The 57,671-nt window shown below is 35.0% G+C and carries 48 protein-coding genes (2 of these 48 only partly in view); 29 read left to right on the top strand and 19 right to left on the bottom strand.

Annotated features, from left to right (window positions below):
* Nucleotides 1–2,321: the 5' portion of an efflux RND transporter permease subunit gene (locus ALGA_RS22490; RefSeq protein ID WP_096433208.1), read on the bottom strand. The gene continues 1,441 nt to the left of window position 1, outside the view; only the first 2,321 of its 3,762 coding nucleotides appear in the window; it begins with the start codon at nt 2,319–2,321; its stop codon lies beyond the left edge, outside the window.
* A gap of 236 nt (nt 2,322–2,557) precedes the next feature.
* Nucleotides 2,558–2,932: an HYC_CC_PP family protein gene (locus ALGA_RS22485; protein WP_096433206.1), complete on the bottom strand. Its 375-nt coding sequence runs from the start codon at nt 2,930–2,932 to the stop codon at nt 2,558–2,560.
* Nucleotides 2,933–3,548: 616 nt separating this feature from the next.
* On the opposite strand from ALGA_RS22485, the gene ALGA_RS22480 reads away from it, so the two are divergent.
* The 5 genes from ALGA_RS22480 (at nt 3,549) to ALGA_RS22460 (ending at nt 11,675) form a co-directional block, all read left to right on the top strand.
* Complete coding sequence (locus ALGA_RS22480) at nt 3,549–4,025, top strand: hypothetical protein (RefSeq protein WP_096433204.1); 477 nt, start codon at nt 3,549–3,551, stop codon at nt 4,023–4,025.
* A gap of 993 nt (nt 4,026–5,018) precedes the next feature.
* Nucleotides 5,019–6,140, top strand: coding sequence for a DEAD/DEAH box helicase (locus ALGA_RS22475; RefSeq protein WP_096433202.1), 1,122 nt, complete (start codon nt 5,019–5,021; stop codon nt 6,138–6,140).
* Between the two features lie 1,479 nt (nt 6,141–7,619).
* On the top strand, nt 7,620–10,460 hold the full coding sequence (locus ALGA_RS22470; protein ID WP_096433200.1) for a dsDNA nuclease domain-containing protein: 2,841 nt from the start codon (nt 7,620–7,622) through the stop codon (nt 10,458–10,460).
* Nucleotides 10,461–10,536: 76 nt separating this feature from the next.
* Nucleotides 10,537–11,013, top strand: coding sequence for a hypothetical protein (locus ALGA_RS22465; RefSeq protein ID WP_096433198.1), 477 nt, complete (start codon nt 10,537–10,539; stop codon nt 11,011–11,013).
* Nucleotides 11,013–11,675 carry a hypothetical protein gene (locus tag ALGA_RS22460; RefSeq protein ID WP_096433196.1) on the top strand — a complete coding sequence of 221 codons (663 nt, stop codon included), beginning with the start codon at nt 11,013–11,015 and terminating at the stop codon, nt 11,673–11,675. Before ALGA_RS22465 ends, ALGA_RS22460 begins: the two co-directional genes overlap by 1 nt.
* A 238-nt stretch (nt 11,676–11,913) precedes the next feature.
* Here the strand turns inward: ALGA_RS22460 and ALGA_RS22455 are convergent, their stop codons facing one another.
* Entirely contained in the window at nt 11,914–14,718 is a 2,805-nt protein-coding gene (locus ALGA_RS22455; RefSeq protein WP_096433194.1) for a DEAD/DEAH box helicase, read from the bottom strand.
* A gap of 44 nt (nt 14,719–14,762) precedes the next feature.
* Nucleotides 14,763–15,560 (bottom strand): alpha/beta hydrolase, encoded by a 798-nt coding sequence (locus tag ALGA_RS22450; RefSeq protein WP_096433840.1) that lies wholly within the window; start codon nt 15,558–15,560, stop codon nt 14,763–14,765.
* A 434-nt stretch (nt 15,561–15,994) separates the two neighbouring features.
* On the opposite strand from ALGA_RS22450, the gene ALGA_RS22445 reads away from it, so the two are divergent.
* From ALGA_RS22445 to ALGA_RS22420, 6 genes are all read left to right on the top strand, one after another.
* Nucleotides 15,995–16,570 (top strand): RNA polymerase sigma factor, encoded by a 576-nt coding sequence (locus ALGA_RS22445; RefSeq protein ID WP_096433192.1) that lies wholly within the window; start codon nt 15,995–15,997, stop codon nt 16,568–16,570.
* A gap of 46 nt (nt 16,571–16,616) precedes the next feature.
* Nucleotides 16,617–17,054, top strand: a complete 438-nt coding sequence (locus tag ALGA_RS22440) for a zf-HC2 domain-containing protein (protein WP_096433190.1) — start codon at nt 16,617–16,619, stop codon at nt 17,052–17,054.
* A complete protein-coding gene (locus tag ALGA_RS22435) occupies nt 17,047–17,580 on the top strand; it encodes a periplasmic heavy metal sensor (protein WP_162845518.1) in 534 nt (177 codons plus the stop codon). Before ALGA_RS22440 ends, ALGA_RS22435 begins: the two co-directional genes overlap by 8 nt.
* An 87-nt stretch (nt 17,581–17,667) precedes the next feature.
* On the top strand, nt 17,668–18,108 hold the full coding sequence (locus ALGA_RS22430) for a Spy/CpxP family protein refolding chaperone (RefSeq protein WP_096433186.1): 441 nt from the start codon (nt 17,668–17,670) through the stop codon (nt 18,106–18,108).
* Between the two features lie 36 nt (nt 18,109–18,144).
* Entirely contained in the window at nt 18,145–18,888 is a 744-nt protein-coding gene (locus ALGA_RS22425; RefSeq protein ID WP_096433184.1) for a DUF2202 domain-containing protein, read from the top strand.
* Between the two features lie 182 nt (nt 18,889–19,070).
* A complete protein-coding gene (locus ALGA_RS22420; RefSeq protein ID WP_096433182.1) occupies nt 19,071–19,385 on the top strand; it encodes a putative quinol monooxygenase in 315 nt (104 codons plus the stop codon).
* A 244-nt stretch (nt 19,386–19,629) separates the two neighbouring features.
* On the opposite strand, the gene ALGA_RS22415 is transcribed toward ALGA_RS22420, so the two are convergent.
* The 4 genes from ALGA_RS22415 to ALGA_RS22400 form a co-directional block, all read right to left on the bottom strand.
* Entirely contained in the window at nt 19,630–20,199 is a 570-nt protein-coding gene (locus tag ALGA_RS22415; protein WP_096433180.1) for an acetate uptake transporter, read from the bottom strand.
* A 379-nt stretch (nt 20,200–20,578) separates the two neighbouring features.
* On the bottom strand, nt 20,579–22,201 hold the full coding sequence (locus ALGA_RS22410) for an AMP-binding protein (RefSeq protein ID WP_096433178.1): 1,623 nt from the start codon (nt 22,199–22,201) through the stop codon (nt 20,579–20,581).
* A 321-nt stretch (nt 22,202–22,522) separates the two neighbouring features.
* On the bottom strand, nt 22,523–22,990 hold the full coding sequence (locus ALGA_RS22405; RefSeq protein ID WP_096433176.1) for a hypothetical protein: 468 nt from the start codon (nt 22,988–22,990) through the stop codon (nt 22,523–22,525).
* A 3-nt stretch (nt 22,991–22,993) separates the two neighbouring features.
* Nucleotides 22,994–23,971 carry a Gfo/Idh/MocA family protein gene (locus tag ALGA_RS22400; RefSeq protein WP_096433174.1) on the bottom strand — a complete coding sequence of 326 codons (978 nt, stop codon included), beginning with the start codon at nt 23,969–23,971 and terminating at the stop codon, nt 22,994–22,996.
* Nucleotides 23,972–24,333: 362 nt separating this feature from the next.
* Between ALGA_RS22400 and ALGA_RS22395 the strand changes: the two genes are divergently transcribed.
* Nucleotides 24,334–25,647 carry a cysteate synthase gene (locus tag ALGA_RS22395; RefSeq protein WP_096433172.1) on the top strand — a complete coding sequence of 438 codons (1,314 nt, stop codon included), beginning with the start codon at nt 24,334–24,336 and terminating at the stop codon, nt 25,645–25,647.
* A gap of 40 nt (nt 25,648–25,687) precedes the next feature.
* On the opposite strand, the gene ALGA_RS22390 is transcribed toward ALGA_RS22395, so the two are convergent.
* From ALGA_RS22390 to acs, 6 genes are all read right to left on the bottom strand, one after another.
* Nucleotides 25,688–26,020, bottom strand: coding sequence for a C-GCAxxG-C-C family protein (locus ALGA_RS22390; RefSeq protein WP_262496505.1), 333 nt, complete (start codon nt 26,018–26,020; stop codon nt 25,688–25,690).
* Between the two features lie 211 nt (nt 26,021–26,231).
* Nucleotides 26,232–26,981, bottom strand: a complete 750-nt coding sequence (locus ALGA_RS22385; protein WP_096433168.1) for a patatin-like phospholipase family protein — start codon at nt 26,979–26,981, stop codon at nt 26,232–26,234.
* A gap of 3 nt (nt 26,982–26,984) precedes the next feature.
* Nucleotides 26,985–27,359, bottom strand: a complete 375-nt coding sequence (locus ALGA_RS22380) for a VOC family protein (protein WP_096433838.1) — start codon at nt 27,357–27,359, stop codon at nt 26,985–26,987.
* Nucleotides 27,360–28,997: 1,638 nt separating this feature from the next.
* Nucleotides 28,998–29,744, bottom strand: coding sequence for a helix-turn-helix domain-containing protein (locus tag ALGA_RS22375; RefSeq protein WP_096433166.1), 747 nt, complete (start codon nt 29,742–29,744; stop codon nt 28,998–29,000).
* A 473-nt stretch (nt 29,745–30,217) separates the two neighbouring features.
* A complete protein-coding gene (locus ALGA_RS22370; RefSeq protein WP_096433164.1) occupies nt 30,218–30,850 on the bottom strand; it encodes a toxin-antitoxin system YwqK family antitoxin in 633 nt (210 codons plus the stop codon).
* Nucleotides 30,851–31,390: 540 nt separating this feature from the next.
* Nucleotides 31,391–33,304 (bottom strand): acetate--CoA ligase, encoded by a 1,914-nt coding sequence (acs, locus tag ALGA_RS22365; protein ID WP_096433162.1) that lies wholly within the window; start codon nt 33,302–33,304, stop codon nt 31,391–31,393.
* 212 nt (nt 33,305–33,516) lie between these two features.
* Between acs and ALGA_RS22360 the strand changes: the two genes are divergently transcribed.
* The 5 genes from ALGA_RS22360 to ALGA_RS22340 all read left to right on the top strand — a co-directional run bounded on the left by ALGA_RS22360 (nt 33,517) and on the right by ALGA_RS22340 (nt 37,597).
* A complete protein-coding gene (locus ALGA_RS22360) occupies nt 33,517–33,765 on the top strand; it encodes a hypothetical protein (RefSeq protein ID WP_096433160.1) in 249 nt (82 codons plus the stop codon).
* A gap of 190 nt (nt 33,766–33,955) precedes the next feature.
* Nucleotides 33,956–35,362, top strand: a complete 1,407-nt coding sequence (locus tag ALGA_RS22355; protein WP_096433158.1) for a type III PLP-dependent enzyme domain-containing protein — start codon at nt 33,956–33,958, stop codon at nt 35,360–35,362.
* A complete protein-coding gene (gene speB / locus ALGA_RS22350) occupies nt 35,362–36,216 on the top strand; it encodes an agmatinase (protein ID WP_096433156.1) in 855 nt (284 codons plus the stop codon). The genes ALGA_RS22355 and speB overlap by 1 nt, the downstream gene beginning before the upstream one ends.
* Nucleotides 36,206–37,183, top strand: a complete 978-nt coding sequence (locus ALGA_RS22345) for a deoxyhypusine synthase family protein (protein ID WP_162845517.1) — start codon at nt 36,206–36,208, stop codon at nt 37,181–37,183. The genes speB and ALGA_RS22345 overlap by 11 nt, the downstream gene beginning before the upstream one ends.
* Before the next feature lie 48 nt (nt 37,184–37,231).
* Nucleotides 37,232–37,597 (top strand): hypothetical protein, encoded by a 366-nt coding sequence (locus tag ALGA_RS22340; RefSeq protein WP_096433152.1) that lies wholly within the window; start codon nt 37,232–37,234, stop codon nt 37,595–37,597.
* 560 nt (nt 37,598–38,157) lie between these two features.
* Here the strand turns inward: ALGA_RS22340 and ALGA_RS22335 are convergent.
* Entirely contained in the window at nt 38,158–40,641 is a 2,484-nt protein-coding gene (locus tag ALGA_RS22335; RefSeq protein WP_096433150.1) for a CoA-disulfide reductase, read from the bottom strand.
* Nucleotides 40,642–40,973: 332 nt separating this feature from the next.
* Between ALGA_RS22335 and ALGA_RS22330 the strand changes: the two genes are divergently transcribed.
* The 4 genes from ALGA_RS22330 to ALGA_RS22315 all read left to right on the top strand — a co-directional run bounded on the left by ALGA_RS22330 (nt 40,974) and on the right by ALGA_RS22315 (nt 45,146).
* A complete protein-coding gene (locus ALGA_RS22330) occupies nt 40,974–41,570 on the top strand; it encodes an ATP-binding cassette domain-containing protein (RefSeq protein ID WP_096433148.1) in 597 nt (198 codons plus the stop codon).
* Entirely contained in the window at nt 41,567–42,358 is a 792-nt protein-coding gene (locus tag ALGA_RS22325; protein ID WP_096433146.1) for an ABC transporter permease, read from the top strand. Before ALGA_RS22330 ends, ALGA_RS22325 begins: the two co-directional genes overlap by 4 nt.
* A gap of 461 nt (nt 42,359–42,819) precedes the next feature.
* Nucleotides 42,820–44,445, top strand: coding sequence for a thiamine pyrophosphate-dependent enzyme (locus ALGA_RS22320; RefSeq protein ID WP_096433144.1), 1,626 nt, complete (start codon nt 42,820–42,822; stop codon nt 44,443–44,445).
* Between the two features lie 116 nt (nt 44,446–44,561).
* A complete protein-coding gene (locus ALGA_RS22315) occupies nt 44,562–45,146 on the top strand; it encodes an indolepyruvate oxidoreductase subunit beta (protein ID WP_096433142.1) in 585 nt (194 codons plus the stop codon).
* Between the two features lie 168 nt (nt 45,147–45,314).
* Here the strand turns inward: ALGA_RS22315 and ALGA_RS22310 are convergent, their stop codons facing one another.
* The 4 genes from ALGA_RS22310 to ALGA_RS23720 form a co-directional block, all read right to left on the bottom strand.
* Nucleotides 45,315–45,737, bottom strand: coding sequence for a hypothetical protein (locus tag ALGA_RS22310; protein WP_096433140.1), 423 nt, complete (start codon nt 45,735–45,737; stop codon nt 45,315–45,317).
* A gap of 234 nt (nt 45,738–45,971) precedes the next feature.
* The gene (gene clcA / locus ALGA_RS22305; protein ID WP_096433138.1) at nt 45,972–47,318 is read right to left on the bottom strand and encodes a H(+)/Cl(-) exchange transporter ClcA; all 1,347 of its coding nucleotides are present in this window, start codon (nt 47,316–47,318) and stop codon (nt 45,972–45,974) included.
* A 34-nt stretch (nt 47,319–47,352) separates the two neighbouring features.
* Entirely contained in the window at nt 47,353–47,970 is a 618-nt protein-coding gene (locus tag ALGA_RS22300) for a MarC family protein (RefSeq protein WP_096433136.1), read from the bottom strand.
* 445 nt (nt 47,971–48,415) lie between these two features.
* A complete protein-coding gene (locus tag ALGA_RS23720) occupies nt 48,416–48,682 on the bottom strand; it encodes a Na+/H+ antiporter NhaA (RefSeq protein ID WP_096433134.1) in 267 nt (88 codons plus the stop codon).
* A gap of 829 nt (nt 48,683–49,511) precedes the next feature.
* On the opposite strand from ALGA_RS23720, the gene ALGA_RS22290 reads away from it, so the two are divergent.
* From ALGA_RS22290 to ALGA_RS22255, 8 genes are all read left to right on the top strand, one after another.
* A complete protein-coding gene (locus ALGA_RS22290; RefSeq protein ID WP_197705653.1) occupies nt 49,512–50,045 on the top strand; it encodes a UpxY family transcription antiterminator in 534 nt (177 codons plus the stop codon).
* A gap of 389 nt (nt 50,046–50,434) precedes the next feature.
* Complete coding sequence (locus tag ALGA_RS22285) at nt 50,435–51,100, top strand: DUF6266 family protein (RefSeq protein WP_096433130.1); 666 nt, start codon at nt 50,435–50,437, stop codon at nt 51,098–51,100.
* An 84-nt stretch (nt 51,101–51,184) separates the two neighbouring features.
* Nucleotides 51,185–51,565, top strand: a complete 381-nt coding sequence (locus tag ALGA_RS22280) for a GxxExxY protein (RefSeq protein WP_096433128.1) — start codon at nt 51,185–51,187, stop codon at nt 51,563–51,565.
* Nucleotides 51,566–51,652: 87 nt separating this feature from the next.
* Nucleotides 51,653–52,432, top strand: a complete 780-nt coding sequence (locus ALGA_RS22275) for a polysaccharide biosynthesis/export family protein (RefSeq protein ID WP_096433126.1) — start codon at nt 51,653–51,655, stop codon at nt 52,430–52,432.
* A 114-nt stretch (nt 52,433–52,546) separates the two neighbouring features.
* The gene (locus ALGA_RS22270) at nt 52,547–55,060 is read left to right on the top strand and encodes a polysaccharide biosynthesis tyrosine autokinase (protein WP_096433124.1); all 2,514 of its coding nucleotides are present in this window, start codon (nt 52,547–52,549) and stop codon (nt 55,058–55,060) included.
* Between the two features lie 55 nt (nt 55,061–55,115).
* On the top strand, nt 55,116–56,384 hold the full coding sequence (locus ALGA_RS22265; protein WP_096433122.1) for a nucleotide sugar dehydrogenase: 1,269 nt from the start codon (nt 55,116–55,118) through the stop codon (nt 56,382–56,384).
* A 19-nt stretch (nt 56,385–56,403) separates the two neighbouring features.
* Nucleotides 56,404–57,456, top strand: a complete 1,053-nt coding sequence (locus tag ALGA_RS22260; protein ID WP_096433120.1) for an SDR family oxidoreductase — start codon at nt 56,404–56,406, stop codon at nt 57,454–57,456.
* Nucleotides 57,457–57,492: 36 nt separating this feature from the next.
* On the top strand, nt 57,493–57,671 hold the start of the coding sequence (locus tag ALGA_RS22255) for a lipopolysaccharide biosynthesis protein (RefSeq protein WP_096433118.1). Its footprint extends 1,387 nt past the window's final position; only the first 179 of its 1,566 coding nucleotides appear in the window; the start codon lies at nt 57,493–57,495; its stop codon lies beyond the right edge, outside the window.

Below are 57,671 nucleotides of genomic sequence, written 5' to 3'. Positions count from 1 at the left end.
TCGCTTTTGTAGTTGATCACATTCTCGTACATGGAAATAGGAGCGGGGTCAAGCGAAGATTCTACACGACCGAGTTTGCCTACTACCATTTCAATTTCAGGAATGTTGGCAACAGCCATATCTAATTTTCGAAGCACACGTTTATTTTCTTCAATACCAGCATGTGGCATGGAGGTTGGCATCAATAGAAATGATCCTTCGTCCAGCGATGGCATAAATTCTTTTCCAATGCCGGGATAATTGTGATTCATACTTTTCCAAGCAGAAGTGCCCGAAATCTCAATTCCAATTTTATCCATTCCCCGGGCAACAAAGCCAAAAGTATTTCCAAATCCTAACCAAATAATAATGCCCCACAATACTATAAATGTGGGAATGGATAGGAAGATGAGCTTATGCTGCAGCGCCCAATTCAACATGCGCTGATAGAATCGCATGAAAAGTAAAAAAATGGATAATAAAATAGCGATACTAAGAATTACAAACACGAAGTTTGCAAACAAGGAGTTCGCCGCACCCAAAGGCAGCCATTCTCTGGCAAGCAGAAAGGAAACGGCTAATGCGATAACTAGCAGATTTGCCAAAGACAATTTCTTTTCATACTTAGAATAGATTTGTGCCAATAAGTTGATGACACCTAATAAAATCAGAGTAATTCCAATCCAAGCCGAGTAGGCAAAAATGGCATAGCATCCGATAAGAATGAGTACACTATTTAAAGCCAATTTGAAATTTCTCTTTTTGATCCGGATGGAAAACAACAAATGGGCCATGGCTGGTAGAATAACAATTGCGACAAACAGGGCAGACAAAAGCACAAAGGTTTTGGTGAAAGCCAGTGGTCGAAATAGTTTTCCTTCGGCTGCTTCCATGGCAAAAACGGGAATAAAACTCACAATAGTTGTCAATACAGCTGTAATTACTGCAGGAGCAACCTCAGTCGTTGCTTCGTAAATCACCTCGCGAATATTCCGTCCCGATTTATTTTCATCCAAATGCCTGATCATGTTTTCGGAGAGCACAATGCCAACATCCACAATGGTTCCAATGGCAATGGCAATCCCCGAAAGGGCTACAATATTTGCATCCACATGAAAATAACGCATGGCGATAAAAGTCATGAGTACAGCGATTGGAATTAATGAAGAAATAAGAATACTTGCCCGAAGGTTCATTACCATGATGATGATCACGATAATGGTGATGATGATTTCGAGCGTTAGGGCACTTTCCAGTGTTCCTAATGTTTCATATATCAGTTGTGTTCTATCGTAAAACGGAACAATAGTTAGTTTTGAAATGGTTCCATCGGCTAATTCCTTTTCGGGAAGACCGACTGAAAGATCTGCAATTTTCTCTTTTACACTATTGATAACTTCCAGGGGATTGGCACCATATCGGGCAACCACAACACCACCTACAACTTCGGCTCCCATTTTGTCAAGTACACCTCGTCGGTCAGAAGGGCCATAATGCACATTGGCTACATCGCGAACACGAACAGGAGTGTTGTCGTTCACACTTACAACTGCCTCTTCCAGATCTGAGAGGTTTTTCACATAGCCAATGCCACGCACAAAGTATTCTGCCTGATTGATTTCAATGGTACGGGCACCAATATCCATATTGGACTTTTTAACCGCATTCATGATTTGCATCAGATTAACTCCGTGTGCCTGCATGGCTGCAGGATTAACATCTACCTGATATTCCTTTACGTAACCACCGATAGATGCCACTTCGGATACACCGCTGGCAGCCGCCAATGCATATTTTACCTGAAAATCCTGAATGCTTCGGAGTTCTTGCAAATCCCAGCCACCGGTAACTTCACCTTCCGGTGATCTTCCTTCCAGTGTGTACCAAAATATTTGTCCGAGTGCCGTTGCGTCGGGGCCAAGAGTTGGCTGCACATCATCGGGCAATATGTTTTGTGGTAAGGAGCTTAACTTTTCCAGAATTCTGGATCGACTCCAATAGAATTCGATATCTTCATTAAAAATGATGTAGATACTCGAAAATCCAAACATGGAAGAACTGCGGATGGTTTTCACACCCGGAATCCCCAAAAGGGATGTGGTCAGCGGATAAGTAATCTGATCCTCGATATCCTGAGGCGACCGGCCAGGCCACTTGGTAAATACAATTTGCTGATTTTCTCCAATATCAGGAATGGCATCAACAGACACGGGATCTTTGGGCAAAAAACTAACATCCCAAGGAAAGGGTGATGTGATAACACCCCAGGCTATGAACACAACCAGCAATATTGTTGTGACCAATTTATTCTCTAAAAAGAATTTGATAATCTTGTTTAACATGATTCTTTGAATTATAGTAAGAGTCAAGAAAATTTTACCACAAAGGATGCACGAAGTACAACACAATGGGACACAAAGGACAGAAGTTACAAAGAATCGATCACTATTTAATATGCGATAAGCTGGCGCAAGACCATGATATAGAGTTTAGATACAAATACTGTATTAAAAACCTTAGTGCGCCTTAGTGAAAGACCTTTGTGTGGCCTTTGTGGTTAATTAACCTATTCAAAAAATCATAAACGGAAAACCTGATTGAGAATACACAAATCAGGCAATGGATGTGGGGAAGTATCCCACGCAATAAAATTGTTTGTAAAGCTTACTGGAACTTCGAAATTTATCAAAAAAGGAAGAATCGAAAACAACAAATCCAACTGAGCGGCATCTTGCAACTCAAATACAGAATCAATATAATCGGCCTTTACCTGTACAAATTCAGAAGTCTCCTTGCAACAACCGCAAGGCGTTTCGCAACAGCTTTCTGCTTCAACAAAAAATGCAGTAGAGAAGAGCTCTCCACCAGAATAATGCTTATTAATACTCACTCCTGCCGTTGAGATCAGCAGAAGAAGTATCATGATAATATGTTCAAATTTCTTAATTCGCATACATTGGTTGCATTATTTAAAATCAAAACTACACAATTATACTTAAAAGTAGCTAAAAAGGTTTGGGTGTTAACAAAGCTTTAACAGGGGCAGGTCTCAGTTATCAGTGAGCAGTAACCAGTGAGCAGTAACCAGTGAGTAGTTAGAAGTTGGTTGTTGGTAGTCATCCCGAGGGATCTGTTTCTTAGACGTATTCCATTCAGTTTGTTCAGAATAATACTTCCTGATTTTGCCCCAGCTAAAGCAGGGGACAAGATTAAGGGCATCTGCCTTTTATTTAGAATGAAAACCTTCTTTGTGCCTTTCGTGCCTTTCTTCGTGTTCTTTGTGGTTGAGTATTTTCTTATTAAATTTTTCTTCGACCCAGCTAAAGCAGAGGACAAGTGATTATTGTTTATTTCTTATGTTTTGCCTCTGGTTTTAGCAATGGAATTTTGAAAGCACATATTTATTTTGTCAAGAATTTCCTGCAAATGGATTGTAATCGTTTGTGTGTTAAATAAGTTTAAAAGAGAAGGATTTTTGATCTATTTCGTTCGAAGTAAAGTGATTATTCAGTAAGCTTGTTGGCTCCCAGTTAAAGATTAAATCTATTATTAACTACTTAATTTATTTTATGAAGAATTTACAACAGCTTGTTCAGTGGACAAGAATAGGATTGGTTTCAGCATTTTTACTTGTTGTTATTGTGGAACTTGCACTTGGGGGTCTCGCTATTAGTGGTGAGTATTCAATTTTAAGTATTCCTAAAAGTTTGAATATATCGATGTGGAAAAATGTGTTGGGACTTTCCTTGATTATTGTGGAGATTGTTATTTCGGAGATGATGTATAAAAAGAAACTGGAATATGTTGCTTTGTTTGAGAGTTTGGAAGATAAACTCAAATATTTCAAAAAAGCATTTTCTTTTAAAATGTTATTTGGAGCTTTAATAGGGATCGTTTCTTTACTAGCTTATTCACTGACTGAAAATATGATTTGGTTTCTACCATGGATCATGGTATTGTACACCTTGAGTAAGTCCTTTCCGTTTAAGTGGACATTGGTGCATGCAATGCAAATAGAAAATGAAGAAGACCGGGAATTATTTTAAGGTACATTTTTTTAAATATCACCTCTCCTCAAGGAGCTACTCTTTATTCACATCTTGTTGGTTGAAAAAAATCAGGAGTAACAAGATGTATAAAAAGATAATTTTTAAAATTAACACCCTTTCGCCTGTCGGCACTTCCCCTCAAGAAGGGAAGATATCGCTTGTGACGGTTTCTCCCATTTTAAGGGGAGATGTCCGAAGGACAGAGGGGTGCTTATGTTTAAAATCAAACTCTTGCCTGGGAAAGTGAATACTTGTGTATAAAGAGTAGCTCTAGGAGAAGGGGTTGGGGTATGAGGCGTTTTTTCAATAGTAACTGAGTTGCAACAAAAATCTCTTTGTGCCTTTCGTGCCATCCTTCGTGTTCTTTGTGGTTCAGTCTTTTCTTATTAAATTTTTCTTTTTTTGTTTGCCCCAGCTAAAGCAGGGGACAAAAGAACATTCGTTCATTTATACAATTTTTCATGTTTTGCCTCTGGCTTTAGGCAGAGGATTTTGATTGTCATTCCGAGGAAGCGAGGGATCTGTTTCTTAGAAGGGATTTCTCACATTGTTCAGGATTACAGTTCTTGTTTTTTGCGATTGCCCCAGCTAAAGTAGGGGACACATCAGGGCATTTGCTTTTTTTTTAGAATGAAAACCTTCTTTGTGCCTTTCGTGCCATCCTTCGTGTTCTTTGTGGTTCAGTTATTTTCTTATTGAATCTTTCTTTTTTTGTTTGCCTCAGCTAAAGCAGGGGACAAAAGAACATTCGTTCATCCACACAATCTTCATGTATTGCCTCTGGCTTTAGGCAGAGGATTTAGATTATCATTCAGAGATCTTTCTTTTTTTGTTTGCCTCAGCTAAAGCAGGGCACAAATTATTATCCATTCATCCGCACAATCATTCATGCATTGCCTCTTGCTTTAGTCAGAGCTTCAGTATTTTTAATCATCATACTTAATTCTAAATTGATTAAACTATCTTTGCGAACTATTAAAATTATTTGTTGTGGAAAACTTTAAAGAATTAGGCGTAGATAAAGATATCATTAAGGGATTGAACGATCTTAATATTATCAAGCCTACTCAAATACAAGCAGAAGTAATATCGGTACTTCTTCAGGCTAACACCGATTTAATTGGTCAGGCTCAAACAGGAACTGGTAAAACAGCAGCTTTCGGAATACCCTTGTTGCACAGAATAAACACCAAGGCAGACAAGGTTCAAGGCTTAATTCTTTGTCCAACCCGCGAGCTGGGTCAGCAAATTGCCAAGCAATTGTTCAAATTCACCAAGTATACCGATCAAATTTTTACCGAATCGGTTTATGGGGGAGAGAAAATTGAGAAACAAATTAGTGCATTGCGCCGTCCAACTCATATTATCGTTGCGACTCCAGGTCGATTGATCGATTTGGTAAAAAGAAAAGCGGTTGATTTGAGCCACGTGAAGACTGTAATTTTGGATGAGGCCGATGAAATGATGAGCATGGGTTTTAAAACACAGTTGGATGAGATTTTAACTCACCTAACGAGTGTAGAAAACCGTTGGTTGTTTTCGGCTACCATGCCTAAAGAAATCATGCAGATAGTAAAAAGACACTTTTCGCCAAGAGCACACAAAATTGAGGTGAGTGGCAAAAATGTGGTAAATAAAAATATTCAGCACCAGTTCTTGATCTGCGAAGACAATGAAAAATTGAACATTCTGGTTCAGTTTTTAAAATCGGAGCAAGATAACAGGGGTGTGGTGTTTTGTAAAACCAAAGCATCGGCGCAAGTATTGGCCAAGCAGCTAATTGCAAAAAATATTAAGACTGATGCTATTCATGGCGATTTAAAACAAATAGAACGCGATAAAGTAATGCGTGCTTTTAAAAACGAAAGCCTTCGGATTTTGGTGGCTACTGATGTTGCAGCCCGAGGAATCGATATTGTAGATCTTGCTTTTGTGGTGCATTATGAATTGCCCGATAAAGAGGAGTATTACACTCACCGTAGCGGTCGAACTGCCCGTGCGGGTAAACAAGGTGTCTCCTTGTCTTTGGTAAATAGCAAGGAGCTTAAAAACCTTCGTTACTTCCAAAAGACCTTAAACATTGCCTTTAATCAAATCAGACCGAGAAAATAAATACAGAGTCAGTTAGCCGTGAACAGCGATCAGAACAGTTAAAAGTGAACAGTGATCAGTTAACAGTTAACAGTGAACAGTTAACAGGGATCAGTGAACAGTGAACAGGGATCAGGGATCAGTGATCAGTGAACAGTTAACAGTTAACAGGGATCAGTTACAGGGATTAGTATTTAAGTTGAGGTGCAGCGCACCGTGGTCTTTGTAGAATATTGCTAGCAAGAAACATAAGGTGCAGAGCACCGAAGCATAAATTAGTGTTTGTGAAAACAAATTCAATGATAGTTTAGAAAGACGCGATTTTAATCGCGTCTTTTTTTTGTGAAAACCCCAAGCACAATAAAGCAATTGGGGGCTTTTCAAACATATGTAGTAGTCGTTTCTATCTAACCAATATTTTTACTTGTTTCAATATTTGACGTTCCGATCCTTCGTAAAACAGATCCAGACATTCTCGTAAATCAGAACAGTAAACCATTAGTTTTTGATGAGTTTCATTCTTTTGGACTGTGGCAACATAATGCCTGGCCGATAAAGAGTAAAAAAATGCATCTATTGTATAATAAATATGTTGTAATTCATGATATATATAGGCCGAGTAACTATTTTTAAAATGGAGGAAAATCTCTGAGTGGTCCAATTTGTGGGTGGTTTAGATGAACGCACCTCTTGTAGATTTGAAAATAAAATTCGGATCTATTGAACAAGGTGGGGGGGTACCTCTGAGGTAGGGGGTGGTACCTCTGAAGTAGGGGGTGGTACTTCAAAGATAGGAAGTCGGAGCAAAAAGACTCGAGCTCGACTCTCTGAGGTAGGGGGGAGTACTTCAAAATAAGCTCGCCGGACAAAAAAGACCCGAGGCCGGAGCAAAAAGACTCGAGCGCGACTCTCCGAAGTAGGGGGTGGTACTTCAAAGATGCCAAATCGTACTTCTGATGTAGGGAGGGGTAGCTCAGAAGTACCAATTGGGAGCTATTTTGGGGTCTATTCATTAAAGTGTGTGGAGTGTATCTTAAATAAACATTTACTTACTTGAACGTAGTGGGAATACATGAATTTAAATATGACGATTTTTTAAATAAAGAAAATGAAACAGTTCATTAAATAGAACCCTTTAGTATTTGGAACTTACTTTTTGGCCTCGGGAAGCGCTTTTGGGCATTTGGAATGTCTTCTCCTGAAATAGCTTGACAGATTATTACTTAATTTTGGATACGCATTTCTGACTGTTTAAAGGGTTTTAGTAAAATTGCTAATTTCCCCAAATTAGTTACTATAAAATAGATTCATGTTTACTTTGCTGTACACCTAATTGTTTTGTAAATTTGAAACTGCAAAACAAAAAAGGTGCACAATACATTCCGTATTAGCATGTATTGTGCACCTTTTTACTTGATATAGCAGAAATAAGTGCACCATAGGTGCACAATCTAACAAGTTGGCACCAATTGTAAAGAAAATCCCATAAAACAATTAGCATTGATAGATAAAGATTATATAAAAATATTTGATATTAATACAGACGCTGTAGCTGTTAACAGAGGATTCTATTATCAATATTTGATTACACTTAAAAAATGGATTCAAAATTATATTGATAAAAAAAACACTTTTGTTTACTGTGAAGTTGATGATGATATAAAAGAGGTTGGTAATAGTTTGATATTCACTCAGGTTAAATGCTATTCAAGGAACTTTAGTCTAAAGTCTGATGAAATTAAAAAAACTCTTTTTAATTTTTTTATACAGTTTCTAAAAAATAAACAAGATATACCTATAGGGTTCTGTTTTACTACAAATACAGGTCTTGTAAAATCAGAAAAGCTTATAAAAGCATGGATGGCTAATCCTGAATTAACTGATAGTGAACTTGCCAACCAGATTCTTAAGAAAGTAAAAGAAATATTAAATTCTGAAATAAATAAAAACAAAAGGAAAAAGACAGAAAAGAAAACTATTGTCAGAAAAGAAATAGATTTAATTAAAGTAGCAGCCGAACAGCTTAAAAAGCAGGTGGCATATTTGAGTATTGATTCTTTTGTCAAATATATAAAATGGGAATTCTTGGATTATGACCCAATTTTAGCAATTGATTTATTATTTGAAGAAGTTAGACAACTTTTGTCTCATGAAATCTTTAAGAATAAACCTGTTTCTATTATTGAAAATATCCTCTTAAGTGAAATATTTAGATGTTCTCAATTACAAGATAGTAATAAACGTGTTTTATCAAATAGTAGAATTGATGAGATTCTAAATAATACAGATTCGGATATTAATCGATTCGTTGATGATAGATTAATTTCTCTTTTAGGAGTGAAATTTGAAGAGATAGAACAAAATTTCAAGAACATTCAAAGAGTCCAGAATAGCTTTGAAAAACGATTAGATAGTTTTGATGATAGGATAATTTTGAATGATACGAGTTATCCCAAAAGCCTAACTCTAATTCCAAAGAGTCTGAGTCAAGATTTTAATGATAGCCAAGAATCAATTGATTATGTAATTAAGAAGTTGTTGGAAACCAATCATTTGTGTATTAATGGGAATGGAGGTGTTGGTAAAACTTTTTTTGCAAAAAGCTTTGTTAGTCAAATCAATGAACAATATGATCATATTGCATGGATTAATTCTTCACCAAATCTCACTAAATCTATTTTGTTAAATGCGGCTTTAAAGCAAAACTTAAAATTAGATTTTAACAATCAGACTAATGATGAAGAGCGGATTGATATTGTTTGTAGTGAATTACAACGTATTGATGGAAAAAATCTATTAATTATTGACAATTATGAGAATGATTTTAGAGCTCTCAAGAAAATAATATCCTTAGATAATTGGAAGATATTAATTACCACAAGAGAAAGGGTTCCTAATTTATTGAACTATACTTTGCCTGGAATTGATAAAGAAATTGCTTCAAAGATATTTTGTAATTATAGTAATGAGGAGATTGATTCTGACAATTCAATATTATTGGAATTCTTTGAATATGTCAACTATAATCCACTTATTATTAAATTGTGTGGTAAGACAATTGCAAACAGTATTGATTTAAATCTAGAATCTCTTTATTCCTCAATAAAAGAACAAAAACTTGATAACGAAAGTTTAGAAATTGAAATTGATTTAAGCGAAGAAGATTTACCACATACAATACTAGCTTATCTTTATAAGACGTTTGAATTAAAGAATCTAACAAAGAATGAAGAAATATATTTAGAATTTTTAGCATTATTACCCTCTGAGGAGGTTAGTATAAAAGATATAGCATTAATTGGCGGAAAGGAATCATATAATAAAAATTTAAAAGATTTTACAAATTGGACAAACTCTTTACATAAAAAAGGCTGGATTGAGAGAGTTAATGGTGAAGTTCGAATGTATAGATTAGTTCAGGAATTAATAATATACAAAACAAGAAAGCAACAGAATGGCTTTATTTCAAATGTATTATTGTTTAATTGGCTGTTTCATCGAATTGACGAGGTTGCACAAAGTGATCCGACTTTATCGTTTCCATTTTTAAAGTATGCAGAATCTATTTTAAAAGCAATAAAAGAAGAATATAGACAGTCTATTTATCAACCATTATTGCTATTGGAAAATGCTTTATTAAATTCATATACTTGGATAGAAAACACAAGTGCTTTACATCAAAGGTGGATTGATTTAGTAAAAAGAGCTGAACTTTATTTACCAAATGATGATGTCAATTTGGGGATAATGTATAATAATCTTGGATATTCATATGCAAGGAGAAACGATATTGAAACTGCAGTTGACTATTTTAAAAAATCAATATTCACACTTACAAAACAAGAAGAAGAGTCCATCAATGTGTTAATTAATTCCTTAAATAATCTAACTCAAGCATATTTAGTATTAGAAAATTTGCCATCTGCAGATAAAATACAGAAAAAAACTCGACAACTTTTAAAAAAGTACTCTTTAACCACTAAGCAATTTGAAGCTGTTAGTTATTTTCTCCGTGCTGTTTTCTTAATGAAATCTGAAAATTTCAGAGGAGCTATTGAGCAATATGAATTAGCAATTCAAACACATTTAAAAATTGAGAAAGATAGTCGTAATGACTTTTTGTTATTAATGTATTATTCGAACTTAATACTAATGCTCTTTAAAGCAAAACAAAGTGATAAAGTCATTGAAAATATTGATAACATAAGAGAGATAATTGAAACGCATAAAATGAGCTATAGTTCAGTTGTAAATGAAGTGAAAATCATGATTGATAACATTAATGATTTCTATCAAAAAGGAGTAAAACAACAGGTGCCAACAAAGGCTTATAAATCATAGCTTGCCGCAGGCGCAACACAAGTCTACGCTTCATAGCCAAGACGTTGTGTATAATACAAAAACTAAGATACAATATATGAAAACACTGATTTCAGACTATATTAATGTCAGAGAAAAATATCAAGATGAAAACTGGGACTTGAAAGAAGAAATAGCATTTATACCTTCAAATCTCGAATTAGAAACCAATGTTTATTTTTATGCTAATTCCGTGAAGTCATTAAAAACTGTTTTCAGAAATAATGACTTGAGTTTTGATGTTGTTGACAATAAAGAAATTGGCTATCAACAGCTAAATTCTTTTGAGTGGATTGGACCAACTCTATTTTTTGGAGCTTCAATATTATCTGAGAATCAACATCTAATCTCCATATCTTTAAGTGTTATTGCATCTTATTTGACTGATTTTTTTCGAGGTATTTCTGGTGATAAGAAAGTTAAACTTGATATTGTGGTGGAAAAAGAAAAAAATAAGACTTATAAAAGAATTCAATTTGAAGGGTCAGTGGATTCTTTGAAAGATTTAGTTGATGTTATAAAAGCCGTCAAATAATGGAAAAAGACTTAGAAAAATTTCAAGACAACTTTGATGAAGTAATCCACAGTTGTCAAAGGTTCACTCCATTTGTTCGAGGTATTGAATTTCAAAAGGAATCAGTTGATACTTTAGATAAACTAATTGACACTATAAGACAGAATAAAGTAATAGCTATTGAAGCCCAAAAAGAGGAAATTGCAAATATACTGTTGAGTATGGAGCAAATGGCAATTTCTGCAAAATCTGAGATTGAAATGGTTATTCTTATTAAAGAGGATAAGATTAATGAAGCATGGGACAAACTGATTGATGCACAAATGTCTATGCGCGGTGCAATGCAAGCTCACCCGACTGGGACAACACATTTAGAACCCTATGTGGATAAGCTCATAGCTTATGAAAAATTACTTTTCCCCAATCAATTATTTATGAGTACTGGCTTAATTGCTGGGGCAGGTGAATGTTCAATTTGTGGTTCTGAATACGGAACATGTAATCATTTGAAAGGGAAAGCATATATGGGGAAGTTTTGTCATGAAATTATTAAAGAAGTTAAGCAATTAAACGAAGTGTCTATTGTTGAAGACCCTGCAAGTAAAAGATGTCGAGCATACACGATAACTGGTGATGGTAAAAATAGAGATATAATGACTTGGAGAGAGTCCAAATCTGAATAAGTACTATACACAACAATGCATAAAAATAATAGCCGAATCAGTAGTAAATTCAAGGGTTGTAGCCCGCTTCAGCTTTCTTGTATTTTGAAAGGAAAGTGCCACGCAATCGGCAACGTAAACTTAGCGGTAACCGTTGGGCACCATATGTCAAGAGGATTGGGATACAGCTATTTTTAAAACACAAAAGGAAAAATATGCATAAGAATAAAGACGCGATTAAATCGCGTCTTTTTTTGTCTTAATTTACCGACGCACCCTTTAAATTGAGAAAGAATTCTTTTAATACTTTCTTAGATTTTTCATTCTCAAAATGCCAATCGGAATAAGGAAGAGGGAATACTTTAATGCCAGCTCGGTTTAAAATTCGATACCGTTCAATTCCAAATACATCGGCATATTCTCCGGGGTAACCAACCAAGTCGATTCCCAGATACTTGTCCTTGTACTTCACCAATAAATCTATTGTAAGACCTGCTATTGAATATCCAATCCAATACTTATTGATGTCCCAATTTTTTAAAACATTCTTAACTTCATCAAGATACACATCGTGAGGAGTTGTGCCTTTGTCTGCTTGAAATTCATGAAGAGCAGGCTTCGATAAATAGCTTCGTAACAGACTGTCTGCCTTTAGTTCATTTTTCGATAGTGAATGATGAATGTATTGTCTGGTTCTGGCTCTGGTGATGGCCACATTAAAAACATCCTCCTTGTTGATGTGGTTAATTGCAGAATGGTGGCTGTTTCCATCAACCGCAAACGACAAATGCATAACATCTCGTTCTTCTCCCTGAAAGCTATAAGCTGTTCCGACTCTAATTTTGTGCTTTTCAATTTCGTCCATTTCAAACTGTTCCAAAAGCAGTTTGCTCATCCAATCAACCTGGGCTCTAAAAGGCGATAAGATGCCAACGCTTGAACACAAATTTTCGTTTAAATCCTTTTCATTTTTGACCAATTCATGCACGGCCTTTAGAATCGCATTGGCCTCTATTTCGTTGGCTCCATTTTTATTTCTAATCCCGTGGTTATTTATGAAATATAAAGCTTCTTCCGTTTCATCGGGTCGGGAAGTCATTATTTTTAACTGGTTATCGTAGAACTGCTCATTACTAAAAGCGATAATAGGAGACAAGCTTCTAAAATGTTCATCCAGCATTGCCACTTGATCGCTCGATTGTAAGCTGCTCATGGCCAAATCTAAGATGCTTTTGTCGCGATAATTAAGCGTGGAATACTCAACATCCTGAAGCTCATATTTCGAGCGCAATATGGCTTGAATGCCTTTAGATAAAAAGGATACATGTCTTAGTTGGTTTGGATCTCCGGCAAAAACAACACGTTTTGCTCTTTGAAGTAAGGGAAGACAACTGGCAATATCACATTGTGTAGCTTCATCAATGATCACGACATCAAACAATTCTTTTTCGAAAGGAAGAGCATCTTTAACCTCGGAAAGCTTGGTTAGCCAGATGGGAAATGCTTTTAGCACTGCGTCAAAATTAATGTCTCTGAATTTGGCAAGCTTTTCTGTATCGCTCGACATTTTAAGAGCCTCATGGAAACGCTGAATATTTTTCCAATCAGCAGTCATCACCTTAAGAATTTGATATACATATTTCAAGCGAATCAGTAGTTGAACATCAGTAATTTGACAGAGGTCATTCTGATTGAGTTTGCTATTGTATTCCCATATTGGAATTTGAATTTTGTTTCTGATATCGATGTACTGAGTTTTAATTTTATTCCAAACTCCTGCTTTCTCCTTGGAAAGATGTTCTCCCCATTTGAGTTCATTTTCTACTTCTTTTGAGAATGAGGACTCTAATTTCTCAATTAATTTACTTCTGGATTCAATAGTTGAGGACAAAGAACTGACCTTTTTCTCCAACTCATCCATTTTTGTCTTTGGCAAATCAAATTCCTTCAGGAGAAAGGATAATTTGTTTACCCTCGTTAGTAAAGATTTCAGGAATCGGTTTAAGGGGGTGGAATAGGATCGTTTTTTACCAGTTCTTACAACTGCTTTATCAATTCCAAGTTGATTTTTTATTTTTTCAACAATTACATCCACAGCTTCATCGGTGCGCGAGGCAATTAATACCGATTCTCCTCTGCTCATGTGTTCCAAAGCAATGGCGCTAATGGTGTAAGTTTTCCCCGTTCCCGGAGGTCCGACAATTAATGTTAATGGATTTATTGAGCTCGACTTTAAAATGGCCTGTTGTGCTTCGCTTAAGATCATAGGAAGGTTTCCCTTCTCGTATTTTTTTAATTTTTCTTTTGGGGCCGATTTTGAAAGTAAAGAAAGCAAGGGAAAGGAATGATCAGTCATCGATGCCATCTCACTTAATTCATTCAATACGCCTCTTGTATTCGACGACTTTGCGACCAATCCTAATATACTTGCAGGCAACAACACATATTCATCTTGCTTCTCTTTCGATAATTTGGAGATGGTCTTTTTTACTGTAGTAATACTCGTGTTATCAGGATAAGAGTATATATCAGCTATGTTTACATTCGGGAAATATTTTTTAAATAGAAGTACAATAGATTCGATGTGTTCGAATCGGATGAAATCTGTAGGCAATTTTTCAAACAAAGGATCCTGAAGAAGCTCTCCACTGGATTCCTTCGAAAGCATTTGAATAATAGGGTAGTTTAGCCTTCTTTCGCTTGCGCTGATAGAAAGGTAAAAGAAGTCATCTTTTTGCTTTATCTCCGCAGGATAATAGAATAGAGGAGCACATAAATCTTTAGAATCGCCTTTAAAATCGGTATAGTTACCGCAAATAAAGAATGTACCATAAAGCAGCTCTTTCTCTTTCTGAAAAAGTTTAGTTTTCTTACAAATAGCAGATGCTTTTACCGAATCAATAGGAATTAATGGATTGCTATCTGTAAGAAGCTCTTCTTTGCCTTCGAAATATATTTTGTTTTCAACCTTTTTATCTAGAAAGTTGTAAATAATTAATTCACGATTATCTGACTGGTAGCAGTCATGATAATATTGAATGAGATTGTTGATCGTATCTGGCATAAATTAAATTTATCAGCTTGAATTGAGTGGTTCAGGAATTCTGATTAGTTCAGTATTCTAGCTATCTCCGTTTTAAACTTAGGATTGCTGTTGATTCCACCGTGTCCAACATCTTTAAGAGTGATTAATTGATCGCTCGATTTACTGATTTTTTGAAGCATTAATGAAGACTCATATGGAATTATACGATCCTGGGTACCATGAAAGATTACAATTGGCATGGTGCATGCAGTTATCAGTTCGTTAGTTGGGAACTTATACTTTAGCAGTACTGCAGGCAAATATTTATACCTGCGTTTCATCATATCAGTTAAACTGTAGTAAGGTGCTTGCAGAACTAGTAATCTCGGTTTGTTTGTGGCGGCAAGGTGGGTCGCAAGTCCGGTTCCTATCGAGTAACCTAGCACAATCACTTTATCTTCCTGGTATCTTTTAAGGATTAGGGTGTATGCTGTTTGAATATCTGTGAAAATTTGTTGCTGACTATCGATGTCTCCTTCACTCTTTCCGAAACCTCTGTAATCGAGCATAAAAATATCGTAGTTTAGGTCGGTATAGGTTTTGGCAACATCGCCACAATTAGTTAGCGAGCCTGCATTGCCATGCAGATAAAACACAAGGCCTTTCGAATTTTCCACGGTAAATAACAGTCCGTTGAGGTTTTTGTGATCTTCAGTTTCGATGGTAATCTCCTCGAAACTCATGTCGGAAGAATATCGATATTCTTTGTCTAGCTTTTGTGGGAAGAAAATTAACTTTTCCTGATTAAAATACAAAAGAGTAGTCCCTACTGCAGTAAAAAAGCAAAGAATTGTAAGTGTTCTCAGTAAAAGTTTTCTCATTGCTGGATGATTTTTTAAAATAGATTCTACCTTGAAATTACTCTGTAATGGAATAAACATTCGAATCTATAAAAACCATTCCATTTAACAGCACAATTATTCTTTCAAACCTGACTAGTACATATAATTTATATGTAATCTAAAGGTAAAATTGAATTTTCCCTTTAGGGGATAGGGGTATTGTCTGTGGCAATGAAGGAAGGTGTCCGAATAATAAAATTGAACATTTTGGATGCCCTCGTATGCTAGAAGAATATAGATAATGCTTAGTTCAGTATCCTGGCAGGCAATGCAATACCAATCTGCTAGTTCGCAATGATAAATCCCGAAAGCACAATATTTCAGATTTTTTTCGGGGAAGAGCGCAAGTTTATTTGCGAACGGGTGTCTAAGTATTTAAATTCACTGAATCAGTATCGAAGTTTTTTTTTACTATGATTGAACGGGAGTTAGTTGAACAACTTAAATCCGGAAACGAAACTGCATTTCGTTCCCTTGTGGAGACCTATCAGACAATGGTGGTGAATACTGCTATGGGGATGATTCACAACCAGGCCGATGCGGAGGATATTGCTCAGGAGGTTTTTATGCAGGTTTATCATTCGATTACTGATTTTAGGAGTGAGTCGAGCCTGAAGACCTGGCTGTACCGAATTACAATCACACGCAGTTTAAATGCAATTCGTGATCGTAAAAGGCGAAACTTTTTTAGTAGGGTCGAAGATTTTTTTCAGGGGAAGAAGGAAGAGGTAAATGAGAAGGCCAGTTTTGTAAATCCCGATAAGGCTTTGGAAGAAAAGGATCATGCCAATGCGATTCATACCGCTTTGGATGCTTTGCCCGAAAATCAGAAAATAGCTTTTACATTGAGTAAGTATGAGGAATTGAGCTATGAAGAAATTGCTGAGCTAATGCAGCTTTCGAAATCGTCGGTAGAGTCGCTGCTATTTAGGGCGAAATCGAATTTGCAGAAAAAACTGATCGATTATTACAAAAACTTTACAAAGTAGCGCAAGTTTTTTAAAAGAGTGGTGTCTAATATAAAAAACAATAGAGATGGAATGCAAGGAGGTAAATAGCAAATTAATTTTTTATCTGGAGAAGGAACTCTTGAAGGATGAAATGCTGCAGATGGAGAATCATTTGTCGAATTGCAGTTCATGTTCCGATTCTTTGGTTTTACTTCAATCGGCCTTGGGGATTATCGAGAAGGAAAAAACGCTGCAGGCAAATCCGTATTTTGTTTCAAAAACGATGAACCGATTTAAGGAGGAGCAAAGAAAAGCCAATCAACCGGTTTTCACCAGACTGTTGATGCCTGTATTGGTAAGCATGCTGTTCGTATTGGCCATTGGATCGGGTATTTTTATGGGATCGAATTTTGCTACAGACACCGAAAATATTCAGCAATCGAATTTAATCGATCCCTATTTTAACGAAATAGATAATGAAACTATTGAGTTGTTCTTTTTAAACGATGGATATCATGAATAAAGCTAATAAATTTTGGATGTGGCTTGCTTTACTCTTATTGGCAGTTAATTTGTCGACGATTGGTTCGTTATGGTATCACATGCAGCAGGAGACGAAAGAGGTTGAAAATAAGGTGGAGATGCCGGATGAATTCAGAACCCGATTTCTTAAGGAACAATTGGGATTAGATGAAGAGATGAAGATCAAATTTCGATCGCTAAACAGGAATTACAATCAGGAGGCAAATCAGATCATGAATCAGTTGAATGGCTTAAGACGGGATATGGTTCAGCAGTTGGGAAATGAAAATTGCGATAGTCTGGAATTGAATAATATTGCGGGTTTAATAGGAGAGAAGCACAAGGAGTTAAAGTTGGCAACGGTTCAGTTCTATTTGGATATGAAGAGTGAATTGAATGAAGAGCAACAAGCCAAATTGTATGATTTGTTTAGTAGTTTGTTGCAAAAGGATGAAGAGGTGAAAACACCGAAAGGCAGAAGAAAAGGCTGGGGACATGGTAATGGTCCTGGTGGCAGAAATCAATAGAGTTTTATTGTAAATATTCTTTTTAGGAAGCGATTTGTATTGCATCCCGGGAGAATTGTGTCAAAAAATTAATATAAAATTGAAGTCATGAAAACACAAAACTTAATTAAAAACTTGGGATTATTATTGATGGTAATCATGTTTGCAATTCCTGCGGCCGATAGCTTTGCACAAAATAGACGTAGGGCTAATGATTGCAGTCAAATTTCAAATTTAACCGTTGAACAGAACAAGCAATTGAATGATTTGAGAACAGATCATTTAAAAGTGATGGATGGTTTGCGGGCCGATAGAAGGGCTGCTGTGAATGAAAGCGACAGAGCAAATGTGATAGAGCAAATGCGTGCCGAGCTTACTAGTCATACAAATGCAGTAAGTGCAGTTCTTACTCCTGAACAGCAGGCGCAATATCAACAAAATAAAAATTCGAATGCACAGTGTTTTTCAGGAAAAGGAAGAAGAGGTTGTGGAAATGGTTGTGGACAAGGTCGAAGAGGTGGAGGTCGTAATGGTCGAGGAAATTGGTAAATATAGGTATGTAACTAAAAATAAAATTTAGAAATTATGAGAAATAAAATAACAAAAGTTTTAATTGCTTTTACGTTAATGTTGGGCTTTGTTGCCTGCGATAATGAGGATGCAGGAACGGATGCTTTGGCTAATTTGCCACTGGTTGAAGTAGCGGAAGATGGATCTACTGATATGCTGGCAGGGAACTTATCAGCTGTTTTGGACCCTGAATTAACAACTTTTACTGATAGTGAACAAGATGGTTTGTTATTAATGAGAGAAGAGGAATTACTGGCACATGATGTTTACAGTTTGTTTTCTGATTTGTATGATGTAAAGACTTTTAGCAATATTACTGGAGCAGAATCAACTCATGCTGCAGCAGTATTAACTTTGTTGGACTTATTTGAAATTGAAGATCCATCAACAGGTATTGCCGGAGAGTATCAAAATGAAACGCTGCAAGCTTTGTATGATGAGTTGAGCGAAAAAGGGATGGTGTCGGTTGAAGAAGCTTTGAAAGTAGGTGCATTGATTGAAGAGGTAGATATCGCTGATTTGGAGGAGTTAATGGCTGAAACAGAGAATGAGAATATTCTTTTAGTGTATTCTAACTTACTTCGCGGTTCAAGAAATCACTTAAGAGCTTTTGTTCGTGTGTTGGGTACTTATGGTGTAGATTATTTGCCTACAGTTTTGAGTGAGGATGATTTTAATGAAATCATAAATTCGGATACCGAACGTGGCACTGGTTGTTTGAATGAATATCAAAAAAACAGATATGGAAACAACAATTAAAATTAAGTTGGAAATGGATTGAATTGAGATTTCATTTTTAACCTAAGTTAGGTTATCTCTAAAATAAATGAAGGCTATTGGTTTACGATCAATAGCCTTTTGATAGTAACAGGAGTGGTGATCATTTCTAAATTTTTCCTAAGTTTGAATTTCAAAAGAATCAAAACATAAAAATAGTTGATATGGGAATTAGAAAAAATGAAACTCAATTGGTGTGTATTGCCAGATTTATAGCGAATGAGGGAGAGGCCGATCAGTTGATCAAAAATTTACATGCTTTACTATTGCCAACACATCAGGAGGGAGGATGCATTCGTTACGAACTGAATCAAAGCATCGACAATCCGCATGTTATTACTTTTGTTGAGAAGTTTTACGATCAGAAAACCTTCGACGAGCATTGCAACCAAAAATATATTGTAGATTTCTTCAAAGATGGCAAGCCAGATCACGTAAAGGAATTTGATGTGAGCCTGCACAAGGAAATATTAAAGTAGATTGATTTAAACACAAAATATATTTCGAACCACTAAGTACACTAAGTACTGCACAAAGTTACTCTAAGTAGGAAGCCTTTTCCCTTTGTGTCCCTTTGTGAAATCCTTCGTGCTTCCTTTGTGGTAGAAGTTGTAGTAGATAAAATAAAAAGAGGCAAACCGATCTGATTTGAGAAAAATTTCGGTTTACCTCTTTTTTTGTTCAATTAAGCTCTGCCCGAAAGGAGCAGAATTCAAGAGAATATTAAATCGCTTTAATCCATGGTTTACCCACTTTCAAAATCGTACGACCAGCAACGTCGTTGATAATGATAGCAGCCATCATGTACCAAGCGCATAATGCACAAATAATAAGTTCGTATCCTGCTACTTCATCTAAAATTGGAAATCCAAAGTGACCTAAGTCCAAAAGAATGAAACCAATAAGTAATGTGGTAAAAGTGGTAGCCATTGCAGAATTAATAAAGAATGATGCTACCCATAAAATTGCAGTAAACAATGTCCAGGCTACCAAGTAAAATCCAACATCAGTAGTCGATGATTTGTAAACGCCATAGAAATTCATCAGCCAGATAAGTCCTAAACCGATCCAAAATGAACCGTAGCCACAAAAAGCTGCAAAACCGAAATTGTTACCGTTTTTGTGTTCTAGCATACCAGCCATAAGTTGTGCAAATCCACCAAAAACAAATCCCATTGCTACAACCGGACCTAATCCACACAATCCGATATTATGGAATTGCAATAGAAGGGTTGTCAAACCAAACCCTCCAAGACCGACTACAGCCGGATTTCCTAACTTTACATTACTCATCTGTATCTTTTTATTCTATTTTTTCAGATCGCAAAACTAACAAATTGATCAAGAGACTGGTGCTCTGTGTAAGTAGTTATAGAACATGCTTTTAGCTTGTGTTTTTGTTTTGGGAATTGTAAGATTCTGATTGTGAATAGGTAAGTGTGAGTAATTTAAGAGAATTAGGGCTTTTAGGTGTTGAGAAATAGTCGTAAATGTGCTGAAAAAGAGGGGTGAAGCCATTGGATGAAAAAATTATCATTCATTTAATTGCATGAAGATACCCTTGAGTTTTTATTTTTTTTGCTGATGGATTGGGAATAGTAATGTACGACATAAAAAAAACCTGCGAAAACCGAAGTTTACGCAGGTCTGCATAGTTATGAAACTATCGTTATTATCTTCCGCTTAACTCCAATTCTCTACTGGAAATCTCTCTCATTTCAATTTTACGGATTTTACCCGTTACAGTAGTTGGAAATTCATTGGTGAATTTAAAATACTTAGGAATTTTATAAGTCGCAATTTGTCCTTTGCAATAATCTCTAAGTTCCTCTTCAGTGGCCGATTTCCCTTCTTTAAACTTCACCCAAGCCATTACAACTTCGCCGTATTTATAGTCGGGCATACCAATCACATATACTTCGCTAATGCGCTCGTGAGAATGAAAAAACTCTTCAATTTCGAATGGCGAGATATTTTCCCCTCCACGAATAATCATGTCTTTTATTCTGCCGGTAATGGTCACATATCCTTCCTCGTCCATACTTGCCAAATCTCCTGTATGCATCCAGCCAGCAGCATCAATTACCGATTTGGTAGCTTCATCGTTGTTCCAGTATTTTAACATTACGGAATAGCCACGGGTACAAAATTCACCACCTTCACCACGCGCAACAATCTTTCCCGTTTCCGGATCAACAATCTTTATTTCCTGATGAGGATGGACGCGACCAACCGTTCCCACTCGTTTACTCAATGCATCATTAACAAATGTTTGGGTGGATACAGGAGAGGTTTCGGTCATTCCATAACAAATGGCAACTTCTTTCATGTTCATTTTTTCCTGAACCTCAAGCATGGCTTTCTCAGGGCAAGATGCTCCCGCCATTATGCCGGTACGCAAACTGCTTAGGTCATATTTTTCAAAATTAGGATGTTCCAATTCTGCAATAAACATCAAAGGGACTCCGTAAAGCGATGTGCACTTTTCATTTTGAACGGTTTGCAATACAGCTTCAGCGTCGAATGCTTCACCCGGGATCACCATGGCAGAACCATGAGTAATACAGGCCAAATTGCCTAATACCATTCCGAAACAGTGGTAAAAGGGAACTGGAATACAAACCCGGTCTGTTTCATTGTAATGCAAACGCTCACCAATAAAGTAACCGTTGTTTAAAATGTTGTGATGTGTTAAAGTTGCTCCTTTTGGAAAACCTGTTGTCCCCGAAGTGTATTGAATATTGATCGGATCATCAAACTGCAGATGAGTCTCTATTTCTTCGATTTGAGCTGTGGAAATTCTCTTGCCGGCTTCAATTAAGGCTTGCCAATCTCTGTCGAGTATTACGATCTGCTTTAAATGGATGCAAGACTGTCTTACTTCCTGTATTATTTCGAAATAACTGGTCTTTCGAAAACCTTCCGACATAATCAAAAGACTAATTTCAGATTGTCGAAGTGCAAATTTTAATTCTGCTGATTTATAGGCAGGATTAATATTTACCAAAATGGCACCAATTCTTGCTGTTGCAAATTGCACAATTACCCATTCGAGTCTGTTTGGAGACCAGATTCCAACCCGATCGCCTTTTTCCACACCAAATGCCAGCAGTCCTTTTGCTACTTCTTCTATTTGCTGCCAAAATTCAAGGTATGTTGCTTTGTAATTCTGATAAGGTACAATTAAGGCATCTCTATCGCCAAATAATTCAACCGTTTTGCGAAGTCGCTCGGTTATTGTTTCGCCCAAAAGAGGCTGGTTCGAGCTTCCGTGCTCGTAAGATAGCTTGTTCATTCTTTTATGTTTACAGGAGCTAATTGAACACAATCAGCCCGTGATGTGATTAATTACAATACATCAATTAACAATTGAATAACCATCTTTCGTAATTTGCCAGAACCGGCTAAATTTTTTTGATTAGGAAGTAATACTGTTGTGATGGAGCGTAAACTCCTTGTTTTAATATGGGCGCAATTTATACAAAATATTTTACCAGGCAACAACTATCCTGATGATTTTGGAACATCAATTTGTTGATGAATAGTTTTTTGATTGGGGCAGAGAAGCTTGCTCACACAACACAGGTGAATGATGATAATAAAAAAGGGAAGACTTTTAATCTTCCCATACTATTGTTTTAAAATCCTCGAAGAAGGGACCGAATTGTATTTCTGAAATTTGATTGTTATCTAACCAAAGGTGTAAATTCTCATTGGGAAAAAAAATCAATTCATGAGTCGGAAATTCTTCAGAACCAACATCTTTAAATTCAGGCTCTCCAAATTGAAAATCTGCCAATTCAGCCATTAGCATTTTTCTGCTTAAACCAACTTTAATAAACTGAAAAATACTGTACCGTTCATCTAGCACAGAAATATAGCTTAGTCTGTATTGATCAATTGATTCAAATGTAAAGCTAAGTCCTCGTTCATAATAGAACAAAGTCAGGCTAGCTTCTTCAGGAGAAAGAGAGTATTGCTTAACATCGGCGGCTTTTCCCAGAACTTCTTCTACCTCGTCCCGAAGCATTCCAAATTTAATGCCTAAGATGCCTTCGCCTAATATGATGTCGTTTTTGTTCATGAATTACTTTTCGAATGGATATCTTAAACCGATTTGGTTCCTCACTTGATCCATTATGGATAATATTCGTTTACTTTTTACTAAAGGTACTACAGAACTTTCAATAGCTCCTTTTTTTAGCAGTTCATTTACAGCAAAAGCTTCATAATTATATCCAAGTTGTACGTTTTTATTGATAAACTCTAATTTTTCAGCACTAGTTATCAAAAAGGCTTTTTTAGCCATCCAGAATTGTGGGATTTCTATTCTTCCTTTGGTGCCATAAATTATTGCTTCATTTTTAAACTCAGAAACAAAGGAACTTGAAATTTGAGCCATACCACCGCTTTTATATTTTAATTGAATGCTATTGTAATCGTCTATCCCTGTATCTGAGAAATGAGCCATAGCTTGGATGTCTTCAAGTTCTTCGTCAAAAACCAATTCAGCCATTGCAATACCATATATTCCAATATCCAATAAGGCACCACCTGCTAAATCCGGGTTAGCCAATCTCATTTTCTCGTCCATGTCACCGGGAAAACCAAAACTTACCTGCAATTGTTTTACAGCTCCTATTTTTCCTTCCCGAATCCAATCCATGGCTTGTATAATCGCAGGAAGGTAGTAGGTCCAAAGCGCTTCCATGAAAAACAGATTCTTTTCTTTGGCCAAATTTTGAAGAAGTTCAAACTCTTCAGAGTTTACTGTAACAGGTTTTTCGCACAATACCGATTTGCCGTTATTCAGACAAAGACTCGCATGTTCGAAATGAAAATTGTGTGGTGTTGCAACATACACAAGGTCAATGTCAGGATTTTCCACCATTTCTTCGTAGGACGAATACGCTTTGGGAATTTCAAATTCATGAACGAATTTATTCGAGCGATCTTGCGATCTTGAGGCAACAGCTACTATTTTACCATTATTCACAACTTTAAAATCTTCTGCAAACTTTTTTGCAATTCTTCCAGCTCCTAAAATCCCCCATCTAATAGTCATAAAAATAAGTGTTTGTTTGATTTTTCTTTATAAGAAAACATAAAATTAATTCTTATGAAAAATCAAGATTTGTTGATAAAATTATTGATTGTTAAATATAAGCTTTTGTAACAATATGGGAAATTAAAATTGAATAGTTAGTAAATGTTTATATATATAATGGAATCAATTGTTAGAAGGAATTGAACTGTTGTTTTTCTCTAAATCGCTAAAGGTCAGTTCGATTTTGCTCTTCCGGTCTCTTTTGAGTGACAATGAATTCTGAAAATTCTTTGAGGAAATGTTTCTAAATAGTTGAAAAATGTTTATCAAGCCGTCCAAAATGTCTATTTTTAGGCTTTCAAAATCAAAAAAATAAAAGAATGGCTATAGATTTTCGAGCTACTGAATATATTCTTGAGTCTTTACAGACTGGAAAGAAATTTGAAGATGAAGGTTGGACCCTGGATGCTCCTGCTGAAGAGAAGGCTTGTTTGATAAGAGCTAACTATCAAAAAACGCAACTTGAGCCTGGGGATAATTCTTTAGGGATTTACAAATTCGCCGATTGGTTGCCAATTTATAGAACATTAGAAGGATCTTCTGCTCCGGCAACCTATAAAAGTGAAGGATTGTCTAAATATCTTGGTTTAGAAAATTTATACATCACATTTAGTGGATACTGGCCTGAGAAGGGAGCAAATTTCAGAACATGCTCTTTTAAGGAAACGGAAGCTTTTTCGGTAAGTGGCAGATTGAGTGATACTGGTCAGATACTCGTGGTTGCATCTGCGGGAAATACTGCGCGTGCTTTTGCAAGAGTTTGCTCCGATAATAACATTCCTTTGTTGCTTTGTGTTCCTGAGGATAATATCAATGCTCTTTGGTTCGATGAACCAATTAAGGAGAACGTTAGATTGGTTGCAACAAAATCGGGAAGTGATTATTTTGATGCTATTCATTTATCAAATCTGGCCTGTCAGTTAGAAGGTTTTATTACTGAAGGAGGAGCCAAAAACGTGGCTCGTAGAGACGGAATGGGTACTACTGTTCTTTCTGCGGTAACAGAGATCGGTAAAATTCCTGATTATTATTTTCAAGCTGTTGGAAGTGGAACGGGCGCAATTGCTGCTTGGGAAGCTAATTTACGCTTTATTGAAGATGGTCGTTATGGCTCCAATAAAATGAAATTGATGGTTTCTCAGAATGCTCCTTTTTTACCTATGTATGATGCATGGAAAGCCGATTCTAGAGAAATATTACCATTAGACGATAATTTGGCCAGAAAACAGGTGGAAGAAATTGTTGCTAAGGTATTGTCTAATCGTAAACCTCCCTATTCAATTGTAGGTGGTATGTACGATGCGATGAAAGATGCTGGCGGTGATGTTTTAAAAGCCACGAATGAAGAAGCAATGGAAGCAGCCAAAATATTCGAGGAAACAGAAGGAAATGATATTCATCCTGCCTCAGCTGTAGCTGTAGCTAGTTTAATTAAATATGTGCAGGAAGGGAATATTAATAAAAAGGCCTGTGTCATGTTGAATATTACTGGTGGAGGAGAAGAACGCTTTAAAAGAGAAAAAGAGATTTGTTATTTGAAGCCATCTCATGTTTTCGATATCAATCCGGACCTAAATTCGTTAAAAGAAGTATTAGAGAAGCTCTTTAAAATAGAGTCTTCAGAAATTATATAATAAAAAGGCAGGCTTTAAGCCTGCCTTTTTAATTGAAAATCTATTTGGAGTTACTAATCAGTGGATCTACAATCTCTATGGCATCGATGATGCATTTTTCACAAATTCTTTCTTTCACCTTATTTTTTTCAGTGTAAGCTTGTCCATCATCAGTATTTAGATTACACCCTATTAATTCATCACAATTTGTAGAATTGTGTTTTAGTAGAAATTTGCGAGTAAACTCTTGAATCAGTATTCGATTATTGTCTGTTTGAAGCTTATGATTGCCGTATTTTTTACAGTTGTGAATTCCAAGTACCATAAATGCGCCGGTAACGGCACCACAGGTTTTTTGAAGTCTGCCCATTCCTCCACCAAATCCACTTGAAATTTAGTAGGCTAAATTTTCATCAAAATTATAATGGTTGGAATAGGTCCTTAGTACCGATTGGGCACAATTCATTCCAGATTGAAATGCTTCCAAAGCTTGTTTTTCTTTTGAATTCATGCTGATGGGTTTGATCGGATTTGTAATTGAACTGCTTTACTCTCAGTGTTTAAATGTAAGAAGATAGTGTTTCGATAAAATTTGAGTTTATCGCTTAGTCAAATAGATTAATTTCTAAATTCTTAGTGTAATTGTATCCCAATTCGAAAATATCCTCGGCATGATTTCCATTCAATATTTCGAATTCCCGTAAGCCTGTTGGTTCAATAAAAAGAGAACATTTTTCTTTGTGTCGAATTATATTCGAATGGACACCCAGTTGGAAAGTTCGGGAGGCAACCTGAACCAAATTATCAAACTTTTCAATTTTTTGAACCGGACTCACATTAACAGCAATAATAACATCGCATTTTTGCAATAAAGGTGAAATAGGAAGATTGTCGAATAGTCCGCCATCGGAGTACATCTTGCCATCAATCATAACAGGAGCGAAGAGTACCGGAATACTAGCCGAGGCTAAAATATAAGTGCTTAAATCTCCCTCTTTAATGTATTCAACCCTGCCATCGTTTAAGTTGGAAACGGCTATGAACAGAGGAATTTGCAAATTTTCGATTCGATTGGTTTTGATGTGTTTTTGAATGTCTCCTTTTAAGCTGTCTAAACTGAATAATCCATATTTGGGATAATGTAATTTGGAATAAGCCATCAGGCTTTTGTTTTTCAGAATCTTCAAAGTTTTTTCGCTGGTATAACCTGAAGCGATAAATGCTCCGATTACGGCACCAGCACTTACGCCGGAAATAATATCCGGACGAATGCCTTTTTCTTCCAATGCTTTGAGTACACCCAGATGAGCGAAGCCCCGAGCGCCACCACCACCTAATGCAATTCCTATTTTCATTTCCTATTCTAATTTAAATGCCGGATTATAAATAATGCCGATCACATTTCCCCAGGGATCTTTTACACTTGCTACCCAAAGTTCTCCTCCTACATTTGTAGGCTTCTCGTGAACAACAGCACCCGCTTCTAGTAAATGTGAAAATGATTTGTTGATATCATCAACTCCCCAGTATGATAAAACATTATCTGTTTTTGAAGCGCTTGAGTCTGTCTCAGGCAAAAGGCCTAATTCAAATCCCCCGATATTAAATCCAACGTAAAAATCTTCATCGAAATAGGGCGAAGTCTCAAAAGCTTTGGAGTACCACTTTTTTGCTTTTGCAAGTTCATTTGTTTTGTATATGGTAGTTCGTAAACCTAAAAATTGTTTTTTCATAAGTATTGATATTGCTGTATTATGTATTAAAATAATCAGGTATTGTGATACCGATTTTAGGAACATATAAATTACTCATTTGATTCTAAAGTATCTATTTTAATTTAGTGATTTAATAAAAAAAGAGCTGACCCTTTTGAGTCAACTCTTTCTAATACCACTACTTGTTATCTTACTACGATCTAATCTTATTTTCTTATTATTTTTTTGCTTTTATGGCGTCCTTCTTTAAAATCTTCTTGGCAATGCATACATAGTAGAGGCCTTTTTGTTCGTTTTTTATAATAAAAGCGGGTGTGTTTTTGTCTTTTAACTCTTGCATATATGTTTCAGCAAAGTTTTAAACTGGAAGGCACCAACCACGATGTAATGTTCGTAAACATTATCCGAAGTATTGTAAATTTTATATATCCATTGCGATAAAGCATTTATTTTTGGAGCTGGTTTGGCAGGTTCTTCTTTTACTAGTATCGGTTTGATTTCCGTTTTTGCAGGCGCAGTTTTTTCAGTTTTGCTAACACTTGAAGCTTTTACTGCAGTTTTGTTCTCAGTTGATTTTGTTGGTGCGTTTTGAATATAGGGAGGATCTTAAAATGAAATTTATTTAATCTAAATTAAGTTGTGTTTTTTATTAATGTCAAGGATTGATATATGTAAGTTGATGAGAATTTGATAAAAGGGGGTGAGTGTGCACGCGTTGTTTGTCAGTGGCTGTTATAGTGTCTAAAAATCACGTTAATCAATTGTAAAATAAACAGTAAGGGCCATGATATCGTTCGGGGAGATTGTCGAATTTGTTTGTGAAATAGAAGTTGTTGCTTAATGTTTTATTTTGACTGTCAAGTTCGGGTTTAGTGGATGGTGTGGTTTTGTTGTGAGACGAAAATAAAGCCTGTACAAAAATTGTGGATTGACTGTTGTGCGGATAGGATATCGTATGAGGTTTACATGCTCGATCCAACAGAATTCGTGATGTAAAGGACCTAGTGAATTCATATCAAATTAGCTCTCAATTTAAAGCTGGTTATATGAAGACTCATAATTTATAAAAAAGTAATTATTTTTTTTTGCCAAAAGATTTCCTTTTTGGTACCGTTCAATTTTAGAAATGTCGCCATTACTTTTATAGACAGTAACTTTTCATCCAAAATCCCATTCTTGAATGTAAGAATCAAGTCGTTTAGGAAACACACCAACTTGACCTTAATTGCATTCTTTGAGATTAGGCTTTTTACATATGAAGGTGCTGGTAATTAGTAAGTTGTATGAGCTGGAGTGGATTTGTTTTCTTGATTGTTAGATGATTGTGTAAACAAAAAAGAGTATCCTTTTTTAGACCTAATCTTTTAGAAATACAATAATTAATTAAATTGTAGTTCCATCTAATACATAAAACAGAAATAAATAGATAAGAGAAATTATTAGGAATAGGTGTCCGCCTTAAAATAAATAGTAATTGTTTAAAACTTTTCGTTTAGAGTTTAAATCTGAATAAAACTTATCCAGACTTTAATTTATATTGTACTAATTGATGCAGATCATTGTAAATCTAACGCTTGAAAAATTAATTGAGATTCAAGCTGGCTTAATATATACTCAGTAAAATTGATATTGAAAGTCTTGGGCTATATAAGGAACCTAAAAAAATCCATATTTACCAGCTAAAAAAGAAAGACTGGCTGTGTTTTTTACATCCAATTTTTGAATGATATTTTTGCGATGTTTTTCAGAGGTGTAATTACTGATGCTAAGTTGATTTGCAATTTTCTTATCGGTAAATCCTTTTACAATAAGGCCCAAAATTTCTTTTTCCCGTTTCGATAAAGATTTAAGCTTTTGAAAATCTTCATGATCATTATAACATGAATTATCCCTTATCGATTCCATTAGGGGATAATGATTTAAAATGCGACTAAGATCGAATTGAATTCCAATTTTAAACTGTTTTTTATTAAGAGTACAGTTTTTTGGACTAATTAATGAAAAATAAAAATGATTCCAACTTTGGTCTTTTTCTCTGAAACGTAAGGTGTTAGAAAACGGAGCAATATCATTTTTCAGGGCGTTTTTTACTCCTTTACTTATTAGGTAGTTTATGTCTTTCGGATGAATTTTTCGGTAAATTAGGTCTTTCAATATAGGATTTAGCAAATATTCTTTTTTTAAACCATTTAGAGTTAAGAAATTTTGGTTTCCCCACAGTATTGTTTCCATTTCTAAATCGAGAAGAAACAATCCGGCACCAAAAAAATTAACCGTTGAATTTAATAAGGGGTCTGAATCAATTTTATATCTAAGGGATCCATCTATGGAAGAAACACTAATGTCTGCATTTTCTAGTAATTCTTTTAGATTGTCATCCGTACGCTTTGGTATTTCATACATTTTTTTAATTTTAGGGTAGTTCGTGGAGTATTCTGTTATCCTTAAAAGTGTTTGCGAAAATAAAAATAATTCAAAACAAACAATAAAACTAACATGTTTAAGTTAGCTAAAAGTAGAGTGATGAAAAAAGAAAATCAATTACAAATTACTTTAATTGATGAGCTAATGCTATTATTAGATGGGGGAATGATTTTTCTCCATCAATTATCTTTCCTAGCAATGAGATTTTTGTTTTATAGATGTTTTTATTTTTTTAAGATCTTATAATCTGCAATTTAGAACAGTACAGTCTCTTTTGTTTCTAACAAATACAGAGGGTTTGAGTCTGAGGATTGAATGCAGGTAGAGGAGTGCATGCTCGATGCAACAGAATTAGTGATGTAAAGGACCTTAAATAAAGTAGTAAATTCGTATCAAATTAGTTTTCAATTTAAAGCTGATTATATGAGTCCATCGAGTTTTAAAATGAGTAATTATTGCTTTTTATATTTGGCCAAAATATTTCCTTTTCGGTATCGTTCAATTTTTGAAATTTCGCCATTACTTTTATAGACGGTAACTTTTCCATCCAAAATCCCATTCTTGAATGTAAGAATCATTCTTTTAGTCCCGTTTTGGTCATAAATCGACCATGGACCGTTTTCCAGTTCGTCTTTATAATTTCCTTCCCGTAAAATTTGACCATTTTCATAAAAATATTGCCAAATTCCTTCTGACAATCCCATCAGGTAATTACCATGTTGTTTTAGTTGACCATTTTGATAATTCACTTTCCAAATTCCATGTCGTTTCCCTTGTTTGTATTTACCTTCTCTATGAGTGTTGCCATCTTTGAAAAAACTTAACCAGAGTCCATCTTTATGATTCAAATTAAATCTGCCAATTTTACGTAGTTGACGATTAGTGTAGTATTCTTTGAACCAGCCTGAAATAATGCCATTCTCATAAAAGCATGATTCTTCTAATACTCCATTCGGATGAAACAACTTACACTCACCATGTAAAACATTTCCTTTGTATTGATAATCTTTATGGATTTGTCCATCCGGAAAAAATAATTGATGAAAACCAGTTTCCCGTTCTTTCTTCTTGTCTGATATTATCATATAAGCTCTGTATTATACCTCTTAACTGTTCTCAATAATTACAATTGATTGAGATTGTTTGGTGAAGCAGCTGGTTTTTTAGATACAGGTTGTAAGGTGAATGATCAATAATAAAATGCATGGTGGTTGCAAGCAAGTTAAAGTAAGCCTATTAGTATGCCTAATGCATTTGTAAATTATTTATCAAAGAATCAAATTGACTGACTAAACATCATTTTCTAATTGATAGTTTGTGTTTTTGATGGTATTGTCACATGGTTTTTTTATCCGTAAAAGGATATTTTATATGTTTTTAATTGGCGAAAATTCATTTAGCTTGTTCTGATATGTTAATGTGACTCACGTGTTAATTGCTTAAATTTATAATGTATTGTTAATTAAAGGTTGATTTGTAATTGCCTTTGTAATTATATTCTGTGTTTTATTTAATTTGCAGGATTTCAAGTGAAATGATGGGTAAAAATAAAAATGGAGAATTCAATATGTGAATCCTCCATTTTTCTATTCCAAAAGTTTTGTTTTTTCTTGCAAAACTTGTGTTTACTCCTTTACGTCCTCTATGGCTCCTTTTATTATTTCTTCAACAACCGATGTGTCGAGTAGGGTGGAAATATCTCCAAAATTGGAGTAGTCTCCCTCAGCTATTTTTCGAAGTATCCGTCGCATTATCTTGCCCGATCGCGTTTTAGGTAAGCTTCTAACCAATTGTATTCTATCCGGTTTAGCAATTGGGCCAATAATTTTGGTAACCCCTTTTCTGATACTGGTTTTAATACCTTCTTCACCACCGGTAGAAAGCTCTCCGCAAACAACAAAAGCATAAATTCCTTGTCCTTTAATATCGTGTGGAAAACCAACAACAGCACTTTCATTTACCAGTGGGTGTTCGTTAATAGCATTTTCCACTTCGGCAGTTCCCATTCTGTGTCCGGATACATTTATAACATCGTCAACACGCCCCAAAATTCGGTAATAGCCATCTTCATCTCGTTTTACTCCATCGCCTGAGAAGTACAGATTCTTGTAGGTACTGAAATAGGTTTTTTTGAATCGCTCATGATCACCCCAAATTGTTCGAAGCATTCCCGGCCATGGATATTTAATGCACAAATTTCCTTCTACACTCTTTCCGGATAATTCTTTTCCTTCGGCATCAACAATTACGGGTTGAATACCAGGAAGCGGTAAGGTTGCAAATGAAGGTTTTGTGGGAATAATTCCTGCAATTGGGCTAATTGCAATTCCACCAGTTTCTGTTTGCCACCAGGTATCAACAATTGGGCATCGATTTTTTCCAACATGATCGTGATACCAGTGCCAGGCTTCTTCATTTATGGGTTCTCCAACTGTCCCAAGCACTTTTAAGCAAGAAAGATCTTTATTCTCAACATATCCCTGTCCCTTCGACATTAATGAACGAATGGCCGTAGGAGCGGTATAGAACTGGGCAACATCATATTTATTTACGATGTCCCAATATCTGCCTGGATCAGGATAAGTTGGTATCCCTTCGAACATTATTGTTGTGGCTCCATTTAATAAAGGCCCGTAAACAATATAAGAGTGCCCGGTAATCCAACCAATATCAGCAGAACAAAAATAAATGTCTCCGTCGCTGTACTGGAAAACATTTTTAAACGTATATGCGGTGTAAACCATATATCCACCACAAGTGTGAACAATTCCTTTTGGTTTATCAGTCGACCCGGATGTATATAAAATGAATAATATATCCTCGGCATCCATTGTTTCGGCATTATGTTCCTCTTCTGCATTAGCCATGCATTCGTGCCACCACAAATCCATTTTATCATTAAAAGTAATTTCTGAATTAGTCCGTTGAACTACAATTACATTTTTTACCGTAGGGCAAGTTTCTACTGCTTCATCCACAATCTCCTTAATCGGGATGATTTTATTTCCTCTGTAGCCACCATCAGATGTAATTACCATCTTAGCTTTGGCATCAATTATTCTATCGGCAAGGGAATTGGCCGAGAAACCCGCAAATACGATGGAGTGGATGGCACCAATTCGTGCACAAGCCAACATGGCAATGGCCAATTCAGGAATCATAGGCATGTAGAAAGCGATTCTATCACCCTTTTTAATTCCATACTGAAGCAGAACATTGGAAAACTTCTTAACCTCCAGAAATAGCTCATTATAAGTCAATACTCTATTCTCATCATTTGGATCATTAGGCTCCCAAATTATTGCTGGTTGATTTCCGCGAGTGAAAAGATGTCGTTCAAAAATATTTTCGGTAATGTTCATTTTCCCATTGATGAACCAATTAATTTTAGGTTCTGAAAAATTCCAATCCAATATTGTATCCCATTTTTTTCTCCAAAAGAAACTTTCAGCAATTCGACTCCAAAATTCTTCTGGTTTTGCGACACTCTTTTGATATTCATGAATATATCCACCAAGAGTACTAATCTTATCTATCATTTGGTATTATATTTGGTTCATAGTTTTAATCTAGATATCTTAATATATGAAATTCTAAATTCATAGCCAATTAAATAATGTGAGCCTTTTTTTAGTTGAAAATCAGCAATCGAAATAGTATTTGTTTAAATTGTTATTTTACTATATTACCAGTGAATTTAAAAAGGCTCTTGATGGATGGAGTTGTAAGATTGTAATAAAAAGAAATGTAAATGAATAAGAAAAGAATTGCAATTATTATTCTGGCGCTGATTCTAATTGTATCAGTTGCTAGTGTGTTAGTAATAAACGGTTATCCTGATTTAACTGCTGATTGGTCGGATCAATTAACATATGTTCGAAAACAATATATTAAAGTGGTTGGCTTTTTAAGTGTTATGGGTTTAGTTTATATAGCCGTTGAAGGAATGAAAACGACTAAGCTCGAGGAACAGGATGGAGAGAACAAAATTGAGGAATGAATTTGCGATTATGATGGAATCTTTGAAAGGAACGAACTGTTTGATCTTGTAGTTATTAAGTCAAATTTGAAAAAAAAATAAGTGCTTGAGTGGCTTTTTTTTTTTGGATGGGTATTTTTAATTAAAAAAATGATTTTATTTGCACAACAACGCAGTTAAAAATCAGCAAAAATATTTTATGATTACGTAAATGAAAAACACTTATTTTGATTTGATTGAGCAGAGCTATTATTTCCCTCAGGAAGGCTTTGACTTACGAGATAACAACCTAACTTTTCAAGGTATTTCGATGAAATATCTTATTGAAAAATATGGTACTCCATTTCGATTTTTTTACCTTCCTAAAATCGGAGACCAAATTAAAAAGGCCAGGAATCTTTTCAATAAAGCGATTAAAAAAAACAATTACGAGGGGAAGTACCACTATTGTTATTGTACAAAATGCAATCACTTTGCCCATGTAGTTGGCGAAGCTTTAAAGCACAATGTTAATCTTGAGACTTCTTCCCCTTTTGATATTGATCTGATTCTAAATCTTTACAGAGATAAAAAAATCGATTTGAACAGAATAATTGTTCACAACGGATACAAAACGGATGATTATTTGAGAAAGATCCTGAATATGCAGGAGATTGGATTTAAAAATAGCATCATCATTTTTGATAGTGTACAAGAATTGGACCGACTGGAAATATTAGCACAGGATAGGGTTGTGAAAGTTGGTTTGCGAATGGCTATTAATGAGGAATCTCAATCTGCCTACTATACTTCCAGAATGGGAATTCGCAGTAACGAAATTATAAACTTTTATCACGATAGAATTAAGAACAATCCTAAGTTTGAGCTTAAAATGCTGCACTTTTTTGTTGATTCTGGAATTAAGGATAGTTTATATTACTGGGGTGAATTTCAGAAGGCCCTTAAGGTTTATGCTGAATTAAAAAAGGATAGTGAAAGCTTGGATTCATTTAATTTAGGTGGAGGGTTCCCGATACGTAATCATCTGGGATTCGAGTATCAGTATGAATATCTGATTAATGAGATTATTGCTAACATTAAAGATGCCTGCACTAAAGAAGGGATTCCTGAGCCGGATATCTATACAGAATTTGGTAAGTATACGGTAGGCGAAAGTGGTGCAATCGTATTTAAAGTACTGGAACAGAAACAGCAAAATGATACTGAATCATGGTATTTAATTGATAATAGTTTGATGAATACGATTCCTGACGCTTGGTCTATTCATGAGAAATTTATTTTATTACCTATAAATAAATGGAAAAATGAATACAAGCGTGTAAATATTGGTGGAATCAGTTGTGATCATTCAGACTATTACAATTCTGAAGATCTAAATCAAGAAGTTTTACTACCGAGCTATTCTGATGATGAAAAAGAACCTTTATATATTGGTTTTTTCCATACTGGGGCATATCAGGATGCTATAAGCGGATATGGTGGCATTAAGCATTGTTTGATTCCATCTCCAAAGCATGTTATTATTGATAGAGATGAAAAAGGCAATTTTTTCGATTATGTATACCGAAATGAGCAATCTGCCGATGAAATGTTTAAACTATTAGGATATAATAAATAATGAGACGATTTGCAGGAATAGAAGAGGAGTACTGCTCCTTTGAGTATGCTGGAATTTTGCTCCAATCCATTCCCTATGATGGAACTAGTACATGGGGAAAAGGTGCAGACAAGGCATTCCCAGCATTTTTAAATGCTCTTGAAAATATGGAGCTGTACGATATTGAAACCAATTCGGAAGTTTACAAAAGAGGAGTGCATATTTTAGAAGATGTTCTTGAAAATGCATCCCCTGAGGCAATGACTGAAGAAGTGTATCGGAAAAGCAAGGAGATTTTGGAAACAGGTAAATTTCCAACATTTTTTGGTGGAGAACATTCGGTGAGTATCGGTATTATTAAAGCTCATTACGAAAAATATCCAAATTTGACTGTTTTGCAACTTGATGCTCACGCTGATTTACGTTCGGAATATGATGGTTCGAAATGCAATCATGCCTGTGCGCTTCACGATGCAGGTTATAATACCAATTTAATTCAGGTTGGAATTCGTAGTATGGATAGTTGTGAATTGCCATATTTAAATCGTGATAAATGTTTTCTTGCCGAAGATATTTATGGTAAAATAGATTGGATGGAATCTTCGATAAGTAAGATGACGGATGATGTGTATATCACCATTGATTTGGATGTTTTTGATCCTTCGATTATGCCGGCAACTGGAACACCCGAGCCTGGAGGATTAGATTGGTATACGGCAACTCGATATCTGAAAAAAGTATTCCGAACCAAAAATGTAGTTGGATTTGATATTGTGGAATTGGCACCACAAGAAGGACATAAAGCTTCAAACTTTTTAACTGCCAAATTGTATTACAAAATGCTTAGCTATAAATTCGAAAATCATGCAAAATAAAGGACCCGTTACTAAATTCATACTTGAACATTACCGTCATTTTAATTCAGCCGCTTTGGTTGATGCTGCAGTTGCTTACGAAAAGCATTTAGCGGAAGGGAAAAAGATGATGATTACTCTTGGAGGTGCTATGAGTACCGCTGAGTTGGGTCGATCACTGGCCGAAATGATTCGTCAGGATAAAGTTCATATTATTACTTGTACCGGAGCAAATCTGGAAGAAGATATCATGAACTTGGTTGCTCATTCACATTATAAAAGAGTGCCTCACTATAGAGATTTAACTCCACAAGATGAATGGGATTTATTGGAAAAAGGTTTAAATCGAGTTACGGATACTTGTATTCCTGAAGAAGAAGCTTTTAGAAGGTTACAGGAACATGTGTTTAAGATTTGGAAAGATGCTGAAGATAATGGAGAACGATTTTTCCCACACGAATTCATGTATAAGTTATTGCTTTCTGGTGTCTTAGAGCAATATTATGAAATTGATCCAAAAAACAGCTGGATGTTGGAGGCTGCTAAGAAAAATCTTCCAATAGTAGTTCCAGGTTGGGAAGATTCAACTATGGGGAATATTTTTGCATCTTATTGTTTAAAAGGAGAGTTAAAAGCGTCAACAATGAAATCAGGTATTGAGTACATGACTTGGTTGGCTGATTATTATACTAACACAGCGGGAGATCAGGGTATCGGATTTTTCCAAATTGGTGGAGGTATTGCTGGAGATTTTCCAATATGTGTGGTGCCAATGTTGTACCAAGACATGGAAAGAACGAATACACCATTTTGGTCTTATTTCTGCCAGATTTCAGATTCGACGACTAGTTATGGTTCTTACTCAGGAGCTGTTCCAAATGAGAAAATCACTTGGGGTAAGTTAGGAATTGAAACACCTAAATTTATTATTGAATCGGATGCAACAATTGTTGCGCCACTAGTTTTTGCATATCTATTAGGTTGGTAATTAAATGAAAATCATATAAATTTCCATTTTTGATAAACAAATTATTGTATGAAAAGCAGCAATAAACCGCGAGTAATCCAGAGCTACGAAAAGCTTAGTCAGGAGATACAGGAACAAATAAAATTGTATTATCCAGAGGGATATATGGATAATTTGATTGAATTCAAAAATCATAAGAATGAAATGGTAAGTGCTTTGCCATTTGAGACAGATGAAAAAATATATATGGTTCGTATGTCTATTCGTAAAGCGCAGGAACTTATTGAAGAGGATACTGATTTTGATGATGATGGAAATTTGCTGGACAGTAAAAGAGAATCATATGAAGATAAATACTCCGATTCAGATTTTTTACTATCAGAAGATGAGGAAGATGTTGCAGAAGAAGTGGACGAAGATCTGGATGACGAATAGACTAAAGTCGTTTGTTTCTGCAAGGGTTTAAATAATTTAAGAAAGCGATAAAATCAGATGTTTTGATTTTACCGCTTTTTTTTGAATTGAATGTATTCCTTTACTTCATGATTTAAAGAAATAGCAGAATTCTTTAAATATTGGGACTAAAGGTAATTCTGCTATTTCGGTCAACCACTAACCACTAGTGGTTTTTCTCTATTCCTAGAGTGAAAACCAACTTAGTTTTTTCTAATTTATTCAATTATCATGATTGAGTATAAGGTTGTTGAATAAGTTTGATGATAAATGAAAATAGATACAATCAATCTTCTTTTAAAATTAGAGAGAATGGGAGCGATATAAGACAGTTTTATTTGAGCTAATCTGCTTGAATTAGCAATACTCAAATTACAAAATTACACAAGCAATGTCCAGTAAAAGAGGAAGTTTTATCTGTAACAATGAATTGTTTAAGGAATAATAATCGGATTTAATTCATTTTAAAAAGCAATCCAAAGAATACAAAAAAAAAGGCTGTCTCTATTTCTGAGACAGCCCTTTTATATTTATAATATTTTTTAGATAAATAGGTTGATATTAGATTTTTCAGCTTCTTCAAGGTAGGCTGCTACTCCACCAATTTGAACACCTTCCAATAATTCGTCTTTATCAACACCCATTATGTCCATAGACATTTGGCAAGCGATCATTTCAACTCCATTTTCCATTGCTGTTTTTAACATGTCTTCCAGGGAATCTACTTTTTTAGACATCATTCTTTTCTTCATCATCTTGGAACCTAATCCCATCATGTTCATTTTCGAAAGCTTCAAATCGTCCGCGCTGTCCGACATCATTTTGCCAAACATTTTGCCCATTAAATCTTTTTGAACTTTTGGTTTATGAGCCTTTTTAATCACATTCAATCCCCAAAAAGTGTAGAATAGCGTTACTTTGCTTCCCATAGCAGCGGCACCATTGGCAATTACCAGAGAGGCTAAAGCCCGATCTAATTCATCAGAGAAGACAACCATTGTCTTATTTTTTGCTCCCGAACCATTTAAAGCAGAACATTGTTCTTCTTTCTTTTGTTTTTCGATAAGTGCGGAAATGATTCCTTTGTCAGATTCAACAGAAATTAGTTTGTTCCCCGTCATGTTACACCAGGATGCAACATCTTTAACAAATCCTTGATCAGTTACCTTTTGTAATAAACGATCGCCATTCTCAAGTTTATCAATTTCCTTTTTTAGCTTGATGATTGGTCCCGGGCATTGTAATCCACAAGCATCCACCTCAATGGTTTTAATTTCAGATTTAATTTCTGTTTCAGATGTTTTTGGTTTTCCTCTGTAGATATGGCCGTCCTTACCAATATAACTTGATTCAAAAATATCTTCGTTGCTTTGTTTACCGGTAGCATGTTCGTAAGTTTTGTATCCGCCACTTAAATTGTATACGTTGGTAAAACCTCTTTGCATTAATATTCTTGCTGCAAAATAACCGCGTAAACCAACTCCACAATAGATAATGATTTTTTTGTCTTTTGGAATTTCATCCAAACGATTTCTAATTTCATCAACTTCAATGTTTATTGCACCTTCAATTTGACCTAGTTCGAATTCAACAGGAGTACGAACATCTAATATGTAATTATCCGCTCCATGCAATTGGTACAATTCATCCCAATGGATAATGTTTACCAATCCTTCAATAATATTTCCCGCAGTAAAACCAGCCTGATTTACGGGATCTTTCGCAGAAGAGTAGGGTGGAGCATAAGCATGTTCAATTTCCTGCAAATCATAGATTGTTCCTCCCTTTTGAAGAACTGTTGCAATCAGATCGGTTCTTTTATCAACGCCATCATATCCTATTACTTGTGCTCCGTACAACTTACCGGTTTTGGGATCGAAAGTAATTTTTATTGTGGTAGGCATTGCTCCAGGATAATATCCCGCATGCGAACCACCATGAGTAATGTTTGATATATATGAAATACCTTCTTTTTTCAAAACTTTCTCTGCTACTCCAGTAGATCCTACAGTAAGATCAAATACTTTGGCAATAGCTGTTGCAATAGCTCCTTTGTATTTTTGTTTGTGTCCTAGAACCAGATTATTAGCTAACATTCTAGCTTGTTTATTGGCAGGACCAGCAAGGTAAGCATTGGTATATTTACCTGTAATAGGGTGAGGGAAAGCCATCGCATCTCCTAACGCATATATATATGGATCACTTGTTTGTAGGTATTCATTTACTTTAATTCCTCCGTTTGGGGCCAAATCAATACCAGCATCTTTAATCAATTTGGTCTCTGGTCTAACTCCAATGGATAAAATTACCATATCAGCTTCAACTTTTCTTCCCGATTGTAAATGAACATCTAAAAGATCTTTTGTTCTTTTGAATTCACTAACACCATCCTTCAGATAAAATTCTACAGTTTTTGTCTTTAGATGTTGATGGACTACAGCAGCCATTTCGTAATCAAGAGGCGTCATAACTTGTTCTGCCATCTCAATAATAGTAACCATCATACCTAAATGATGAAGGTTTTCAGCCATTTCCAAACCGATAAATCCAGCACCAACAACGACTGCTTTTTTAGGCTTTTTTTCGTTGATGTAAGCTTTAATTTTGTCGGTGTCTTTTACATTTCGAACTGTAAATATAGCTTCGTCTTTAATCCCTGGAATAGTTGGTTTTATTGGCTCAGCACCAGGAGAAACAATTAATTTGTCGTAAGATTCCGTATAGCTAGTATTGTTGATAAGGTCATTGATTTCAACCAACTTATTTTCTCGGTCAATTCTAACCACTTCGTTTTTAATTCTAACATCAACGTTAAGTCTTCTTTTAAAACTTTCAGGTGTTTGAAGTAAAAGATTCTCTCTTTCGGTAATTATATTTCCAACATAGTATGGCAAACCACAATTTGCATATGAAATATGTTCACCTCTTTCGAATATGATTATTTCTGCTGATTCATCCATTCTGCGCAAACGTGCAGCCGTTGTTGCTCCTCCTGCTACACCTCCAACTATTAAGTATTTTGCCATTGTATATATTCTAAAAGTTAATTTTGTTACAATCTTTATATGTAGATATCCATATATCTATGCTACAAAAGTAATATTTCATTAAAATTTAGCACTAAAGTAATTTGATTTTAAGATATGTTGTAGGACATGTTAAAACGATTGCGTTAAGGTAATGTTCAGTATGACAGTATTATATGAAGAGTTGTTTGTTGTGTTAAAAATAGTTAAGTGAGAATAATCTCATTTAAATAAAGCCCTAATTAAACATTGTTCTTATAGCTCAAAGAAATTTGATTTGCATTGTTCTCAAGTGAGATAATATTATTTTCTTTATAGTATAGATCGAGAATATGATAAAATGTGAGAAGATAAATTTAAGCTTCCCTAGGCAAGTTATTTGTGAAAACCTGAGTTTTGATGTTTTAAGAGGTGAGTCCATATGTCTTAGCGGGCCATCAGGCAAAGGCAAGTCTTCACTATTAAAAGTGTTGATGGGCTTTTTAATTCCACAATCCGGGAGGATCCAAATTGATGGTGTGGAGTTGAATAGCACCACCATAATGGCTATTCGTAATAAAATGATATGGTTGCCTCAAAATAGTAATTTGCCTGTTGATTCAGCTAATGAACTAGTCGATTTGCTGCAAATGAAACCCGAACAAGTTGAATCTTTTCAGTTGTTTCAAGATCGCTTAGGAGTTCGAGAATGTGGCGGAAACAAGAGTTTTACTGAAATTAGTGGAGGAGAGAAGCAAAGAATCGTTTTGTCTGCCTGTTTAAGTTTGGATAGGCCAATAATCCTTTTAGATGAGCCGGTTTCTGCACTGGACGATCATTCTATTGATCTTCTGTTTGCCACCTTGGATTCCTTATCAAACAAAACCATTGTTTCTACCTCGCACAATAAGAAGTGGATTAACTATTGCAACAGAACAATTGAGTTATGAAAGAAATCATTGACATAGGCATAGGAAGTTTGGCCTTTGGTTTTTTACTAATGATAATTCCAATCATTGGTTTTATCTATTTTAAAGTGAAAATTGTTAAAGAAACTCTTATTGCCTTAATTCGGATGGTAATACAACTCTCTTTAGTTGCGTTTTATTTAGAATATATTTTTGAATGGAACAATGCCTGGATTAATGTAATCTGGGTTTGTGTAATGATATTGGTTGGTACTTTTACTACAATTAAAAGGGCAGGGCTTAATTATCGTTTTTTCATCCTTCCATTTGCAATTTCAGGTTTTATAAGCATTCTGATTCTTGATACTTTTTTTCTCGGTTTTGTAATTCGTCTGGACTATATTTTTGATGCCAGATACTTCATACCTATATCGGGAATGGTTTTGGGAAATGCATTAAATCACAATATTGTTGGCATCAGTAATTATTTTACCCGTTTAACGAAAGAACAGGATTTATATTATTTTCTTCTCGTGAATGGAAATAGTAAAAAGAATTCACTGGCTCCATTTATTCGATCAGCCATAAAAAGTGGTTTAAATCCATTAATTGCTACCATGTCTGTTATTGGCTTGATATCTTTGCCAGGAATGATGACAGGTCAAATTTTAGGTGGTAGTTCTCCTATGATTGCCATTAAGTATCAGATATTAATTATGCTCGCCATATTTGTTGGTTGCTCAATAAATTTAATGCTTAGTATTCTCTTGGCAAATCGTTTTGCATTTGATTCTTTTGGACGTATTAAATCGAATTTATTTAAGAAATAGAATCTTCAATATTATAGATGAGTAGTTTTTGTTATTTGTTTAAAAATCAGCACTAAAATGTTTAACGCTAGCTAACGCAACCGTTTTCGTTATTTGAATTAATTCTAAACTTCCTGCTTTTAGTTCATTTTTATTGAATTTAAATCAAATATTGGTAATTTAGCATCAATTAATAGAAACAAAGCCGTTTTTCGTTACAAATTATAAGTTATTAGATGGAATTAGCTGCTATATATTATTTCGTAAATGCGTATCTTGTTGGATACTTGAAATTATTTGGCGGACTATAAATTCTATTTCCTACCCCGATCTTTGTGATCAGACTTCACTATTCTATTTATTGAGTAATTGTAATTGATGCATATGTACATCAATAATTGATATAATTAGGCACTTCGTCTTTTTGTTTATAAAAAGTGTCTTAACTTATAGAGTAACCAAAATAGTTAAACAAATATAACATGCAAAAGTCTTTATTATTAGGCGTTGAAGCCATTGCTCAAGGAGCAATTGATGGTGGAATGTCGGGTGTTTATGCATATCCGGGAACTCCTTCTACTGAAATTACCGAATATGTTCAACATTCGAAACAAGCAAATGAATTAAATATTCACAGCGATTGGGCTGCCAATGAAAAAACAGCCATGGAATCAGCTCTTGGGATGTCGTATGCTGGCAAAAGAGCAATGGTTTGTATGAAGCACGTTGGATTAAACGTTGCTGCCGATTGTTTTATGAATGCTGCTATTACTGGAACAAATGGTGGTTTGTTAGTTGTTGTTGCAGATGATCCATCTATGCACTCTTCTCAAAATGAGCAAGATTCCCGTGTATATGGTAAGTTTGCTATGATACCAATATTGGAACCGTCAAATCAGCAGGAGGCATACGATATGGCTCGTTTTGGTTTCGAATTGTCTGAAGCTTGCGAGATTCCTGTAATGATGAGAATTACAACTCGTTTGGCTCACTCCCGTGCGGGTGTTGCAAGATCTGCCGAAGTAATCGTTCAAAATAAATTGAAACTTCCAGAAGATAAGCTTCAATTCGTATTACTTCCTGCTATCGCGCGCAAGCGTTACAGGAAATTGCTAAGCAATCAGGAAAAATTTGAAGCAGTTTCTGAAGATTCAGTGTTTAACTCATATATAGATGCTACCGATAAGTCAATGGGTATTATTGCTTGTGGATTGGGATATAATTATTTGATGGAAAATTATCCTGACGGAGATTGTCCATATCCAGTTGTTAAAATCAGTCAGTATCCAATTCCTCGTACAATGGTTCAAAAAATCACCAGCGAGTGTGATAAAGTGATGGTATTGGAAGAAGGTTATCCGGTTATCGAAGAAATATTGAAAGGATATTTAGAGAAAGAAGCCGTTATTGGTCGTTTGGATGGAACTCTTTCACGAGATGGTGAGCTGACTCCTGATATGGTTGGGAAAGCTCTTGGTTTTGAAATAAAAGAAAGTTTTGAAGTTCCAAGCATCGTTGCTGCCCGTCCGCCGGCATTGTGTGTTGGATGTAGTCATATTGATGTTTACAAGGCCTTGAATGAGGTTGTTGCTGAGTACGGAGGAGGTCGAGTATTCGCAGATATAGGTTGCTATACTTTAGGAGCCTTGCCTCCATTTAATGCAATTAACTCTTGCGTTGATATGGGAGCATCTATTACTATGGCTAAAGGTGCTGCTGATGCAGGATTGATTCCGTCTGTAGCTGTTATTGGTGATTCAACATTTACGCACTCAGGTATGACTGGATTATTGGATGCTATCAATGAGAAAACTCCAATTACAGTAATAATTTCTGATAATGAATCAATCTCTATGACAGGTGGTCAAAAATCATCTGCGAAAGGGAAGTTAGAAGCTATTTGTTTAGGCTTAGGAGTAGAGAAGGAGCACATTCATGTATTGCTTCCAGTGCCTAAGAAACATGATGAGATAAAGGAAATCTTCCGTAAAGAGATGGAGTACAATGGAGTTTCGGTAATTATTCCCCGTCGTGTTTGTGTACAGAAGAATGTGCGAGATCAAAAAATTAAGAAAGCAGCCATGGCAAAAGCAGCTGCTAAAGCTTAGTCGAATATTAATCTGAAAAAATAAAGAGATGAAACGTTCGTAATTAAATAATTACAAGATTAATTATTTGATATACGGTAAGTTCCATCTGACTTTAACTAAAAAATTTGAAACAGATGAAAACAGATATGGTCATAGCAGGTGTTGGTGGTCAAGGGATTTTATCCATTGCTGCTGCTTTAGGTTCTGCTGCATTAGACAACGATTTATATATGAAACAAGCTGAAACTCATGGTATGAGTCAGCGTGGTGGTGATGTTCAGTCATTCATGAGAATTTCTGACAAACCAATTTATTCTGATTTGATTCCTAAAGGAGGTGCTGATATTATTTTGTCAGTAGAGCCAATGGAGGCGTTACGTTATCTGCCTTACTTGAAAAAGGGTGGTTATGTAGTAACAAATTCGACTCCTTTCATTAATATTAACAACTATCCAGAGCAAGAAAAATTGGAGGCAACGATTAAAGCCTTGCCAAATTATGTGTTGATTGATGCGGATAGAATCGCAAAAGAAGAAGTTGGTTCTGCACGTGCTTTTAACTTTGTAATGTTGGGCGCTGCATCCCCTTTTATTGATGTTCCATTCGAATATTTGGAAGAAGGTATCCGTAAAATTTTTGCCAGGAAAGGTGACGAAGTGGTGGATATGAATATTAAGGCTCTTCATGCCGGACGTAAGTTCTCGCAAGAAAACAGATAGTCAAAATTCAACTACAATAACTTAAAATCCCCGTTTGGAATTCTTTCCTTACGGGGATTTTTTTATAATTTGTGACAAGGAAATCAAAAATAACTAAACTGGAAATTTGAGTGAATTCCCCTTTTAAAGTAATCCTTTAACCTTATTCCTTTCGCATTTATACTTGTTTTATTCTTTATTGTCCAAAATTTCACTGATTGTTCGCAAACAAGTTGCTATTTCTCTTTTAAAAGGATGATTGGGCATAATTCCACTTTCTGCGTCCAGCCCATTTAAAATACCCATCCAGATTGCACTTAGTCCAAATCCAACCAGAACATCTTTGTTGTAGTTTTCGACAAATAACTGTCGGTATTGTTCCGTAAAATCATTGAAGTTGACTGCTATTTGAAATGCATAAGAAGCATCTGGATTTTCTCCATTATTTATGTGAAAATCTAACATCTTAACAAAGTGCTCCGACAGCTTTTTAGCTTCTACATCAATTTCTTCCCTTTTACTCGGATTTATATCCATATCGTGCACACCCTTCAGAATCAAAAGATCCAGGTCTTCAGTGCATATTTTATCTTTTAATAATATTGGTTCCATGTTTGTTGTGTTTTATATGAGAATATCTAAATTACTCGATAAATATGAAATTGCTTCTCCCTACGATCATTGTTTCGTATAAAATATTTTTACACAAAATAGATGTTGCACTTGAATTTGAAGCATGGTTAAAGTTTGTTTTTTGCTATTTTTAATTTACTGTTTTGCAACGGTTCTGTGAGAAGTTAGGAATTAAATTCACCGGCTTTACGCGGCTATTTGCCAGGCTTTATTCTATTCCTCAAATTTGTTTTTCTGTTTCGCATTTGCTAATGTACGTTTTAATAGGGTTGAATAAATTGGTTTATTTCCAAGAAATGATGTTAATACAGATGCTGTAACTGTGGTAATGATTAAAGGTAAAATTAATTCATAGTTTGATGTCATTTCTACCGCAAGCACTAATCCTGTAAGAGGTGCTCTTACAGTTGCTGCAAAAATGCCCGCCATTCCTGCTATGGTATAAACGCCTGGGTTTGAAATTAGCTGGGGAAAAAAGTGTTGCATGCTTACACCGAACAGCATCCCTAAAATAACCCCAAGTGTAAGCATAGGTAAAAAAATTCCTCCAGGTACACCAAAACTATAACTGAATAAGGACAGCAGCATTCTTGCGGCAAACAAAAATAATAGAAAAGATAAGGTGAAAGAATGGTCGAGTACTTTGGCAATTGTATTGTATCCGCCACCTATCATGTCCGGAGAAAAGATACCAATTATTGCTATGATTACCCCCACAAAGATCCCTGTATAAATAACGGGCAGTTTCGAGGAGAATTGGAAGAAATCTAAAGATAGAATAAGGAGCTTATTGTAAAAAAGGCCAACAATACTGCATAGTAAGCCTAGACATATAAATAGCCATAATCCATATATGTTTGGGCTTGGAAATACAGTCATCTGTATAATAGGTTTAGACCCAACCATCATTCTAACAATAAAGTCTGATGTTCCTGCACCTATCATGATGGACGCTAACGAATAAAAATTAAATTTAAAATGGCCGTGCATTTCTTCGATAACGAAAATAATTCCTGCAAAAGGTGCATTAAAGGCACTTGCAAGTCCTGCAGCGGCACCGGCAGAGACCAATGAGTTTTTTTCAATATCGGACAGGCCTAGGGTGTCTTTCACCATCTGACCAATATTGGCTCCCAATTGAATTGTAGGACCTTCACGCCCTAACAGCAACCCGCTTCCCAAAGAAAATAAGGAAGCAATAAATTTGATGGGAAGTACTCTTTTCCAACGCATGGGACGTAGGCCATCCAATGCGCCCTCTATTTCTTGAACTCCACTTCCAGAGGCTTCAGGGGCATATCTTCTCACTAAAAACAAAGCAATGCTTATTCCGATGATTGCAAACAGAATAGGCCAAAGCCAGCTCATGAATCCCGAATGGCCTGCATGATGATATAAGATATCCCTGAAACTTTCGATATAGCTAAGTATAATTCTAAAAAAGCCACCAACAAGTCCGACAATAAGTCCGATAATCAGTGCATAAAACAGATGTTTGAAGTGTTTTGTATTTTCGTCGTTAAGTCGATGATGGGAAAAATTGGATAAATTAAGGGACATAGTAAATTAGAAGATTGTATTGTTTAAAATTGAATTAACTTAAGTGGAATGCAAGTTTGATGCCTTGAACGATCATTCCAATTCCCATTATTGAAATAATTAACCCCATTATTTTCCCGATAACAGTTATTATATTATGACCTATTTTTTCAAGGATGTATTCACTAAAAAGGAAGGCTAAGTAAGTGATACAGCACATTATCCCAAAAATAAAAATGACTATGCCAATATGAAAATAACTGTTGTCGGAAACAAAACTCATAGCTGTAACGATGGTTCCTGGGCCTGCTAATATAGGTATTGCCAAAGGTGACACGGCAATGTTTTCATCAATCTTTACTTTTTGCAGGTGCTTTATATTTGATTTTTTTGATTGCAGCATTTCAAAACCTACATAAAAAAGCAAGATACCACCCGTTATTTTAAAGGCAGGTATTGTAATTCCAAATAATTCAAATATAAATTTTCCTAACAGCACAAATATCAATACAATCAAAAATGCAATTATGTTTGCTTTTTTATTAATTGTATTTTTCGTTGTTTCATCGGCGTCTTCAACTAACGACAAGAAAATAGGAATATTGGCAATTGGGTTCATTATGGCAAAAAAACCTGTAAATACAGATAAAGAGAAGGTCAAATATTCTATCATGTTATTATTTTTTCGTTTTAATTTACACGCCCACCCATGCCTGGCATACAGGTAATGCATGTGTGAGTCGCACATCGGTCTACATCACTTATCTCGCGTGATTGCAATTTGTCGTTATTCTGTCCATCAAAATGTGGATTTGAAGGGCTTCTATTTTTTCAAGAGAAATGCTCTTTATATGTACATCCCTTTTTTTAACCTAACTAAGGTATCCTTTTTATGAGGCAAAAGCGAAAATCTTATATGAAACGTCCATGATTAAATAATTATTAACTCACACACGAGAATGATGATTTACTCATGCTAAGTTCTCCGATAGATCAGGACAGGCTATATGATCCTAAAATGAAAAATATAAACAGATGAAATATGAATTGTTTTATAGGTCCTAATTTCATCAGTGGATAAAATATGACCAATGGTTTTGGTATTATTTGTTTTGAATTTAACGACTCTCAATCCTAAGAATCAAATAGCCAATTATGCCCGAAATAAATGAGCCGATCAAGATACCGATTTTAGTAAAATCGATAAATTCACGATTAATAACAAAAGCTAGGTTCGTAATAAATATTGCCATTGCAAATCCAATACCAGCCAGAAATGCTATTCCTACAACCTGAATGGCTTTTACTCCTTTGGGTAATTCAGCTAATTTTAGTTTTATGACGATAAAAGATATAAGGGAAACTCCAATACTTTTTCCAATGATTAAACAAAGGGCAGTTGATTACCAGTTGTATTTCCAACTTTCTTAATTTGATAGCTTTACTATCATGTATTTAGTCTTATTGAAATTTTCTGCTTGTATCTTAAGAATATTTTATCGTCAAGTAATTTGTTTTGATTAGAGTTCTGATTCGAATTTAGTCGGTCTTTTAAAATTACTTATTGATTTATTCTCTGAATAGTTTAAATAATCGGGAAGATTTTTTTTGTAACATTAATTTAACACCAAAAGAATCATCCTATTTCAGACAATTTAGTCTTTTATTGTGGTGAACGTCATTTTAATTAGTATCAATGATCGTTTTTTGCGTACAAAACAATTTAACAATAAGTTTTTATCGGTTATTAGTTCGTTCGTAAAATACATTTCGTTTGGCTTATTATCGCATTTTATTTAAAAATTGTAGTCCTGAAGTATTCCTTGGAGTATTAATCAATTTAATATTGGTGTGTCTCGAACTTTGTGGTGTAAATGGTTATATTACAAGTGATTATTGTTTGTAGTATTTTAGTTTTTATTGTTTCTTAAATAGGTTTTCTCTTGTTTTTATCAGAATGTAATTCTCGAATCCACCTAGTTTTAAGGTTAATTTTAGAATATACCCTTTTTCGGGTATTGATCGTTTAACTAAATCATAATATGTTTGTAGTGCATCGACTAGTTGTATGGCTAGTAGATTTATTTTGTTTAAGAATTACGGTTGCTATAGCTTAAAGTATGGGACTGAAGGGGCGAAGCTGTACAATGCATCGATAGAAATATTACTTTAGTGAATCAATACTATTTAGCTGAAATCTAAAAAAAAAGAATTTTGAATCTGAAAAAAGCACCGAGTAGTTGGTACGCAATATATACCAAATCAAGATCTGAGAAGAAGTTGTATGATGAGCTTATAGAAAAAGGATTGGAAGGTTACATGCCTGTAAGAAAGGAGTTGCGTGTATGGAGCGATCGTAAAAAATGGGTGGAAACTCCATTGTTTACATCTTATGTATTCGTTAGGGTTAATAAATTTGAATACTTTGAAGTGCTTAAGTCTGATTTGGCTGTTCGCTATGTTTCTTTTGAAGGAAAAGCAGTACCTATTCCTGCAAATCAAATCGAAGCGATAAGGTTCTTTTTATCGGATTCCAATCGAGATGTTGAAATGACTTCTGAAAACCTAAAGAAAGGCGATCTGCTTGAAGTTATAAAGGGGCCATTAAAAGGTGTTCAAGGAGAGGTCATACAAATGAGAGGGAAAAGCCGCATCGTTCTACGTTTTCCTAGTTTAGGATGCTGTGTTCATACTGAAATTTCCCTGGCTGAAGTGGAACCGATAAAGAAGAAAGAAGTTGAGAAATAAGTCAATTAGAAGATTTGCTTTTTTTTGTTTTTAATTTCCAACAAGACAGGAACAGGGCTGGATAGTTTCTGGAACAAGTCTGGGTAAAGCCAATGTTGATGTGATGAAGATTAGGTGGGGGTATGTCAATTTAAGGAAACAGGTGATGAACTGCTGTTTTTTTATTGTTGTCTTTACGTTAAGATTTTTGTTTTGTTTTCGTTTTGCTACGAAAATTTATTTTTTTTTAACAAGACAGTAAGTCCTCGTGACTTTGAAGTCGTTTATCAAGTAGTCAATTTATTCATTTATATGGTATTGATTAACTTCTAGGTTGGAGTTTAATCTTAAAGCCAAAGTTTTTTTAATAAAACTCTCGCTTTTGTCTTCTGTAAAATTCTATTCAAAATATGGCTAATATAAAAGATAAGTTATTAACCGGTTTAGTTGGTCAGGTAATTATTTCTCATCGTTATGGTAAAACTTATTTGCGTAGTAAGCCAACTCATGTTAAAAATCCTCGAACACCAGGACAAGTAAATCAAAGAGGTAAATTTAAGGCGGCGAGTAATTTTGTGAGTTTAAATTTGGTTGAATTGATCAGACCCTTCTGGAATCCGGAAGCTCGACGTAATGCCATGAGTGGTCAGAATCTCTTTTGTAAATTGAATACGCACGCTTTTACTATTGATGGGGTACCTGATATGGCGAAACTTAAATTGACAAGTGGTGATTTAGGAGGAATAGAGGAGTTTAAGGCGGTAATAATAGAGAAGAATAGTATTTGTTTTAATTGGCACAATAATTCGAGAGACAAAAAAACTAGTGATTCCAATGAGTTTAAACTGTTTGGAATGAATGCGAATTTAAAGGTGGAAGAAATTTCAACCGATGCCATTCGTAAAAGTGAAACTTTTCTTTTTGACCTAAATGAAAATGTTTATTCTTATTTGTTTTGTTTTTTTTGGAACCCAAAATTAGAATTGGCTTCGGAAAGTGAGTGGGTTGATTGCTCCCAATTTTGGACTAGTGAGATAAAGCTGGAGGAATTGACTTACGTGCCAGAGGTGAAGTAGATTTATGCTTTTCTTGGCGATGGAATAGCTGAATTATTAGATTGGATATATAAATTGTTATTATTTATTGAAAAGAAGTTAATCATGGATAAAATTGCTTGTTGTACTGACTTTAATCAACTGATTGAAATAGGCCAATATATTTACAAACAACTTGGTAATGGTTTGGCTGGACATGTTTATCAAGATGTGTTTGAATTGGAGCTGGAGTTGAGGAATGTAAAATATTTTTCGGATGAGGTAATTGAAAACACAGGAGCAATTGAAAACTTACTTTGTATTGATGATATTGCTGTTGGTATAAAATCGAATAGTTTGTTGACAGAAAATCAGGAAGAGGAATTTGTAAATAATTTAAACAAAGAAGATTATTCCAAAGGATTACTTTTTAATTTTGGATCGCAGAACTTGCAATTATTTAAAGTGGGGGAGCATTCTTTTTCAGAAAAATATAGACTGCAGTAATAAATTTTAGGACTACTAATATGGATATACCTTTTGAATTTAAAGATGTAATCAAAAGCTTGAAAACTACTAATTAAATTTATAAACATGAAAATAGTAACAATTCCAACATTGCTTTTATTGGTCTTTTTTGTTTCCTGTATACCTCAGAAAAAGACGGTTTATATGCGTGATGTAAGTGGGAAAAGAAAATACGAAAATCCCTACGTTAAAGCTGAAGATGTAACTGAAGCTTATACCATTCAAGCTGGTGATTATCTTTATATTCGTGTGTTAACACCTGATGAAACAGTCGCAGGTTTGTATAATTTGACCTCCGGGCAAAGCAGTATGACTAATATGGGTGATGGTAGTAGTATGCGATTTCTTAGTTATCAGGTGAGTGATGACGGTAATATCGATTTTCCTTATGTTGGAAAGGTTAATGTTACTGGCAAGACATTGAAGCAGATAAAAGATCAAATGCAGGAGATTTTGAAAAATCATATTGATACTTTTTCTCTTCAGGTACAGCTGACCAATGCCCAATTTACAATTTTAGGTGAAGTTAGAGCTCCTGGACAGTACAATATGAATAAAGATCAAATAAATATTTTTGAGGCAATTGCTTTGGCTGGCGACCTCACTATTTATGGAAAAAGGCGTATGGTTAAAATTGTTCGACCTACTGCCAATGGGACAAAAACTATAACCGTTAATTTATCGGATCGAAATCTTATTGATAGTCAGGATTACTATATTTTACCTAACGATCTTGTTTATATTGAGCCAATTAAAGCAAAGATGTGGGGAGTTGGAGAATCTTTTTCCTTAGCGCTAATATCAAGTTTACTCAGCTTGTTTTTGTTAGCAAATACTTTGAAGTAGTTTAGATCCCAGGTCTTTTACTTCTTGGTTTTTCAAACTGGTAAAATAAAGTTTAATAGATATTTTGCCTTTTAATTATCTTCTGACAACTCTTTTTTTTTCAATAATTCAATTATGAATTCAACCAATATTAATAATCATTCTTCAGAGAATAATATCTTTTCGAATGGCAATTCCTATCAAACGGAAAAACCTGATCTGAAAAAGTGGGTTTTTCTCTTTCTTTCAAATTGGCGTTGGTTTGCAGCTTTTTTAATTCTTGGTTTAGCCATTGCATTTTTCGTTAATAAATTTACTGCGCCAGTTTATAAAATTGGGGCATCTGTATTAGTAAAGAGCAATGATCAAAGTAATATGCCTGAAGAAATGGCGATGATGAGTGGTTTTTCTTCACCGGATATGAAGAATTTTGAAAATCAGGCGATTCTTTTGAAAACCGAATCTCAGATTTTACGAACCTTGGATCAACTTGATTTCAATGTTAGTTATTATACCAAGGGAAAATTTACTGTTCCTGCGTATAATTTCCGAAATGTAATGAAGACAATAAATACTAGTATTTATTCAAAACAGCAATATCAGAAAAAGGAATTTTATCAGGAGAATTCAATACGGGTAATTTTGGATCCAGATCATGATCAGGTACTTGATGTTGTATTTAATCTTGCCTTGAACAGTAACGGGCAATTGCAACTTGAAGCGAAGGCGGAAGATGCAGTTGTGCATAGTTTTTCATATAATAAAGATATTGGAAATTTGCCCTCTTTTGCGATCAATGAGGAGGTACGCTTGGGTCAATTAATAGAGGGCGATTATTATTCTTTTTTGATTGAGGCGGATGAAACAGATTTGAATGAATTATTAGTAGACAATGAGCTTTCTTTTGTGATTCGGGATAATAAACGTTTGGTAAAAGATTTCGAGAAAATTAATGTTGCATTTGCTCCAAAAGGTGCATCTATTGCAAATCTTTCTTTAACAGGAACTTGTTTGAACAAATCAAAACTCTTTCTCAATAAATTGATGGAAGTGTGGATTCAGAATAATTTGGATCAGAAAAATCAAATTGCGAACAATACTATTTCATTTATTGATCAGCAACTTTATGGGCTTAGTGATACACTTGGGCGCATGGGGGCAAAATTGCAGAAGTTCAGAACTTCAAACAATGTGGTGAAGCCTACGGTACAGGTTGAGGCAGCATATCAGAAAATTCAGGAGCTGGATTCGGAGACTTCAAAATTGCAAATGCAGGCTTCCTATTTTGAGCGTTTACAAGGATATCTTAATAAAAGAGAAGATTACGACAAGTTAATATCTCCAGCGTCAGTTGGGATAGAGCAGTCTGTTTTGGGGGAGTATATTGCTCAATTGGCTGAAGTGAGAGCTGCCTTATTTCAATACAAAGGGAAGGAGAAGTTGAATAATCCGTATTTAGAGAAGCTTCAACGCCAGGAAGGGACTTTATTAGCGACTCTGTATGAGAACATTACTTCGCAAAAGGAGTATATTGAGCATCAATTAAAGGCCTTGTGGATACAAAAGGTAGACTTAAGGAAAGCACAAAATTTATTGCCTGGTAAGGAACAGCAGTTTATGAATATTCAACGAACTTATGATTTAAATAATGGACTTTATACTTCGCTTCTTGAAAAAAGAGTAGAGGCTCAAATTCAAAAGGCGTCAAATTTGCCGGATAATGAAGTTGTTGAGTCAGCACATTTTGAACAAATGATGCAGTTAAAGGGTATGCAGGTATTTTTTCTTGGGGGAATACTAGGATTGTTTTTCCCAGCCTTGTTTATTTTTCTAAAGGCCTTTTTTAATAATAAAATTGAATCAAAAGAAGATTTAGAAGCGATTTGCTCCGTACCAATAATCGGTAGTATTGCACAAAGCAAAAAGGACGGAGATGTTCTTACTCAGAAGCATCCACAGGATCCGGTTACAGAATCTTTTAGAGCTCTTCGAACCAGACTTGATTATCTTACAAAAGGAAGTGCTCAAAAAACATTGCTAATAACGTCTTCTATTTCAGGTGAAGGGAAAACTTTTTGTGCCTTAAATATTAGTGGTATTTATGCATTAGCAGGAAAGAAAACTATAATACTTGGTTTTGATCTCAGAAGACCTCAATTAGGAAAATATCTTGAAATTCCGGAACATAAGGGGATATCAACTTATTTAATTGGGAAAGACAAGCTGGAAGAAGTTATCCAAAATACGAAATACACGAATTTGGATTGTATTGTCTCAGGTCCTGTTCCTCCAAACCCTGCAGAGTTAATTGATTCTTATAAGACTAAAGTGTTATTTGAAGCGCTAAGCAAAAAATACGATTGTATTGTTATTGATACTAGTCCTGTAGGAATGGTATCGGATTCATTGTTGTTGAGCCCATTTGCTAATGCGAGTTTATTTGTAACTCGTCACCAATTAACCAATAAGAGCTTTTTTAGTCAGAATATGAAACTATTACAAGAGGCTCAATTCAAAAATGTTGGTTTGATATTAAATGGGATTAAAGGTAAAAGTTATGGATATGGATACGGCTACGGATATGGATATGAATCTGCGGATGTTGTTTCAGATGAGTTTGTTGAAGTACCAACAACGCCTGTAAAGTAAAAATGAAATACTATAACCTTTAGAGTTCAAATAAATTGTATTAAAATAAAAATTGATGAAGACAATAAATCCTAAAATTGCGGTGATTGGGCTTGGTTATGTTGGGTTGCCTTTGGCTGTTGAATTTGGAAAAAAATATATTACAATTGGTTTTGATATAAATTCAGATCGAATATCAGAATTAGAAATGGGTAATGATAGGACTCTTGAAGTAACAAGTGAAAATTTACTTTTATCAGAATTGTTAAGTTTTACTAATGATACTGAAATTCTGAGTCAGTTTAATGTGTTTATTGTTACGGTACCGACACCTATTGATAAGAATAATCGTCCTGATTTAAGCCCATTACTTAAGGCTTCAGAAACAGTTGGAAAAGCATTAAAAAAAGGTGATGTCGTTATATATGAGTCAACAGTATATCCGGGTGCAACTGAAGAGGATTGCGTCCCAGTATTAGAAAAAATTAGTGGTTTAACATTTAATAAGGATTTCTTTTGTGGTTACTCTCCGGAGAGGATAAACCCGGGAGATAAGGTTCATACTGTCACAAAGATTCGTAAGGTTACGTCTGGATCTAATGCAGAGACAGCAGATTATGTTGATTCGTTGTATGCGTCAATCATTACAGCAGGAACATTTAAGGCTTCATCAATTAAAGTTGCAGAGGCAGCAAAAGTTATTGAAAATTCCCAGCGTGATATTAATATCGCTTTTGTAAATGAACTTTCTGTGATATTTAGTCTATTAGGAATTGATACTCACGAAGTTTTAGAAGCTGCAGGTACTAAATGGAATTTCCTGCCATTTAAACCAGGATTAGTTGGAGGTCATTGTATTGGGGTTGATCCTTATTATCTAACCCAAAAAGCACAAGAGGTTGGTTATAATCCTGAAATTATATTAGCTGGTCGTCGATTGAATGATCGAATGTCTGCTTATGTAGCATCAAGGATAATTAAAGAAATGATAAAGAAAAAACATCGAATTGCTGATTCTAAAGTTTTGGTTTTAGGTATTACTTTCAAAGAAAACTGTCCTGATATTCGTAATTCTAAAGTGTTTGATCTTGTTAAAGAATTTGTGGAGTTTGGATGTGAGGTTGATGTGTTTGATCCATGGGCAGATGAGCAAGAAGTGAAAAAAGCATATAGTTTGAATTTGCTGTCAAGAATTAATGGTGATACATATGATGCTATTGTTTTAGCAGTAGCACATAAGGAGTTCGAAGATATAGATATTGCTGCCCTCAGAAATGGTTCTAATGCTGTTATTTATGATATTAAAGGGGTTCTCCCAAAAGAATTGATTGATTGTCGATTGTAATGTGTTTTAAAAAATTTAAATGAATAGAATAATTACAAATTCGAAAGTTGTCGTAACAGGTGGAGCTGGCTTTATTGGTTCTAATCTTTGTGAGGTGCTTTTGAAACAAAATAATGATGTAACCTGTCTTGATAATTTCTCTACAGGCTTCACACATAATATAGAGGCTTTTTTATCGAATCCTAAGTTTAAAATTATTGAGGGTGATATTCGAAATTATAAGGATTGTCAAAAAGCAGTAGAAGGAGCTGACTATGTATTGCATCAGGCTGCTCTTGGTTCAGTTCCTCGTTCCATTGTAGATCCAATGACCGCTACTGACGTGAATATTGGTGGGTTTGTGAAAATGCTCCATGCTGCGGCTCAGGCCAAAGTAAAACGATTTGTTTATGCTGCTAGTTCTTCAACTTATGGTGATTCAATAAATTTACCAAAAGTTGAACATATTATAGGGAATGCTCTATCACCATATGCTATTACAAAGTATGTTGATGAATTGTACGCTAAAAATTTCTCTGATCTTTATGGAATTGAGACAATTGGATTACGATACTTTAATGTTTTTGGTCGACGTCAAGATCCTAACGGAGCTTACGCAGCCGTAATACCGAAGTTCGTGCAAACACTAATTAAACATGAAAGTCCATTAATCAACGGAGATGGATCTTTTAGTCGTGACTTTACTTATATTGATAATGTGATTCAAGCCAACCAATTGGCTGCTATTACTCCAACAGAAGTTTTATTGGAACGAATGAAAGGATATAATGCGACACGGGGTATTGCATCTAATAACTCAGATGATAAATCTATCAGTGAAGTGTTTAACGTGGCTTTTGGCGAAAGAACTAATCTTAACGAATTGGTGCAAATATTAATAGATAACCTTTCGAAATTCGATGCTGAAATTGCTAACATTCAAATACAGCACGGCCCAAATCGTGCAGGAGATATTCCTCATTCTTTGGCTTCTATCGAAAAAGGAAAGACCTTATTGGGATATGAGCCGGGATATTCGATAAGAAAAGGATTGGAAGAGGCGACGGAATGGTATTGGGAGAATTTAAAATAAAATTATCCTTTTTTATTTTTTTACATTATAATAAATATGGCAATAAATCAACTTAAAGCAGGAGCTACTCTTTCCTATGTAACTATTGTCCTAACCAATATTGTTGGTTTATTAATGACTCCGTTTATTTTAAAAATGTTGGGAGCTGCTGAGTATGGCTTGTACGTATTAATAGGGGCTTTTGTTGGTTATTTGACTCTTTTAGATTTCGGATT

Origin of the sequence: Labilibaculum antarcticum (assembly GCF_002356295.1) — a bacterium.
Taxonomy (GTDB): Bacteria; Bacteroidota; Bacteroidia; order Bacteroidales; family Marinifilaceae; genus Labilibaculum; species Labilibaculum antarcticum.
Note: the sequence above shows the minus strand (reverse complement) of the source record. Positions and strands in the feature narration are given on the sequence as shown.

What these genes read in the sequence shown, in the direction of transcription:
- ALGA_RS22485 (WP_096433206.1), bottom strand. Translation starts at nt 2,932, where the DNA reads ATGCGAATTAAGAAATTTGAACATATTATCATGATACTTCTTCTGCTG.
- ALGA_RS22480 (WP_096433204.1), top strand. Translation starts at nt 3,549, where the DNA reads ATGAAGAATTTACAACAGCTTGTTCAGTGGACAAGAATAGGATTGGTT.
- ALGA_RS22465 (WP_096433198.1), top strand. Translation starts at nt 10,537, where the DNA reads ATGAAAACACTGATTTCAGACTATATTAATGTCAGAGAAAAATATCAA.
- ALGA_RS22460 (WP_096433196.1), top strand. Translation starts at nt 11,013, where the DNA reads ATGGAAAAAGACTTAGAAAAATTTCAAGACAACTTTGATGAAGTAATC.
- ALGA_RS22455 (WP_096433194.1), bottom strand. Translation starts at nt 14,718, where the DNA reads ATGCCAGATACGATCAACAATCTCATTCAATATTATCATGACTGCTAC.
- ALGA_RS22450 (WP_096433840.1), bottom strand. Translation starts at nt 15,560, where the DNA reads ATGAGAAAACTTTTACTGAGAACACTTACAATTCTTTGCTTTTTTACT.
- ALGA_RS22445 (WP_096433192.1), top strand. Translation starts at nt 15,995, where the DNA reads ATGATTGAACGGGAGTTAGTTGAACAACTTAAATCCGGAAACGAAACT.
- ALGA_RS22440 (WP_096433190.1), top strand. Translation starts at nt 16,617, where the DNA reads ATGGAATGCAAGGAGGTAAATAGCAAATTAATTTTTTATCTGGAGAAG.
- ALGA_RS22435 (WP_162845518.1), top strand. Translation starts at nt 17,047, where the DNA reads ATGAATAAAGCTAATAAATTTTGGATGTGGCTTGCTTTACTCTTATTG.
- ALGA_RS22430 (WP_096433186.1), top strand. Translation starts at nt 17,668, where the DNA reads ATGAAAACACAAAACTTAATTAAAAACTTGGGATTATTATTGATGGTA.
- ALGA_RS22425 (WP_096433184.1), top strand. Translation starts at nt 18,145, where the DNA reads ATGAGAAATAAAATAACAAAAGTTTTAATTGCTTTTACGTTAATGTTG.
- ALGA_RS22420 (WP_096433182.1), top strand. Translation starts at nt 19,071, where the DNA reads ATGGGAATTAGAAAAAATGAAACTCAATTGGTGTGTATTGCCAGATTT.
- ALGA_RS22415 (WP_096433180.1), bottom strand. Translation starts at nt 20,199, where the DNA reads ATGAGTAATGTAAAGTTAGGAAATCCGGCTGTAGTCGGTCTTGGAGGG.
- ALGA_RS22410 (WP_096433178.1), bottom strand. Translation starts at nt 22,201, where the DNA reads ATGAACAAGCTATCTTACGAGCACGGAAGCTCGAACCAGCCTCTTTTG.
- ALGA_RS22405 (WP_096433176.1), bottom strand. Translation starts at nt 22,990, where the DNA reads ATGAACAAAAACGACATCATATTAGGCGAAGGCATCTTAGGCATTAAA.
- ALGA_RS22400 (WP_096433174.1), bottom strand. Translation starts at nt 23,971, where the DNA reads ATGACTATTAGATGGGGGATTTTAGGAGCTGGAAGAATTGCAAAAAAG.
- ALGA_RS22395 (WP_096433172.1), top strand. Translation starts at nt 24,334, where the DNA reads ATGGCTATAGATTTTCGAGCTACTGAATATATTCTTGAGTCTTTACAG.
- ALGA_RS22385 (WP_096433168.1), bottom strand. Translation starts at nt 26,981, where the DNA reads ATGAAAATAGGAATTGCATTAGGTGGTGGTGGCGCTCGGGGCTTCGCT.
- ALGA_RS22380 (WP_096433838.1), bottom strand. Translation starts at nt 27,359, where the DNA reads ATGAAAAAACAATTTTTAGGTTTACGAACTACCATATACAAAACAAAT.
- ALGA_RS22375 (WP_096433166.1), bottom strand. Translation starts at nt 29,744, where the DNA reads ATGTATGAAATACCAAAGCGTACGGATGACAATCTAAAAGAATTACTA.
- ALGA_RS22370 (WP_096433164.1), bottom strand. Translation starts at nt 30,850, where the DNA reads ATGATAATATCAGACAAGAAGAAAGAACGGGAAACTGGTTTTCATCAA.
- acs (WP_096433162.1), bottom strand. Translation starts at nt 33,304, where the DNA reads ATGATAGATAAGATTAGTACTCTTGGTGGATATATTCATGAATATCAA.
- ALGA_RS22360 (WP_096433160.1), top strand. Translation starts at nt 33,517, where the DNA reads ATGAATAAGAAAAGAATTGCAATTATTATTCTGGCGCTGATTCTAATT.
- ALGA_RS22355 (WP_096433158.1), top strand. Translation starts at nt 33,956, where the DNA reads ATGAAAAACACTTATTTTGATTTGATTGAGCAGAGCTATTATTTCCCT.
- speB (WP_096433156.1), top strand. Translation starts at nt 35,362, where the DNA reads ATGAGACGATTTGCAGGAATAGAAGAGGAGTACTGCTCCTTTGAGTAT.
- ALGA_RS22345 (WP_162845517.1), top strand. Translation starts at nt 36,206, where the DNA reads ATGCAAAATAAAGGACCCGTTACTAAATTCATACTTGAACATTACCGT.
- ALGA_RS22340 (WP_096433152.1), top strand. Translation starts at nt 37,232, where the DNA reads ATGAAAAGCAGCAATAAACCGCGAGTAATCCAGAGCTACGAAAAGCTT.
- ALGA_RS22335 (WP_096433150.1), bottom strand. Translation starts at nt 40,641, where the DNA reads ATGGCAAAATACTTAATAGTTGGAGGTGTAGCAGGAGGAGCAACAACG.
- ALGA_RS22330 (WP_096433148.1), top strand. Translation starts at nt 40,974, where the DNA reads ATGATAAAATGTGAGAAGATAAATTTAAGCTTCCCTAGGCAAGTTATT.
- ALGA_RS22325 (WP_096433146.1), top strand. Translation starts at nt 41,567, where the DNA reads ATGAAAGAAATCATTGACATAGGCATAGGAAGTTTGGCCTTTGGTTTT.
- ALGA_RS22320 (WP_096433144.1), top strand. Translation starts at nt 42,820, where the DNA reads ATGCAAAAGTCTTTATTATTAGGCGTTGAAGCCATTGCTCAAGGAGCA.
- ALGA_RS22315 (WP_096433142.1), top strand. Translation starts at nt 44,562, where the DNA reads ATGAAAACAGATATGGTCATAGCAGGTGTTGGTGGTCAAGGGATTTTA.
- ALGA_RS22310 (WP_096433140.1), bottom strand. Translation starts at nt 45,737, where the DNA reads ATGGAACCAATATTATTAAAAGATAAAATATGCACTGAAGACCTGGAT.
- clcA (WP_096433138.1), bottom strand. Translation starts at nt 47,318, where the DNA reads ATGTCCCTTAATTTATCCAATTTTTCCCATCATCGACTTAACGACGAA.
- ALGA_RS22300 (WP_096433136.1), bottom strand. Translation starts at nt 47,970, where the DNA reads ATGATAGAATATTTGACCTTCTCTTTATCTGTATTTACAGGTTTTTTT.
- ALGA_RS22285 (WP_096433130.1), top strand. Translation starts at nt 50,435, where the DNA reads ATGGCTAATATAAAAGATAAGTTATTAACCGGTTTAGTTGGTCAGGTA.
- ALGA_RS22280 (WP_096433128.1), top strand. Translation starts at nt 51,185, where the DNA reads ATGGATAAAATTGCTTGTTGTACTGACTTTAATCAACTGATTGAAATA.
- ALGA_RS22275 (WP_096433126.1), top strand. Translation starts at nt 51,653, where the DNA reads ATGAAAATAGTAACAATTCCAACATTGCTTTTATTGGTCTTTTTTGTT.
- ALGA_RS22270 (WP_096433124.1), top strand. Translation starts at nt 52,547, where the DNA reads ATGAATTCAACCAATATTAATAATCATTCTTCAGAGAATAATATCTTT.
- ALGA_RS22265 (WP_096433122.1), top strand. Translation starts at nt 55,116, where the DNA reads ATGAAGACAATAAATCCTAAAATTGCGGTGATTGGGCTTGGTTATGTT.
- ALGA_RS22260 (WP_096433120.1), top strand. Translation starts at nt 56,404, where the DNA reads ATGAATAGAATAATTACAAATTCGAAAGTTGTCGTAACAGGTGGAGCT.